General features: G+C 42.6%; 54 protein-coding genes (2 of these 54 cut by a window edge). 41 read left to right on the top strand and 13 right to left on the bottom strand.

What is annotated here, in order from left to right; translation table 11 throughout:
• Positions 1–243 carry the 3' portion of a protein translocase subunit SecF gene (gene secF / locus G4Y78_RS22410; protein WP_163835121.1) on the top strand. It extends 681 nt beyond the left edge of the window, so 243 of the gene's 924 nt are visible here — the last part of the coding sequence; its start codon lies off the left edge, out of view; the stop codon is at positions 241–243.
• A 63-nt stretch (positions 244–306) separates the two neighbouring features.
• On the opposite strand, the gene G4Y78_RS22405 is transcribed toward secF, so the two are convergent.
• Positions 307–1,119, bottom strand: coding sequence for an inositol monophosphatase family protein (locus G4Y78_RS22405; RefSeq protein WP_163835120.1), 813 nt, complete (start codon positions 1,117–1,119; stop codon positions 307–309).
• A 208-nt stretch (positions 1,120–1,327) separates the two neighbouring features.
• Here G4Y78_RS22405 and trmJ point away from each other — a divergent pair, with 208 nt between their 5' ends.
• From trmJ to der, 19 genes are all read left to right on the top strand, one after another.
• On the top strand, positions 1,328–2,086 hold the full coding sequence (gene trmJ / locus G4Y78_RS22400) for a tRNA (cytosine(32)/uridine(32)-2'-O)-methyltransferase TrmJ (RefSeq protein WP_163835119.1): 759 nt from the start codon (positions 1,328–1,330) through the stop codon (positions 2,084–2,086).
• Positions 2,087–2,097: 11 nt separating this feature from the next.
• Complete coding sequence (gene cysE / locus G4Y78_RS22395; protein ID WP_163835118.1) at positions 2,098–2,982, top strand: serine O-acetyltransferase; 885 nt, start codon at positions 2,098–2,100, stop codon at positions 2,980–2,982.
• Positions 2,983–3,268: 286 nt separating this feature from the next.
• Positions 3,269–3,769, top strand: a complete 501-nt coding sequence (gene iscR, locus G4Y78_RS22390; RefSeq protein ID WP_163835117.1) for a Fe-S cluster assembly transcriptional regulator IscR — start codon at positions 3,269–3,271, stop codon at positions 3,767–3,769.
• A 157-nt stretch (positions 3,770–3,926) separates the two neighbouring features.
• A complete protein-coding gene (locus G4Y78_RS22385) occupies positions 3,927–5,135 on the top strand; it encodes an IscS subfamily cysteine desulfurase (RefSeq protein ID WP_163835116.1) in 1,209 nt (402 codons plus the stop codon).
• A gap of 40 nt (positions 5,136–5,175) precedes the next feature.
• Positions 5,176–5,559: a Fe-S cluster assembly scaffold IscU gene (gene iscU, locus G4Y78_RS22380; RefSeq protein ID WP_163835115.1), complete on the top strand. Its 384-nt coding sequence runs from the start codon at positions 5,176–5,178 to the stop codon at positions 5,557–5,559.
• 80 nt (positions 5,560–5,639) lie between these two features.
• Positions 5,640–5,963 (top strand): iron-sulfur cluster assembly protein IscA, encoded by a 324-nt coding sequence (iscA, locus tag G4Y78_RS22375; protein ID WP_163835114.1) that lies wholly within the window; start codon positions 5,640–5,642, stop codon positions 5,961–5,963.
• A gap of 20 nt (positions 5,964–5,983) precedes the next feature.
• Positions 5,984–6,535, top strand: a complete 552-nt coding sequence (gene hscB / locus G4Y78_RS22370; RefSeq protein ID WP_163835113.1) for a Fe-S protein assembly co-chaperone HscB — start codon at positions 5,984–5,986, stop codon at positions 6,533–6,535.
• Positions 6,536–6,707: 172 nt separating this feature from the next.
• A complete protein-coding gene (hscA, locus tag G4Y78_RS22365; protein WP_163835112.1) occupies positions 6,708–8,564 on the top strand; it encodes a Fe-S protein assembly chaperone HscA in 1,857 nt (618 codons plus the stop codon).
• A 10-nt stretch (positions 8,565–8,574) separates the two neighbouring features.
• Positions 8,575–8,913, top strand: coding sequence for an ISC system 2Fe-2S type ferredoxin (gene fdx, locus G4Y78_RS22360; protein ID WP_163835111.1), 339 nt, complete (start codon positions 8,575–8,577; stop codon positions 8,911–8,913).
• Positions 8,914–8,927: 14 nt separating this feature from the next.
• Positions 8,928–9,128, top strand: coding sequence for a Fe-S cluster assembly protein IscX (gene iscX / locus G4Y78_RS22355; RefSeq protein WP_163835110.1), 201 nt, complete (start codon positions 8,928–8,930; stop codon positions 9,126–9,128).
• A 109-nt stretch (positions 9,129–9,237) separates the two neighbouring features.
• Positions 9,238–9,669: a nucleoside-diphosphate kinase gene (gene ndk, locus G4Y78_RS22350; protein WP_163835109.1), complete on the top strand. Its 432-nt coding sequence runs from the start codon at positions 9,238–9,240 to the stop codon at positions 9,667–9,669.
• A 45-nt stretch (positions 9,670–9,714) separates the two neighbouring features.
• Positions 9,715–10,857, top strand: a complete 1,143-nt coding sequence (rlmN, locus tag G4Y78_RS22345) for a 23S rRNA (adenine(2503)-C(2))-methyltransferase RlmN (RefSeq protein WP_163835108.1) — start codon at positions 9,715–9,717, stop codon at positions 10,855–10,857.
• A 50-nt stretch (positions 10,858–10,907) separates the two neighbouring features.
• Positions 10,908–11,717 carry a type IV pilus biogenesis/stability protein PilW gene (pilW, locus tag G4Y78_RS22340; RefSeq protein ID WP_163835107.1) on the top strand — a complete coding sequence of 270 codons (810 nt, stop codon included), beginning with the start codon at positions 10,908–10,910 and terminating at the stop codon, positions 11,715–11,717.
• The gene (locus G4Y78_RS22335; protein ID WP_163835106.1) at positions 11,707–12,762 is read left to right on the top strand and encodes a RodZ domain-containing protein; all 1,056 of its coding nucleotides are present in this window, start codon (positions 11,707–11,709) and stop codon (positions 12,760–12,762) included. Before pilW ends, G4Y78_RS22335 begins: the two co-directional genes overlap by 11 nt.
• 5 nt (positions 12,763–12,767) lie before the next feature.
• Positions 12,768–13,880: a flavodoxin-dependent (E)-4-hydroxy-3-methylbut-2-enyl-diphosphate synthase gene (gene ispG / locus G4Y78_RS22330; protein ID WP_163835105.1), complete on the top strand. Its 1,113-nt coding sequence runs from the start codon at positions 12,768–12,770 to the stop codon at positions 13,878–13,880.
• 192 nt (positions 13,881–14,072) lie between these two features.
• On the top strand, positions 14,073–15,344 hold the full coding sequence (gene hisS / locus G4Y78_RS22325; protein ID WP_163835104.1) for a histidine--tRNA ligase: 1,272 nt from the start codon (positions 14,073–14,075) through the stop codon (positions 15,342–15,344).
• A gap of 106 nt (positions 15,345–15,450) precedes the next feature.
• Positions 15,451–16,113 (top strand): YfgM family protein, encoded by a 663-nt coding sequence (locus G4Y78_RS22320; protein ID WP_163835103.1) that lies wholly within the window; start codon positions 15,451–15,453, stop codon positions 16,111–16,113.
• Between the two features lie 12 nt (positions 16,114–16,125).
• The gene (gene bamB, locus G4Y78_RS22315) at positions 16,126–17,298 is read left to right on the top strand and encodes an outer membrane protein assembly factor BamB (RefSeq protein ID WP_163835102.1); all 1,173 of its coding nucleotides are present in this window, start codon (positions 16,126–16,128) and stop codon (positions 17,296–17,298) included.
• A 138-nt stretch (positions 17,299–17,436) separates the two neighbouring features.
• Complete coding sequence (gene der / locus G4Y78_RS22310) at positions 17,437–18,909, top strand: ribosome biogenesis GTPase Der (RefSeq protein WP_163835101.1); 1,473 nt, start codon at positions 17,437–17,439, stop codon at positions 18,907–18,909.
• Between the two features lie 78 nt (positions 18,910–18,987).
• On the opposite strand, the gene xseA is transcribed toward der, so the two are convergent.
• Positions 18,988–20,382 carry an exodeoxyribonuclease VII large subunit gene (xseA, locus tag G4Y78_RS22305; protein ID WP_163835100.1) on the bottom strand — a complete coding sequence of 465 codons (1,395 nt, stop codon included), beginning with the start codon at positions 20,380–20,382 and terminating at the stop codon, positions 18,988–18,990.
• Positions 20,383–20,491: 109 nt separating this feature from the next.
• Between xseA and guaB the strand changes: the two genes are divergently transcribed.
• The 4 genes from guaB (at position 20,492) to G4Y78_RS22285 (ending at position 25,968) form a co-directional block, all read left to right on the top strand.
• Positions 20,492–21,961, top strand: a complete 1,470-nt coding sequence (guaB, locus tag G4Y78_RS22300) for an IMP dehydrogenase (RefSeq protein ID WP_163835099.1) — start codon at positions 20,492–20,494, stop codon at positions 21,959–21,961.
• Between the two features lie 78 nt (positions 21,962–22,039).
• The gene (guaA, locus tag G4Y78_RS22295) at positions 22,040–23,617 is read left to right on the top strand and encodes a glutamine-hydrolyzing GMP synthase (protein WP_163835098.1); all 1,578 of its coding nucleotides are present in this window, start codon (positions 22,040–22,042) and stop codon (positions 23,615–23,617) included.
• Positions 23,618–23,810: 193 nt separating this feature from the next.
• Positions 23,811–24,287, top strand: coding sequence for a Dps family protein (locus tag G4Y78_RS22290; protein WP_329604899.1), 477 nt, complete (start codon positions 23,811–23,813; stop codon positions 24,285–24,287).
• A gap of 76 nt (positions 24,288–24,363) precedes the next feature.
• Positions 24,364–25,968: a Na+/H+ antiporter NhaC family protein gene (locus tag G4Y78_RS22285; RefSeq protein WP_163835097.1), complete on the top strand. Its 1,605-nt coding sequence runs from the start codon at positions 24,364–24,366 to the stop codon at positions 25,966–25,968.
• A 10-nt stretch (positions 25,969–25,978) separates the two neighbouring features.
• Here G4Y78_RS22285 and folM read toward each other — a convergent pair whose 3' ends face one another.
• The 3 genes from folM to G4Y78_RS22270 form a co-directional block, all read right to left on the bottom strand.
• Positions 25,979–26,704 (bottom strand): dihydromonapterin reductase, encoded by a 726-nt coding sequence (gene folM / locus G4Y78_RS22280; protein ID WP_163835096.1) that lies wholly within the window; start codon positions 26,702–26,704, stop codon positions 25,979–25,981.
• 98 nt (positions 26,705–26,802) lie between these two features.
• A complete protein-coding gene (locus G4Y78_RS22275; RefSeq protein WP_163835095.1) occupies positions 26,803–28,185 on the bottom strand; it encodes a class II fumarate hydratase in 1,383 nt (460 codons plus the stop codon).
• A 124-nt stretch (positions 28,186–28,309) separates the two neighbouring features.
• Positions 28,310–29,548, bottom strand: coding sequence for an HDOD domain-containing protein (locus G4Y78_RS22270; RefSeq protein ID WP_163835094.1), 1,239 nt, complete (start codon positions 29,546–29,548; stop codon positions 28,310–28,312).
• Between the two features lie 87 nt (positions 29,549–29,635).
• Between G4Y78_RS22270 and tadA the strand changes: the two genes are divergently transcribed.
• On the top strand, positions 29,636–30,142 hold the full coding sequence (tadA, locus tag G4Y78_RS22265) for a tRNA adenosine(34) deaminase TadA (RefSeq protein WP_163835093.1): 507 nt from the start codon (positions 29,636–29,638) through the stop codon (positions 30,140–30,142).
• Between the two features lie 3 nt (positions 30,143–30,145).
• Here the strand turns inward: tadA and mltF are convergent, their stop codons facing one another.
• Positions 30,146–31,576 carry a membrane-bound lytic murein transglycosylase MltF gene (gene mltF / locus G4Y78_RS22260; RefSeq protein WP_163835092.1) on the bottom strand — a complete coding sequence of 477 codons (1,431 nt, stop codon included), beginning with the start codon at positions 31,574–31,576 and terminating at the stop codon, positions 30,146–30,148.
• Between the two features lie 362 nt (positions 31,577–31,938).
• On the opposite strand from mltF, the gene purL reads away from it, so the two are divergent.
• Both purL and G4Y78_RS22250 read left to right on the top strand, forming a co-directional pair.
• Entirely contained in the window at positions 31,939–35,844 is a 3,906-nt protein-coding gene (gene purL / locus G4Y78_RS22255; protein ID WP_163835091.1) for a phosphoribosylformylglycinamidine synthase, read from the top strand.
• 83 nt (positions 35,845–35,927) lie between these two features.
• Positions 35,928–36,239 carry a Nif3-like dinuclear metal center hexameric protein gene (locus tag G4Y78_RS22250; RefSeq protein WP_163835090.1) on the top strand — a complete coding sequence of 104 codons (312 nt, stop codon included), beginning with the start codon at positions 35,928–35,930 and terminating at the stop codon, positions 36,237–36,239.
• 27 nt (positions 36,240–36,266) lie between these two features.
• On the opposite strand, the gene G4Y78_RS22245 is transcribed toward G4Y78_RS22250, so the two are convergent.
• Complete coding sequence (locus G4Y78_RS22245) at positions 36,267–36,809, bottom strand: NUDIX hydrolase (protein WP_163835089.1); 543 nt, start codon at positions 36,807–36,809, stop codon at positions 36,267–36,269.
• 55 nt (positions 36,810–36,864) lie between these two features.
• A complete protein-coding gene (locus G4Y78_RS22240) occupies positions 36,865–37,239 on the bottom strand; it encodes a DUF3135 domain-containing protein (RefSeq protein ID WP_163835088.1) in 375 nt (124 codons plus the stop codon).
• Between the two features lie 452 nt (positions 37,240–37,691).
• On the opposite strand from G4Y78_RS22240, the gene G4Y78_RS22235 reads away from it, so the two are divergent.
• On the top strand, positions 37,692–38,306 hold the full coding sequence (locus tag G4Y78_RS22235) for an NUDIX hydrolase (protein WP_163835087.1): 615 nt from the start codon (positions 37,692–37,694) through the stop codon (positions 38,304–38,306).
• A 20-nt stretch (positions 38,307–38,326) separates the two neighbouring features.
• On the opposite strand, the gene G4Y78_RS22230 is transcribed toward G4Y78_RS22235, so the two are convergent.
• Both G4Y78_RS22230 and G4Y78_RS22225 read right to left on the bottom strand, forming a co-directional pair.
• On the bottom strand, positions 38,327–39,592 hold the full coding sequence (locus G4Y78_RS22230) for an HlyC/CorC family transporter (RefSeq protein WP_163835086.1): 1,266 nt from the start codon (positions 39,590–39,592) through the stop codon (positions 38,327–38,329).
• 122 nt (positions 39,593–39,714) lie between these two features.
• The gene (locus G4Y78_RS22225) at positions 39,715–40,518 is read right to left on the bottom strand and encodes a cytochrome C assembly family protein (RefSeq protein WP_163835085.1); all 804 of its coding nucleotides are present in this window, start codon (positions 40,516–40,518) and stop codon (positions 39,715–39,717) included.
• Between the two features lie 310 nt (positions 40,519–40,828).
• Here G4Y78_RS22225 and ffh point away from each other — a divergent pair, with 310 nt between their 5' ends.
• The 6 genes from ffh (at position 40,829) to G4Y78_RS22195 (ending at position 45,490) form a co-directional block, all read left to right on the top strand.
• Positions 40,829–42,217 (top strand): signal recognition particle protein, encoded by a 1,389-nt coding sequence (ffh, locus tag G4Y78_RS22220; protein ID WP_163835084.1) that lies wholly within the window; start codon positions 40,829–40,831, stop codon positions 42,215–42,217.
• 196 nt (positions 42,218–42,413) lie between these two features.
• Entirely contained in the window at positions 42,414–42,674 is a 261-nt protein-coding gene (rpsP, locus tag G4Y78_RS22215; RefSeq protein ID WP_163835083.1) for a 30S ribosomal protein S16, read from the top strand.
• Between the two features lie 28 nt (positions 42,675–42,702).
• Entirely contained in the window at positions 42,703–43,260 is a 558-nt protein-coding gene (rimM, locus tag G4Y78_RS22210) for a ribosome maturation factor RimM (protein ID WP_163835082.1), read from the top strand.
• Positions 43,261–43,263: 3 nt separating this feature from the next.
• A complete protein-coding gene (gene trmD / locus G4Y78_RS22205; RefSeq protein ID WP_163835081.1) occupies positions 43,264–44,016 on the top strand; it encodes a tRNA (guanosine(37)-N1)-methyltransferase TrmD in 753 nt (250 codons plus the stop codon).
• Positions 44,017–44,061: 45 nt separating this feature from the next.
• Complete coding sequence (gene rplS, locus G4Y78_RS22200; protein ID WP_163835080.1) at positions 44,062–44,415, top strand: 50S ribosomal protein L19; 354 nt, start codon at positions 44,062–44,064, stop codon at positions 44,413–44,415.
• Between the two features lie 262 nt (positions 44,416–44,677).
• Positions 44,678–45,490: a hypothetical protein gene (locus tag G4Y78_RS22195; RefSeq protein ID WP_163835079.1), complete on the top strand. Its 813-nt coding sequence runs from the start codon at positions 44,678–44,680 to the stop codon at positions 45,488–45,490.
• A gap of 69 nt (positions 45,491–45,559) precedes the next feature.
• Here G4Y78_RS22195 and G4Y78_RS22190 read toward each other — a convergent pair whose 3' ends face one another.
• The 3 genes from G4Y78_RS22190 to G4Y78_RS22180 all read right to left on the bottom strand — a co-directional run bounded on the left by G4Y78_RS22190 (position 45,560) and on the right by G4Y78_RS22180 (position 48,873).
• Entirely contained in the window at positions 45,560–46,306 is a 747-nt protein-coding gene (locus G4Y78_RS22190) for a ParA family protein (protein ID WP_163835078.1), read from the bottom strand.
• Positions 46,303–47,877, bottom strand: coding sequence for a CHAD domain-containing protein (locus tag G4Y78_RS22185; protein WP_163835077.1), 1,575 nt, complete (start codon positions 47,875–47,877; stop codon positions 46,303–46,305). The genes G4Y78_RS22190 and G4Y78_RS22185 overlap by 4 nt, the downstream gene beginning before the upstream one ends.
• Positions 47,878–47,991: 114 nt before the next feature.
• Complete coding sequence (locus G4Y78_RS22180) at positions 47,992–48,873, bottom strand: alpha/beta hydrolase (protein ID WP_163835076.1); 882 nt, start codon at positions 48,871–48,873, stop codon at positions 47,992–47,994.
• Between the two features lie 139 nt (positions 48,874–49,012).
• On the opposite strand from G4Y78_RS22180, the gene xerD reads away from it, so the two are divergent.
• The 7 genes from xerD to lysS all read left to right on the top strand — a co-directional run.
• Positions 49,013–49,921, top strand: a complete 909-nt coding sequence (gene xerD / locus G4Y78_RS22175; protein ID WP_456242946.1) for a site-specific tyrosine recombinase XerD — start codon at positions 49,013–49,015, stop codon at positions 49,919–49,921.
• A 156-nt stretch (positions 49,922–50,077) separates the two neighbouring features.
• Positions 50,078–50,809, top strand: a complete 732-nt coding sequence (locus G4Y78_RS22170) for a DsbC family protein (protein WP_163835074.1) — start codon at positions 50,078–50,080, stop codon at positions 50,807–50,809.
• 290 nt (positions 50,810–51,099) lie between these two features.
• A complete protein-coding gene (locus G4Y78_RS22165) occupies positions 51,100–52,404 on the top strand; it encodes a homoserine dehydrogenase (protein WP_163835073.1) in 1,305 nt (434 codons plus the stop codon).
• A gap of 102 nt (positions 52,405–52,506) precedes the next feature.
• Entirely contained in the window at positions 52,507–53,910 is a 1,404-nt protein-coding gene (thrC, locus tag G4Y78_RS22160; RefSeq protein ID WP_163835072.1) for a threonine synthase, read from the top strand.
• Between the two features lie 290 nt (positions 53,911–54,200).
• Positions 54,201–55,943, top strand: coding sequence for a single-stranded-DNA-specific exonuclease RecJ (gene recJ / locus G4Y78_RS22155; RefSeq protein WP_163835071.1), 1,743 nt, complete (start codon positions 54,201–54,203; stop codon positions 55,941–55,943).
• 76 nt (positions 55,944–56,019) lie between these two features.
• A protein-coding gene (prfB, locus tag G4Y78_RS22150) for a peptide chain release factor 2 (RefSeq protein WP_163835070.1) occupies positions 56,020–57,118 on the top strand; the annotation gives its coding sequence in 2 pieces (ribosomal slippage) (positions 56,020–56,094 and positions 56,096–57,118; 1,098 coding nt in all).
• A gap of 104 nt (positions 57,119–57,222) precedes the next feature.
• Positions 57,223–57,671, top strand: the start of a protein-coding gene (gene lysS / locus G4Y78_RS22145; protein ID WP_163835069.1) for a lysine--tRNA ligase. 1,057 nt of this gene lie beyond the right edge of the window; 449 of the gene's 1,506 nt are visible here — the first part of the coding sequence; the start codon lies at positions 57,223–57,225; its stop codon lies beyond the right edge, outside the window.

Raw genomic sequence — 57,671 nt, 5'->3', positions numbered from 1 at the left:
CTTACTCAAACATTAGGCAGAACCTTGGTTACTTCGCTTACTACGTTGTTAGTGTTAGTGGCATTATTTATTTATGGTGGTGAATTAATTCATAACTTTGCGTTAGCTTTAATTATTGGTGTTGGTGTTGGTACTTATTCATCAATTTATGTGGCAGCTAATATACTGCTGCTGATGAAGATTAGTCGCGAAGACTTAATGCCGCCAGAGGTGGAGCAAGAGCCTGCCGACGAGCTTCCATAAACAGTCGAAAAGAAAAAAGGTGGCATTAAGCCACCTTTTTTCTTGGGTGCTCTTGTTTTGAGTTTATTTGAAGCCTTTTGATAGGTGGGGCTGAATTTGCTGCAATACTGTTTTAAAACACTTTGGGTTGCCGCAAACAATCTGACCGTTATCCATGAATTCATGGCCACCTTTAAAATCGCTAACCAGTCCACCGGCTTCTTGAACTAGTAATATGCCGGCAGCAATGTCCCACTGGCTTAAGCCAAACTCCCAGTAAGCGTCATAACGACCAGCAGCTACATAGGCTAAATCAAGGGCTGCAGACCCAGCTCGACGAACCCCGGCAGTTTGCTCAACCAGCGCTTTAAACATGCCAAGGTAATCATCAATTCTATCCATTTGATCTGGACGGAAAGGGAAGCCAGTTGCAATTAAGGATTCGTTTAAAGGTCTATTTTTGCTGACGCGAATGCGCTTACCATTGAGTTGTGCACCTCTGCCACGGCTAGCAGAAAATTCTTCTTTACTGATTGGGTCTAAAACAATGGCATGTTCAATACGGCCTTTATATTGACAAGCAATGGAAACTGCGAAGTGAGGAATGCCATGAATAAAGTTAGTGGTGCCATCAAGTGGGTCAATTATCCAGAGGTATTCTTGACCTTCGCCATGGCCAGGGTGATGGCCTGTTTCTTCTCCATAGAACCCATGATTTGGATAGGCTTTTTTTAATGTACGCAGAATAACTTTTTCTGCAGCCTGGTCTACTTCAGTAACAAAGTCGCGCTCGCCTTTCTTGTTTACGGCTAGTACATCAAGCTGCTCGATAGCGCGCTCTATCACGTCACCAGCATTGCGGGCAGCCCTCAAGGCTATGTTAAGCATTGGTTGCATAGGAAAATCACTTTGGCATGTAAAAGAACAAAAAAGAAATTATATCAGACAATAACTTGCAGTCATTAATTTTAGTTCATCAGTATTGGTATATGGGGAAATTAACAGGTATGGGGCTGCTCATACTTTCTACCAGTTACTTTGTAGGTAGGAACTCTGTTAAAATTAGCGGCTTGATTTCACCGAATAAGACAGTTGGGTACGACTTGTGTTGGATAATATTAGAGTGGTGTTAGTAAACACCTCTCACCCTGGTAATATTGGGGCAGTTGCTAGAGCAATGAAAACCATGGGGCTGAGTGATTTACGGTTAGTTGCACCAGACGAATACCCTCACCCTTATGCTACAAGTCGGTCGGCAGGTGCTGAAGATATACTTGATCAGGCTATGGTTGTGTCTAGTTTGCAAAAGGCTGTTGGGGATTGTCAGTTAGTAGTAGGCACCAGTGCCCGTGAAAGGAAAATACCTTGGCCATTGATCAACCCTAGAGAGTGTGCTGAGCTAGCAGGGCAAGCCTGTGAGGCAAGTAAACAAGTTGCTATCGTATTTGGGCGAGAGGATCGTGGTTTAACTAATGATGAACTGGCTCTGTGCAACTACCATGTCAATATTCCAGCTTGTGAAGGTTATAGTTCATTGAATCTTGGGGCAGCAGTTCAAGTTGTTACTTATGAGCTTCGAATGTATCAGCTTGCGCAAGATAAACCAGTAAATAACCAGCTAGCATCCCATGAAAGTGCCTTTCCTGATGCTTCCCATGAAGAAGTAGAACGATTTTTAGCTCACTTTGAAGAGTTGCTTACTCAAATTGAGTTTCTTGACCCCACTAATCCGGGGATGGTTATGACAAGGTTCCGCCGTTTATTCCAGCGAGCCATGTTAGATAGTAGAGAAGTTAACATGCTGCGCGGTGTTTTGTCTGATACCCAACGGATAATCAAACAACTTAGCAAGACTAAATCATAGGCTAATTCACCATGTTTGAGCGTCTCCGAGAAGATATTGCCAGTGTTTTTGATCGTGACCCTGCAGCTAGGAATACCTTTGAGGTATTAACCAGTTATCCAGGAGTACATGCTTTACTGTTCCATCGTTTAAGCCACAAGCTTTGGTGTAAAGGTTTTAAGTGGCTGGCTCGGTTTATTTCATCTATTGCTCGTTTGCTAACGGGCATTGAAATTCATCCAGGTGCAACCATCGGGCGACGCTTTTTTATTGACCATGGAATGGGAGTTGTAATAGGTGAAACTACTGAAATTGGTGATGATGTAACTCTATATCAAGGGGTTACCTTAGGAGGAACCAGTTGGAACAAAGGTAAGCGTCACCCTACCTTGGCTAATGGAGTAGTTGTTGGTGCAGGTGCCAAAGTGCTTGGGCCTTTCACTGTTGGTGAAAATGCCAAAGTTGGCTCAAATGCAGTGGTCACTAAACCGGTGCCAGCAGGAGCTACGGTGGTGGGAATTCCGGGGCGAATCATTCAGAAAGTTTCTACTAATGGGGTAGACCCTCGTCACCAGGCGATGGCAGAAAAAATTGGCTTTGATGCTTATGGGGTAACGCAAAATATGCCTGACCCTGTCGCTAAGGCAGTAACAAGCTTGTTGGAGCATTTACATGCAGTTGATACCAAAATTGATGTCATGTGCACAGGCCTGAAAGACTTAGGTATTAATTACTGTGATAAAGCATTGCCGGAGTTAAATGAAGAAGACTTTGTTTCAGTAAAGGAAAATGGCCATTCGAACTCAGTGGTTGACTCTTATTCTGACCAGAAGTCTTTTAACTTTGAAAGCTCAGCTCAAGCTGAACAAGAGGTGGATGAACCTGCGGAAGAAAAAGATAAAGATAATGTCGCTTAGCAGTAAAAATACTTGACTAAAATACTAGGTTAAATACTTGATCATTTTAGTTGGTTTTAGCATAATCTTTAATTAAAGCCTGCTGATAAGTTTTTGGTGGCAGGAAAGGTTTATCAAGCCCTTGTTAAGTTATCCCTGTCACCTATGAAAAGCTTGGAGCTTATACAAACCGTTGCTTGATGTGTGGGCGCTTGAATGTCTGAGCAGAGCAAACGAAGCGGCAATTATATACAGGGCTTTTCAGAATTGTAAGCGATAACAGCAATCGACCTACAGAGTAATCGACATGCGCTTAACTACCAAAGGCCGTTACGCAGTTACAGCAATGTTAGACCTTGCCCTACATGCTGATAAAGGGCCAGTTGCGCTTGCAGATATATCTGAGCGGCAGGGAATTTCATTATCTTATCTGGAGCAACTGTTTGCCAAACTAAGGCGTAATGAGCTAGTGACTAGTATTCGTGGACCTGGTGGTGGCTACCAGTTAAGCCGCTCATCTCAAGCAATCCATGTGGCTCAAGTCATTGATGCAGTAAATGAATCTGTTGATGCGACCCGTTGCCATGGCAAGACAGGTTGTCAACAAGGCGATACTTGCCTGACCCATCATTTGTGGTGTGATTTGAGCAAACAAATACATAATTTTTTGAGTGGTATTAGCTTGGCTGACTTGGTTGCTCAGCGGGAAGTACGTGATGTTGCTTCTCGCCAAGAGGAACGGGTGAGCAGCCAAAAGCAAAGTGAGCAACAACCAGTAGAGAGAATTGATGCTTCATCATTAACTTAAATTAGTCAATATTAAAGTTGAGTTACGACTACTTTTTACCGTGTGAATAAATAAGTTGAAGCATTAAAAAGATTAAACGATCAACAACAAAAACAGCAGTAATTAGACTGAATCGAGATTAAGCCTGGAGCGTAGTAAGCGCTGGAGATAGTAATCAATGAAACTACCGATATACCTGGATTATTCTTCTACCACTCCGGTTGACCCTAGAGTGGCTGAGAAAATGTCAGAATACCTGACAACAAACTTCGGTAATCCTGCCTCAAGATCCCATGCATATGGCTGGAAAGCAGAAGAAGCTGTTGAGAATGCCAGGCGGCAGGTGGCGGACTTGGTGAACTGTGATCCTCGTGAAATAGTTTGGACATCGGGTGCTACAGAGTCTGATAACCTGGCTATTAAGGGTGCGGCCCATTTTTACCAGAAAAAAGGCAAGCACATTATCACCTCTAAGATTGAGCACAAAGCGGTGCTCGACACTTGCCGTCAACTTGAGCGTGAGGGCTTTGAAGTCACTTATCTTGAGCCCAATGCCGAAGGTATTATTGAGCCTCAAGTGGTGGCTGATGCAATTCGTGAAGATACTATTTTGGTTTCGCTGATGCATGCTAACAATGAAATCGGAGTGATTACTGATGTTGCAGCAATCGGTGAAATTACTCGTGAGAAAAAAATAATTTTCCATGTGGATGCGGCTCAAAGTGCAGGGAAAATTGATATTGACTTAGCCAATTTAAAAGTCGATCTGATGTCATTCTCGGGCCATAAAGTCTATGGCCCAAAAGGTATTGGTGCACTGTTTGTTCGTCGTAAGCCTCGAGTAAGAATAGAGGCGCAAATCCATGGTGGTGGCCATGAGCGTGGTATGCGTTCTGGTACATTGCCGACTCATCAGATTGTGGGCATGGGCGAAGCGTTTCGAATAGCGAAAGAAGAGTTAGCTTCTGAACAAGAGCGCTTATTAGCTTTGCGTAATCGTTTTTGGGACCATTTTAAGGATATGGAAGAGGTATATGTTAACGGTAGCTATACCCAACGCCTGCCTGGAAACTTGAATGTTAGCTTCAACTATGTTGAAGGTGAGTCACTCATTATGTCACTTAAAGACTTGGCTGTATCTTCTGGCTCTGCTTGTACTTCTGCCAGTTTAGAGCCTTCTTATGTGCTAAGAGCTTTAGGGGTTAATGATGAGCTGGCCCATAGCTCTTTACGTTTTACTTTAGGGCGCTTTACCACAGAAGAAGATGTTGATTATGCAGCAGAGCAAGTGTGTAAGGCAGTGTCTAAGTTAAGAGAGCTATCACCGTTGTGGGATATGTATAAAGACGGTGTTGATATTTCGAAAGTTGAGTGGGTTGCTCATTAACAAATAGCCATAGCCTGATATCAAGGGTGAGGAGTTCAAGATGTCTTACAGTAATAAAGTAATTGATCACTATGAAAACCCGCGTAATGTGGGCAAGTTAGATGCAGATGACCCCTCTGTGGGAACTGGAATGGTCGGTGCTCCTGCTTGTGGTGACGTTATGCGCTTACAAATCAAAGTTAATGACGAAGGTGTCATTGAAGATGCCAAGTTTAAAACCTATGGTTGTGGTTCAGCTATCGCCTCGAGTTCGTTAGTGACTGAGTGGATGAAAGGCAGGACCATTGATGAGGCAGAGCAAATCAAAAACACCAGTATTGCTGAAGAGCTGGAGTTACCTCCAGTTAAAATTCACTGTTCTGTGTTAGCAGAAGATGCGATCAAAGCAGCAGTTCAAGATTACCGCAGCAAGAAAGAAAGCTAGTCTCAATGCTTTGAGGTAGCTTTTAATGGTTTGTAGTAAGAAGTCTCTCAGATAACAGCATATTGTAGGTACTAAGAACTATGGCAATTACCCTCACGGAATCTGCAGCTAATCACGTGACACGTTATTTGGCTAATCGTGCTAAAGGTGTGGGCATTCGCGTTGGTATCAAAACTACCGGCTGCTCAGGACTTGCCTATGTACTTGAGTTTGTTGATGAGCTAGCTTCAGAAGATCAGGTGTTTGAAAGTAAAGGTGTCAAAATTGTAGTTGACCCAAAAAGTCTTGTTTATATAGATGGAACAGAGCTCGACTTTGTTAAAGAAGGCTTGAATGAAGGGTTTAAGTTTAATAACCCTAATGTATCCAGCGAGTGTGGCTGTGGTGAAAGCTTTAACGTGTAATCTGACTTTGAAAGTAGCCAATGATAATCAACGCCTTCGACCTAAGTGCAAACTATTTTGAGCTTTTTGATCTCCCCATTCAGTTTGATCTTGACCTTGCGAATTTAGCAAGTCGTTATCGCCAGCTGCAAAAGGTCGCTCATCCAGACCGATTTGCAGGGGCTTCTGAGAGAGAGCAGCGGATAGCAGTTCAATATACTGCTCACATTAACGAAGCCTATAGTACCCTGAAAAAACCGACCCAACGGGCAATTTATTTGTTGTCACTGAAAGGCGTTGAACTGGATACAGAAAATAATACTGTAATGGACTCAGGCTTTTTGATGGAGCAACTTGAGTGGCGTGAGCAGTTGGATGAAGTGAAGGGTTCTACTGATCCAGATGCAGCTGTTGCTAAGCTTTTTCAAATTTTTGAAAAAAAATCCAACTCACTTCAGCAACAGTTTGTTAGTGCTTGGCAGGAAAATACCTCAAAGTCACTAGTCCTTGCTGCCTCCTTAGCAAAACAAATGCTTTTTGTTGATAAATTACTTTCTGAGGCGGAGTTATTGGAAGCGGAGCTTGATGACTGAGCTTGAGTTAAGGCAAACTTTCTTTGCTTAACTCCCCCATATTTTTACTGCCCTTATGAGCTAAATGTTTAGCTAGCTAGAAGCTGCTTAATGAGCTGCTTCTATTTATTGAGTTTATGGAAAAGTGCGGTAAGTTAATTGAGACAGTACTGAAATAATATAAAGATTTATCATGGCTTTATTGCAAATATCAGAACCCGGCCAAAGCCCTGCACCTCACCAGCATAAGCTGGCAGTGGGGATTGATTTAGGCACTACTAACTCACTTGTGGCAACTGTAAGGAGTGGTAGTCCTGAAACTCTAAGAGATAAAGAAGGGCAATCCGTATTACCTTCGGTTGTTTACTATGGCGGGGAGCAGTTATTGGTTGGGCGAGCAGCAAAAAAGCTTGCAACATCAGACCCTTACAATACTATTCAGTCTGTTAAACGGCTAATGGGTAGAGGGGTTAGTGATGTAAAGTCATTAGGGGAGGTTTTGCCTTATCAGTTTAAAGGTGATGAGGGAATGCCTTTAATCCAAACGGCTGCAGGTGATAAAAGCCCAGTACAGGTGTCAGCTGATATTTTAACCTGTTTAGCAAAGCGTGCAGAAGCATCGCTGGGTGGTGAATTGGCAGGAGCTGTTATTACTGTGCCAGCCTATTTTGATGAAGCCCAGCGACAAGCCACAAAAGACGCTGCCATATTAGCTGGTATTAAAGTGTTGAGGCTGTTGAATGAACCGACAGCAGCGGCTGTAGCTTATGGCTTAGATCAAGGTAAAGACGGGGTGATTGCTGTCTATGACTTAGGTGGTGGTACCTTTGATATTTCAATTTTGCGGCTAAATCGAGGCGTATTTGAAGTACTTGCTACGGGTGGTGATTCTGCTTTAGGTGGCGATGACTTTGACCATGCCATTGCAAGCTGGATATTGCTGCAGGCTGGAGTTGATGCTAATCAGTTGAGTGCCATTCAACAGCGCCAGCTATTAGTTGCTGCCTGTGAAGCGAAAGAGTTATTGGCTAAGCAGCAACAAGTTGCAGTGAGTTATGATGAGTGGCAAGGAGAATTAAACTGCTCACAACTGGCTGAAATTTTAAGCCCACTTATTCAAAAAACGATCAAATCCTGCCGTCAGACTTTACGGGATGCTGGCTTAAAACCGCATGATATCAATGAGGTTGTCATGGTTGGTGGTTCTACTCGTGCTCTGGCTGTCCGCGAGCAGGTGAAAACATTCTTTGGTCAGGAGCCTCTGATTGAAATCGATCCTGATCAAGTGGTTGCTTTGGGGGCGGCGATTCAAGCAGATATTTTAGTGGGGAATAAATCTGGCGATGACATGCTATTGCTGGATGTGATTCCACTCTCATTGGGTATCGAAACCATGGGTGGGTTGATGGAAAAAATTATCCATCGAAATTCCACTATTCCTGTGGCGAAGGCTCAAGACTTCACCACATATAAAGATGGCCAAACGGGTATGGTCATTCATGTTTATCAAGGTGAGCGAGAGCTGGTTCAGGATAATCGCTCGCTAGCTCGTTTTGTGCTGCGAGGGATTCCACCTATGGCTGCTGGTGCAGGTAAGGTGAGAGTGACTCTTCAGGTAGATGCTGATGGCTTGCTAAGTGTCACTGCTAAAGAGTTAACCTGTGAAGTAGAAAGCAGCATTCAGGTGAAACCTTCCTATGGTTTAACTGACGAAGCTATTAGCAACATGTTGAAAGATTCATTTGGCTATGCCTCAGAAGATGCCGCAGCAAGAACCTTACGTGAACAACAAGTGGAAGCTGAGCGTTTACTTGAAGCGGTTGGTGCTGCATTAGCTGAAGATGGTGAGAAGTTGTTGGCTGAGGTTGAGTTACAAGCGATTACTACAGAAATGCAGCAATTGAGACAGTTGTTAGCAGAGGAAAAGGACCACTTGGTGTTAAAGCGTCAAATAGACAAAGTCAGTCAGCTGACGGAATTATTTGCAGCCAAGCGGATGAATGAATCTATCAAGAAAGCCTTAACAGGCCATTCAGTAGACAGTATTTAGGTAACTGATTATGCCTCAAGTCATATTCTTGCCCCATGAAACAATTTGTCCTGAAGGGGCAGTAATTGAAGCAGAGCAGGGTGAAAGCATTTGTGATGTAGCATTGCGTAATGATATTGAAATTGAGCATGCATGTGAGAAGTCCTGCGCATGTACTACTTGCCATGTCATTGTGCGAGAAGGCTATGACTCACTGGAAGAGCCTGATGAGCTGGAAGAAGATTTGCTGGACAAGGCATGGGGGTTGGAGCCTGAGTCTCGCTTAAGTTGTCAAGCACTAGTTACCGATCAGGATCTGGTGGTAGAGATTCCTAAGTATACTATTAATCAGGTTTCTGAGCGTCACTAAGGAGATAAATAACGATGGGCTTAAAGTGGGTTGATGTTCAAGAGATAGCTATTGAGCTAGCAGAGCGCCACGAAGATGTTGATCCTCGTTATGTCAACTTTGTTGATTTACGCAACTGGGTGATGGCGCTTGAAGAGTTTGAAGATGATCCGTCCCACTGCGGCGAAAAAATCCTTGAAGCAATTCAAATGGCATGGATTGAAGAAGCCGATTAAACGGGTTTCTAGAGTTGAGTACTATAAGGTGCATTTTCCCTAAACCCGCGTATAATTCGCGGGTTTAATTTATTTAAAATAATTTTTTTCAACTTGGAGACGTGAACAAATGGCAGTTGAACGTACTTTATCAATTGTTAAGCCTGATGCTGTTGCTAAAAATGTTATTGGCCAAATTTATAGCCGTTTTGAGCAAGCGGGTCTCAAAATCGTAGCTGCAAAGATGCTGCATCTTTCCAAAGAAAAAGCAGAGGGCTTTTATGCTGAGCATAAAGAGCGTCCTTTCTTTAATGACTTGGTTGCTTTTATGACTTCTGGGCCGGTTGTCGTTTCTGTTTTAGAAGGTGAAAATGCCGTAGCAGTTCACCGAGATCTAATGGGAGCAACTAACCCAAAAGAAGCGGCTGCAGGCACTATCCGTGCAGATTTTGCAGAAACGATTGATGAAAATGCTGTGCACGGTTCTGACTCTCCTGAGTCAGCGGCTCGTGAAGTGGCTTATTTCTTTGCTGATGAAGAAGTTTGCCCTCGCACTCGCTAATAGAACTAAGTGAGTTGAAGTTGTCTGCGTTGAAAGGTGAATAAAATGACCAGTGCTGTTGCTAAAACCAACCTATTAGGTTTAACCAAGCCTAAATTGGAGGCTTTTTTTGAGTCTATTGGTGAGAAAAAATTTCGGGCAACTCAAGTCATGAAGTGGATTCACCATTTTGGTGTAGACAACTTTCAGGATATGACCAATTTAGGTAAGTCTTTACGGGAAAAGCTGGCAAAGCTAGCTGAAATTAGAGGGCCAGAAGTAGTCAGTCAGCAGTTTTCTGAAGATGGTACTCGTAAATGGATTGTCAAAGTCGCAAGTGGTAGTTGTGTTGAAACTGTATTTATTCCCGAAAGTGGTAGAGGCACTTTATGTGTATCTTCTCAAGCGGGCTGCTCATTGGACTGCAGTTTTTGTTCTACCGGAAAACAAGGCTTTAATTCAGATCTGACAGCGGCTGAAATTATTGGTCAAGTATGGATTGCTGCGAAGTCGTTTAATAGTATTCCTCATAAAGAAAATAGGGCGATTACCAATGTTGTCATGATGGGAATGGGGGAGCCATTACTCAACTTTGATAATGTTGTGGATGCAATGAACCTAATGATGGAAGATTTTGGCTATGGAATTTCTAAACGTCGAGTCACATTAAGTACATCAGGCGTTGTACCAGCATTGAAAAAGTTGGCAGATGTTACTGATGTTTCTTTAGCGCTTTCATTGCATGCACCGAATAATGAACTTCGTAACGAGTTGGTACCTCTAAATAGAAAATATCCCCTTGAAGTGCTACTACCAACTTGTATGGAATATATGTCTAGATTAAGCGACAAACGACGTATTACCATTGAGTATACTTTAATTAAAGGGGTTAATGACCAGCCTGAACATGCTAAGCAATTAGTAGAGCTGCTACGTAATATTCCTTGTAAAATTAATTTGATACCTTTTAACCCCTTTGACTTATCTGATTATCAGCGGCCAAGCAATAATGCGATTAGAGCATTTCAGCAAAAGCTTTTAGATGCAGGCTACAATACTACAGTAAGGCGTACGCGTGGTGATGACATTGATGCTGCCTGTGGTCAATTGGCAGGGCAGGTGAATGATAAAACCCGCCGCAGTGAGCGTTATAGAGATAAGTTACTGAATGTAAAGCAACTCGCGTCTGAGCAAGTTAGACCACTTTGATTAAAATACGAGTTAATTATTTTGTTATATAGGACAGTTGCAATAGTTTTGTGGCAGCTGTAAATCCAATGGGGGCTATGGTGACTAATAATAAAAGAACAACCAATAACGTACTGCTAGGTTGTGTGTTGCTTCTCCTGCAAGTGGGCTGTGTGACAACAACGCAGAATGGTAAAAAAATTGATGAAGATAAAGTTGTTGCTGCGCAAATTGGTTTAGCTAAGGCTTATATCCAATCAGGGAAAGCGGGTCAGGCTAGGCCGCCGTTAGAAAAAGCACTGGAATATGATAGCCGTTCTGGTGAGGCTTACTCAGTACTTGCTATGGTCAATCAGCTGGAAGGTGAGAATGAACTCGCTGAAAAAAGTTTTCGGAAAGCCATCAGCTATAGTGATGAGCCTTCCGATGTACACAATAACTATGGTGCATTTTTATATGCCCAAGGGCGCTACGAAGAAGCATTAGAGCAACTAGATAAAGCAGCCTCAAATGTTTATTACCCCAAGCGTAGTTACTCTTATCAAAACATGGGGCTTGTAGCGCTTAAGCTGGGTAAGAAAACAGAGGCTCAGCATTATTTTGAAAAAGGCTTGCGGCTAAATAAAAGGCTTCCAAGAGCGTACTTTGAACTTGCAGAAATATTTTTTCAGCAAAAAAAGTATACACAAGCGAAAGAGCATTATGAGCAATTTAAAAAGCTGTCCCGCCAGAATGCTCGCTCTTTATTGTTGGGTGTACAAATTGCCAAAGTATTTCAAGATAATGATGTTGCTGCCAGCTATGGTTTGATGCTGAAAAAGATGTATCCTGGCTCAGAAGAGCTAAAGCAGTACCAGGGTTTATTATCGAATGAAGAGTGAAAATCATCAGCCTTTGGAGTCATACCAGGATCATATCACTCCAGGGGAAATGCTCGCGCAACAGCGACAAAACATTGGTGTTGAGCAAAGTGAAGTTGCTGATAGCCTAAAGATAAGTGTGGACTATGTTCAGGCCTTAGAGAGTTCGGCCTTTGACGAGTTGCCAGGGCTCACTTTTGTTAGAGGCTATTTGAGGCGATATGCTGATTTTGTTGGTCTGGATGCCAATCAGGTTATTCAAGCCTTTGAACGCTTTACGGGCTCTAAGTCAGCAGAACAGAGGCTCATCTCAGTTAAAGAAGTCGAGGCGCCGGAAGAAGCTAGTCATCCTGTGTTTAAATGGTTTACTTATCTGTTAGTTGGTGTGCTTGTAGCACTGACGGTTGTTTGGTGGCAAAACGAAGTTAATCAACCACTTACTGAGGGGGCTACGGCAGACCTGGAAGATGGAGAGATTACCGTTGAGACGGTAACTGGAGAAACTGTCGTTAATGTGCTGGCAGAGGCCCAGCAGCAAGAACAGCAAGCTGTAGATGTTGATGCTAATAAGCCAACTGAAGTAGCCGTAGCTGAAGCTATAGCAGAGCAGGTATTACCTGAGCAAGAAGCAACACAGGTACTGGCTGTTACAGAAGAGCCTGAGGTTAGTGAGCCTGTAACCCCTCAAATTGATGAAACTACTACTGCGGTTAATGAAAGTAATATTAATAATGAGCAGTCTGAAAGCACGGCTGTTACATTACAGGCAGAAAGTGAGAGTGAGCTCACTCAGGCAGCTCTTCCAGTGGAAGAGGGTGTTAATCATTTACTGATTGTTTTTGGTGGTGAATGCTGGACGGAAGTCAGAGATGCTAAAACTGGCAATGCCTTAGTCAAGGCTTTGTATAGGGAAGGCAGTAAACTAGAACTTAAACAAACAGGCCAGATTAAAGTTAAGCTAGGCAAAGCAAGTATGGTAAAATCGCTCCAGTTTAATGGGGGGGCAGTTGATGTAACCCCATTTACCCGTGGTGATGTTGCCAGGTTAGTACTAGGTAAGGAGTAATCTTCATGTTTGCTGAGTCCCCCATAAAAAGACGTAAATCACGCCAGATTCATGTGGGAGATGTAGCAGTTGGTGGTGACGCACCGATTTCAGTGCAAAGTATGACTAATACTGAAACCTGTGATGTAGCTGCCACTGTAGGGCAAATTGAAGCACTACAAGAAGCCGGTGCAGACATTGTAAGGGTTTCAGTACCTACTCTTGAGGCTGCAGATGCTTTTGCACGCATACGAAAGCAGGTTTCTGTGCCTTTGGTTGCAGATATACACTTTGATTATCGTATTGCCTTGAAGGTAGCTGAAAACGGGGTGGATTGCCTACGCATCAACCCAGGCAACATTGGTAGAGAAGACCGTGTTCGTGCCGTTGTAGATGCTGCAAAAAATAAAGGCATTCCAATCCGTATCGGGGTAAATGCTGGTTCTTTAGAAAAGGATTTACAAAAGAAATATGGTGAGCCTACACCAGAAGCGCTGGTTGAGTCTGCATTTCGGCATATTGATATCCTAGATAAACTTGATTTCCAGGAATTTAAGATCAGCCTGAAAGCTTCAGATGTTTTTACCACAGTCGCTGCCTATCGTTTGTTGGCTAATCAAATTGATCAACCCCTTCATCTAGGTATTACCGAAGCAGGTGGCTTTCGGTCTGGAGCGGTAAAATCCTCTGTTGGTTTAGGGTTGTTGTTGATGGATGGTATAGGTGACACCCTGCGAGTGTCACTGGCAGCTGACCCAGTGCAAGAAGTAAAAGTTGGTTATGACATTTTGAAAAGCCTTAAGCTGCGTACTCGAGGTATCAACTTTATTGCTTGCCCAAGCTGCTCACGACAAAACTTTGATGTAATTAAAACCATGAACGAACTGGAGCAACGCCTGGAAGATATTAATGTGCCGTTGGATGTTGCTGTGATTGGTTGTGTAGTGAATGGACCAGGTGAAGCTAAAGAAGCTGATATTGGTTTGACTGGGGGTACACCCAATAACTTGATTTATGAAGATGGTAAACCGAGCCACAAGCTGAAAAATGACGCGTTGGTGGATCACTTAGAAGACATGATTCGTACGAAAGCTAGGCAGAAAGAACAGGAGCTAGCCAATGTAATTGCCAAAGCTTAGTTACCCCTCTTAAAAGGCCAGCCTATTTTGGCCTTTTTTAGTCTCTCTCCTAAACAACTATGGTCAGTTGTAGCGAATATCCGTAAAATTGACCCTTTGTCATATCTGGCTACTAAACATCAGTTATTAACCAGTGTCTAACAAAACTTATTGAATATTAAAAGCAGACTTAGATAGATAAGGTACAGTTCCTTGGCGAAAAAACTTCAAGCAATTCGTGGGATGAATGATATTCTGCCTGCTGAGTCTAGTAGTTGGCAGTATGTTGAGCAAATAATTCGCCAGCTACAGGCAGCCTATGGTTACCACGAAATTCGTACGCCCATCGTTGAAAGCACTGACTTATTTAAACGCTCTATTGGTGAAGTGACCGATATCGTTGAAAAAGAAATGTACACCTTTGATGACCGCAATGGAGATAGCTTAACCTTACGGCCTGAAGGTACTGCTAGCTGCGTGAGAGCTGCCATAGAGCATGGACTGATTTTTAACCAAATACAGCGAATGTGGTATATGGGGCCAATGTTTCGCCATGAGCGGCCTCAGAAGGGACGTTATCGTCAGTTTCATCAGCTAGGTGTTGAAGCATTTGGCATGCAAGGGCCAGATATTGATGCAGAACTGATCATCATGACGTTCCGGTTATGGCAAATGTTAGGTATTGATAATGTCGTACGATTAGAAGTTAACTCGCTGGGTACAACTGAATCACGTACTCGTTATCGAGAGGCGCTGGTTGAATACCTCAATCAATATAAAGATCAGCTAGATGAAGATAGTGTGCGGCGCTTGTCGTCTAATCCACTGCGTATATTAGACAGTAAAGATCCTCAAACACAGGCTGTTTTAAACGGCGCGCCAGTTTTAACAGAATTTTTAGATGAAACTTCTAAGGCGCATTTTGATCAATTATTAGCAATCTTGGATCAAGCCAATATTCGCTATCAAATTAATCCTAAATTAGTACGTGGTTTAGATTATTACTGTGATACTGTTTTTGAGTGGATTACAGACGAGTTAGGTGCACAAGGAACAGTTTGTGCGGGTGGTCGCTATGATGGGTTAGTAACTCAATTAGGAGGAAAGCCTACACCGGCTGTCGGCTTTGCAATGGGGTTGGAGCGGCTGATTTTAATGCTGGAGTCGCTGAATAAAATTCCTGATGCTGCCAAACAACAAGTTGATGTAGCTTTGCTGGGAGTTGGAGATGTTTCTGGATATTCCTTAACGGTTGCAGAAAAGATACGTTCAGTGTTGCCTATGCTCAGGTTGCAAACCCAATGTGGTGGCAGTAGCTTTAAAAGCCTAATGAAACGGGCAGATAAGTCTGGAGCCTCTGTTGCACTTATTATTGGTGAGTCTGAACATGAGCAGCAGCAAGTAACCCTTAAGTGGTTGAGAGCAGATAAACCGCAACAAACGCTGGATTTTGATCAATTAATCGCCGAGTTAGAAAAACTTTAACTTAGCGGCTCGTGCAATATATTGTGCTATTATATGCGGCTGCTAAAAATGCAGCGCATTTAGTAGTGAAATGAATGACAGATAAAAATTTGTATAGGAGTGAAGGGTGGAAGCCTACCGTTCTGAGGAAGAGCAGTTAGAAGCACTGAAAAGATGGTGGAAAGAAAATGGTACAGCCATTTTGGTTGGTATCAGTGTCGCACTGGCTGGCGTGTTCGGTTACAAGGGCTGGCAAAACCACCAACTATCAGTTGCTGCTGAAGCATCAGCGCTTTATAGCGACCTATTGGAAGTTTCAGGGAAGTCTGCTCAAGGTGATTTAAGTGATGAAGATAAAGCTTCTTTGGATCATCTTGCCAACCAGTTAAAAACAGAGTTTTCAGATACGACTTATGCTGTATTTGCTGCATTTGTCAAAGCAAAGCAAGCTGTAGCTCAAAAAGACCTGGCTGCAGCTAAAACTGAATTGGAGTGGGTGTTAAAACAAGATATTGATACAAACCTTAAACTGGTTACCAAGCTGCGCTTGGCACGGGTTATTTTTGCGGAGTCTGCTGACCAGGCAGATAAGGCGTTAGCGCTAGTTGAAAATATTGATGCGGGTAAATTTGCGGCCAACTATGAATCCTTCAAAGGAGACGTCTACTTGGCTCAAGGTGATCAAGCAAAAGCTCGTGAAGCTTATCAAAAAGCTCTGGATGCCAGTAAAGACAATGGTCAGCCCAACCTATTTATTCAAGTCAAGTTAGATGATTTAGCTGTTCAGTAAGGAAGGTGTTGAGTGAAACCAAATAGTTGCACGTTCCTCAAGCTAGTCAGCACAGCGGCCCTCATAACTTTGCTGTCTGGTTGTAGCTTGTTCGACTCTGATGATAGTGATTCAGCATTAGAACCTAAGCCTTTAACCGATATTGAAAACACCATTAAGGTTCGTGAGGTTTGGAACCACCAGGTGGGTGAGGGCTATGATGATAAATACTATAAATTAACCCCAGCAATTGATGGTAATCGGATTTTTGCCAGTGATGTACACGGTGAAGTCGTTGCCTTAGACCGTGACTCAGGTGATGAACTGTGGGAGGTTGAGCTGGAGCTACCAGTAAGTGGTGGTGTAACAGCTGGCCATGGCAAAGTGCTAGTTGGCACTGAAACTGGAGAAGTTATTGCCTTAAGCCAGGATAATGGCAAAGTTTTATGGAAGGCTCAGTTAACCAGTGAAGTACTTGCCGCACCACAAACTGATGGACAAGTTGTTATTGCTCGAAGTATTGATGATAAGCTGGTGGGTTTAGATGCAGAAACAGGCAAACGTATTTGGATTTATGAAGGTAACCCACCAGTATTAACTCTGCGCGGTACTAGCTCACCTCTGTTGATTAAAGGTTTGGCTGTCAGTGGTTTTTCTGATGGGAAAATGAAGGCATTTGCTGCTGACAAAGGGATTCAGGTTTGGGAGCAGCGAGTAGCGGTTCCGCAAGGACGTAATGAACTGGAGAGAATCGTAGATATTGATGCAACTCCGCTTTTCCATGAAGGGGTCATTTATGCTGTTAGTTATCAAGGTCAGCTAGTTGCACTTGATCCACGCAGTGGTGAAGTCTTATGGCAACGCAAAGCATCTAGTGTAGAAGGTTTATCGCAAGGGTTTGGTAACTTATATTTATCTGATAACCAAAGCTATGTAACTGCTATTGATGCCAGCTCTAGCTCAACATTATGGCAGCAGCAGGACTTGGAAAATCGCAAAATCACTGCACCAACACCAATCAGTAACTATGTAGTGGTCGGTGATTTTGAGGGCTATGTTCACTATATATCTCAGTTAGAAGGGCAGTTCGCAGGAAGAGTTAAAGTGGATAGTTCTGGAATTCGTACTCAGCCAATAACTGATGGTGTATTTGTTTATATCTATAGCAATGATGGTGATCTGACTGCTCTGGAAATTGTTAAATAAACCATCCTGCCTTATTTGAAAACGGCTGCTTGTAACCACAAGCAGCCGTTTGTTGTTATAAATATTTATTAAGTGATTAATAACCTATCATTGGGTTAATTCAGCACTTGGTGTGCTTTTGAAGTTGTAGGAAATGTTATGACACCAGTCATTGCTCTTGTGGGTAGGCCGAATGTAGGTAAGTCAACCCTGTTTAACCGGCTAACGCGTTCAAGAGATGCGCTAGTTGCTAACTATTCAGGTTTAACCCGTGACCGTCAGTATGGAGAAGGAAAGCTCGGTAATCGTAATTACCTCGTAATCGACACTGGTGGTATTAGTGGCAATGAGGAAGGCATAGATGCCATGATGGCTGGCCAGTCACTGCAAGCTATTGATGAAGCCGATGCCGTATTGTTTTTGGTGGATGCTCGTACAGGGCTAACTCCAGCCGATGAAATGATTGCCAAGCACTTGAGGGTGCATAATAAGTCAGCCTATTTAGTTGTGAATAAATTGGATGGTTTAGATGCTGATGCTGCCTTGGCTGACTTTTATGAGCTTGGTATTGCGAATGTTGCAGGTATCGCTGCAGCACATGGGCGTGGTGTCAAATCCCTGATAAATGAAGTTTTGTCCCATTTCCCTAACCCTGAAGAAGTGGCAGGGTTATTAGCAGAAGAAGAGGAAGCTGAGGAGCAACAGTACACAACTGAAAATGAGCAAAAAGCTCAGGGTATCAAAATAGGCATTGTCGGGCGCCCAAATGTAGGTAAATCCACATTAGTGAATAGAATGTTGGGTGAAGACCGGGTAGTGGTCTTTGACCATGCAGGCACCACGCGCGATAGTATTTATATTCCATTTGAGCGACAGGAAAAAAAATATACCTTAATTGATACCGCAGGTGTACGCCGTCGCGGTAAAGTCAAAGAAGCTGTTGAAAAATTTTCTGTGGTTAAAACCCTACAAGCGATTAGTGATGCTAATGTCGTAATTTTGGTTTTAGACGCCAAAGAAGGTTTGGTTGACCAAGACCTGCATTTATTGAGTTTTATTCTAGAATCGGGCCGGGCCATTGTTATTGCGCTGAATAAGTGGGATGGCATGGACACGGATATGAAAACTCAGGTTAAAGAAGAACTAGAACGTCGCTTGGGTTTTATTAATTTTGCCCGTATTCACTACATTTCAGCACTTCATGGCTCAGGGGTAGGGAATTTATACCAGTCTGTCGAAGAAGCCTATCAAGCTGCTACCAGTCGTTGGTCTACAAATCAATTAACTCGCTTATTGGAAGATGCCGTTACTGAGCATCAGCCACCGCTGGTAAGAGGTAACCGAATTAAGCTGCGTTATGCTCATATGGGTGGCAGTAATCCACCGATTATTGTTATTCATGGTAATCAGACTGGTGACGTGCCTGCTAGCTACCAGCGCTACCTGGAAAATACCTTTCGCCGGGAATTAAAAATTGTTGGTACCCCAATACGCATTGAATTTAAAGGGGGGGAAAACCCTTATGCAGGGAAAAAGAATAAATTATCAGATCGTCAGGTAAATAAGAAAAAACGCCTGATGAAGCATGTGAAAAAAGCAGAGCATAAGAAGAAGCGTAAGAAAAAAAGCTAGCCATACACAAGGATCAACTGCGTGCAAGAAAAAGCCCTGATCAATAATAACATCAGGGCTTTTTGCTTTAGGGCACCTCTAATTAGTCTTTAAAACTCTATGCTTTGTTGTTTTTTCTACACGACAGCTAATTTCTCCATCAGCCAACAATGTAACCACCTGATCACCAGGTTTTACCTCACTATAAGAGCGAACAGCCAGATTTTTGTCTTCAGTTAAGGTAATCGAGTAGCCTCGGCTTAAAGTGGCGAGTGGGCTGACCATCTGTAACTGCTTAGCTGCATGCTGTACTTTAAGCTGGTTGTTTTTTAATGCTTGCTGAGTGCTATGGAATAGACGGTTATTTAGCAGTTGAGTATATTGTTTATATTGCAATAGTTGTTTAGCAGGTGACAGTTGCTGAATAGTGTTGTGCTGAATTTGAAGTCGATTTTTGGCAATAATTAACTTTTTATCCATTGCCTGCTTTAAACGAATTTCCAAATCATCAAACCGTTGACTGAATTCTTGCAAGCGGTGGCCGGGATGTCGAAGTCTTTTTTGTAAACTGGTTAATTGGTGCTGATGAAAAGCAAGGGTGCTTTTTAACTTTTCCGTTAGTAATGTTTGGTAGTTTGAGATGATTGATAGCCACTCTTGCTGGGTAACGCTGCTAAGCATTTCTGCGGCAGCTGAAGGAGTGGGAGCTCTTAAGTCAGCAGTGAAATCAGCGATAGTAAAATCTACTTCATGCCCTACTGCGCTGACTATGGGGATTGAGCAGTTATAAATCGCATGAGCAACTATTTCTTCATTAAATGGCCATAGGTCTTCCAGCGATCCACCACCTCTACCTACAATTAACACATCGCACTGGCCGTAGCGTTCAGCCGCTGTAATCGCAGCGACGATTTGTGGTGCGGCTTCTTTACCCTGAACCGCAGTAGGGAACAAGGTGATTGGAATAGCAGGAAAGCGTCGTTTCAACACTGACAAAATATCATGAATGGCAGCACCAGAAGGAGAGGTGACAACCCCAATATGTTTCGGCAGTTCGGGAATAGGCCGCTTATGTGCTTCCTCAAAAAAGCCCTGTTGCGCCAACTTTTGCTTTAACTGCTCAAATGCTCGTCTTAGGGCTCCATCACCAGATTCTTCCAAGTATTCTGCAATTAGCTGGTAGTCTCCACGACCTTCATACAAACTCACTTTGGCTCGTACTAAAACTTGGCTGCCTTCTTCAGGAATAAAGCCTAGTCGTTGGTTGCGGTTGCGGAACATGGCGCAACGGACTTGAGCGTTAGCATCTTTCAGAGTGAAGTACCAATGCCCAGAGGAAGGAATCGCCAGATTGGAAATTTCACCTTCTACCCAAATCTGGCCTAAGCTAATTTCCAGCAGTCGGCGTACCTGTTGATTGAGCTGACTAACGCTAAGCACTTGCCGCTCTGGAGTCGTTTGGGAAGTATAGGGGTCCGCTGTTGGTATGGTCATAGCAGCCTTAGACGATTTTAAAAACAGTCGATATTGTTAGCAGTGGCTAAAAAAGCTATACTGGCGGGATTTATTTACCCACCTTGCAAGCCAATACGGTAGACATAGTATGTTGCGCGTTGCCCAAGAAGCCTTAACATTTGACGATGTTTTATTAGTTCCAGGTTACTCTGAAGTACTGCCTAAAGATGTATCTTTAAAAACCCAGCTAACCCGGGGAATTCAGCTGAATATTCCTCTGGTATCTGCAGCAATGGATACAGTAACAGAATCCCAGCTTGCCATCGCCATGGCCCAAGAGGGCGGTATTGGCATTATTCATAAAAACATGACCATTGCTGATCAGGCTTACCATGTTCGTGCGGTTAAAAAACACGAAAGTGGTGTGGTGAAAGATCCTATCACGATTGAGGCTGGGGCAACAGTTAGACAACTATTGGACCTTACCCGCCAGAATAAAATCTCAGGTGTACCCGTTATGCAAAACGGTGACTTGGTAGGGATTGTCACCAGTCGCGACGTTCGCTTTGTTTCTGAGCTAAATACACTGGTTTCGGAAATAATGACCCCGAAAGAAAAACTGGTAACAGTAAAAGAAGGGGCTGATCCAAACCAAGTACAACAGTTATTACACAAGCATCGCATTGAAAAAGTCTTGGTGGTTGATGATAAATTCAACCTGACCGGGATGATGACTGTTAAAGATATTCAAAAAGCACAAGATTTCCCAAATGCTTGTAAAGATGCAGCAGGTCAACTGCGGGTAGGTGCAGCAGTAGGCACGGGGGTTGAAACTGAAGAGCGGGTAGCTGCATTGGTTGAGGCTGGTGTTGATGTTGTTGTAGTTGATACTGCACATGGCCACTCTAAAGGTGTGCTTGATCGGGTTGCTTGGGTTAAAAAGCACTTCCCTCACATTCAAGTCATTGGCGGTAATATAGCTACTGCTGAGGCGGCTAAGGCACTTGCTGCCGCAGGTGCTGATGCTGTGAAAGTGGGGATTGGTCCAGGCTCTATTTGTACCACCCGAGTGGTAACGGGCATTGGAGTACCTCAGGTAACAGCTGTAGCTAGTGTTGTTGAAGCATTAAAAAATGACAATATTCCTGTGATTGCCGATGGTGGTGTCCGTTATTCTGGTGATATTGCTAAAGCTATTGTGGCAGGTGCTAGCTGTGTAATGATGGGAAGTATGCTTGCTGGTACTGAAGAAGCTCCAGGTGAAGTAGAGCTTTACCAAGGTCGAAGCTATAAAGCGTACCGCGGTATGGGCTCTTTAGGAGCAATGTCACAGGCATCAGGTTCTAGTGACCGTTACTTCCAAGATGCACAGGCCGGTGTTGAAAAACTGGTACCAGAAGGCATTGAAGGCCGAGTACCTTATAAAGGGCCTATGGCTAGTATCCTTCACCAAATGATTGGTGGTTTGAGAGCATCAATGGGGTACACCGGCAGCCCAGATATTCAAACCATGCGGACAGTGCCACAATTTGTTCGTATCACTAATGCGGGAATGCTTGAGAGTCATGTCCATGACGTGACAATTACTAAGGAAGCACCCAACTACAGGGTTGGTTAAAGTAGGTTTTAGATAGCAAAGCGGGGCTGATTATCAGCCCCGCTGCTCTTTTACCCTGATGATTTTTTGAGATTAGTTATGTCTTTAGATATTCATGCGGAACGTGTCTTAATTTTGGATTTTGGCTCTCAATATACTCAGCTAATTGCAAGGCGAGTGCGTGAGATTGGCGTTTACTCTGAAATCCATCCGTTTGATATGGAGCCTGAGGCGATTAAAGCATTTAATCCAAAGGCGGTTATTCTGGCGGGTGGGCCTGAATCTGTTGCAGCTGAAAACTCTCCACGTGCGCCAGAAGCTCTTTTTCAGTTAAATATACCTGTACTTGGTATTTGTTACGGAATGCAAACGATGGCTGAGCAGTTTGGTGGAAAGGTGTCCTGTTCTACCAAGCAAGAGTTTGGCTATGCTCAGGTTGACCTGTCAGCACCAGGAAAGCTATTTGACGGAATAGAAGATCATGTCAGCAGCGAAGGGGTTTTATCTTTAGACGTTTGGATGAGTCATGGGGATAAAGTTACCCAATTACCTGAAGGCTTTACATTAGTTGCGAAAACCGACAGTTGTCCAATTGCTGCAATGGAAAATGCAGAAAAGAACTTTTATGGCGTGCAGTTTCATCCAGAAGTCACTCATACTAAACAAGGTAAGCGGATTTTAGAGCGTTTTGTATTAGATATCGCAGGCTGTAAGCCTTTATGGACTGCTAGTAATATTATTGATGATTTAATTAATAGAGTAAGGGAGCAAGTCGGTAATAATAAAGTACTACTGGGGTTGTCTGGAGGGGTTGACTCTTCTGTTGTTGCTGCGCTGTTACATAAGGCTATTGGCGATCAGCTAACCTGTGTCTTTGTGGATAATGGCTTATTACGCCTCCAGGAAGGTGATCAGGTGATGGCTATGTTTGCAGAGAACATGGGGGTTAATGTCATTCGTGCTGATGCTGAAGATTTATTTTTAAATAAATTAACAGGCGTTAATGATCCTGAGCAAAAACGGAAAATTATTGGTAATACTTTTATTGAAGTATTTGATCAAGAAGCAACAAAACTAAAGGACGTAAAGTTCTTAGCTCAGGGGACTATTTACCCCGATGTTATTGAATCAGCTGGGGCCAAAACCGGAAAAGCCCATGTCATTAAATCGCATCATAATGTTGGTGGGCTACCTGAAGATATGGCTTTCGAATTAGTTGAGCCACTACGTGAATTATTTAAGGATGAAGTCCGTAAAATAGGTTTAGAGCTAGGTTTACCTTACGACATGGTCTATCGTCATCCATTCCCAGGCCCAGGACTAGGCGTGCGGATTTTAGGCGAAGTGAAAAAAGAGTACGCTGATATTCTCCGCCAAGCTGATGCCATTTTTATCGAAGAGTTACATAATGCAGACTGGTATCATAAAACCAGTCAGGCATTTGCCGTATTTCTACCAGTGAAGTCTGTTGGTGTAGTGGGTGATGGCCGTCGTTATGAGTACGTTGTTGCTTTACGTGCCGTAGAAACGATCGACTTTATGACTGCTCGTTGGGCACATTTACCTTATGAGCTACTTGAGAAAGTATCTAATCGAATTATTAATGAAATTAGTGGTATTTCTCGAGTTACTTATGATGTGTCGAGCAAGCCGCCTGCGACGATTGAGTGGGAATAACGGCAAAGTAATAAATACGCAAAAAACGGGCTTAATAGCCCGTTTTTTTGGAAGCGCTTGAAGTCCATGGGTTAAGCCTTTATTAGTTCTATCTATTGTAGCTGTAAAAATAATTAAATTTCTTGTATGTCTGATGACTTCTATACTATCCACCAATGATCTGGATAGATTGCAAATGGTTGAGGAGAGCGTGATGAAACAAGTACAAGATGTCAATATTGGTATTTCAGCTGAAGCACGGGAAAAGGTTGCATTAAGTACTTCTCGCTTATTAGCTGATAGCTACACCTTGTATTTAATGACCCATAACTTCCATTGGAATGTGACTGGTCCCCAGTTCCGTGATTTACATTTAATGTTTGAAGAACAATATACTGAATTGGCGACAGCAGTGGATGAAATTGCCGAGCGAATTCGTACCTTAGGCTATCCTGCTCCTGGTACATACAAACAGTTTGCTCAGCTTTCTGCCATAAAAGAAGTTGATGGTGTACCTTCGGCTAATGAGATGGTGAAGTTATTAGCTGAAGCCAATGAAACAGTAGTAAGAACATCTAGAGAAATATTACCTGCTGCTCAAGAGGCAGATGATGAATCTACAGTTGGATTAATTTCAGATCGAATGCGTTTGCACGAAAAAAATGCCTGGATGCTGAGAAGTATGCTGTAAAAACAAAGCGGTTCTCATTTGTTAGTCACTCGGTATAATGCAGGGCTTAATTTAAACTGAATTAAGGGGCTGCTTAATGGACTTTTCCGTGCCGAATGCATGGTCATTACTACCACCTGTAGTAGCGATTGCTTTAGCGATTATTACTCGCCGAGTGCTTGTCTCTCTGGGAGCAGGCATTTTTGCTGGCATATTACTATTAAATGGTGGCGCTGTTTTAGCCAGCATTGAGCATTTAGGTAAAGCTGTATTAAGTATTTTTTGGGATGTTGGAGAAAATGGCCAGGCTGGCAGCATTAACCACGGTAAAGTGGATATCATGCTGTTTTTGCTACTACTTGGGGTCATTACCAGTATGGTAACGCTGCTAGGTGGTGCCAAAGCATTTGGTCGTTGGGCACGGCAGCGGGTGAAGACAGGCCAAGGAGCACAACTGGCTACTTTCTTGTTAGGTATTATTGTTTTTATTGATGATTACTTTAACAGCCTTGCAGTGGGGAGCACCAGTCGTCCACTAACAGACCAGCATAAAGTTTCTCGAGCAAAGCTGGCTTATATTATTGATTCGACAGCAGCGCCTGTTGTTGTAATTACCCCAATTTCCAGCTGGGGAGCCTATATTATTGCACTTATCGGCAGTGTGCTTGCCACTCACGAGCTTAGCAGTCAGGCTCCACTAACCGCATTTGTTGAAATGATTCCAATGAATTTGTATGCCATTTTTGCTTTGTTAATGGTGTTGGCGGTTATTTATTTAAAACTGGATATTGGCTCCATGAAGCATCATGAGTCCATGGCAGCTAACGGTCAGTTATATGATCAGTCCAAGGGCAAGCCTGCGGGTACGGTTAGTTTTAATAACGAGCGAGAAGGTAAAGTTTATCAGTTGGTGCTACCGATTATTGCCTTGATAGTTGCCACGTTATTTTTTGTTTGGTTTACCGGCTATCAAGTGTTAGTGGCCGATAATATACCCGTCACTCTACTAGGTGCATTTGAAAATTGTGACCCTGCTGGTGCTATGTTATATGGTGGTTTGGTGGGCACAGTCGTTACACTGGCTATCGCAGTCAAGGAGCGTTTGACAACGAGTGAAATGGTAAAGGGGGTTATTAAGGGATGTCAGTCCATGCTTTCTGCCATTATTATTTTAATTTTTGCCTGGGTGCTGACAGGACTAATTAAGGAGTTAGCAACTGGCTTATATTTATCAAGCCTGGTAGAAAGCTGGTTAAGCCCTCAGTTGTTGCCTGTTATTTTATTTGTGGTAGCTGGAGCAATGGCATTTGCTACGGGAACTAGTTGGGGAACATTTGGCATTATGTTGCCTATTGCTGGTGATATGGCTGCTGCTATTGAAATCAGTTTAATGCTGCCAGCGTTAGCGGCGGTATTAGCAGGCTCTGTGTTTGGTGATCATTGTTCTCCTATTTCTGACACGACTATTCTTTCTTCCACGGGTGCTGGCTGTCACCATATTGATCATGTGATGACCCAACTGCCGTACAGTCTTGCGGTAGCATTAGTCGCTGGCTGCGGCTTTATTGCAATGGGAGTAGCTGATTCTGTTATTGCTGGTTTACTAGTATCAACTGTCGCTTTTGTAATTATGCTGGTGGCATTAAAATGGCTGGCTGGAAGAAAAGCGACTACGGATAACCTACAAGCAATGCCTTCTTGAAGCTCCTTTATTATTTAAGCGCCCTACCACCATCCAGTGCTAGGGTGTGTCCAGTCATATAGCGGTTACCTAGCAAAAAGCAAAGTGCCTCGTAAAGAACCTCTGGGCCTGGCTCAATGCCTAATAATGATTTACTAAGCGATTTTTGCTTGTAGTCTGCCGGGTCATCAGGGTGAAACATTAATAACGCTGGAGCAATTGCATTCACTTTAATATCAGGCGCATATTGTTTAGCAAATGAGCGGGTCATATTGTCCAGTCCCGCTTTACTTGCCGTATAAGCAATATGGGAGTAACTACCTTTTGCCACTACACAGTCAGTGATGTGAATAATATCCGTGGTGGCTTCCTTTGCTTTTTCCAACAATGATTTGCAGTGTAAGTTTATTAAATAGGGTGCCATCATATGCACTTGGGTCATGATGCTCATTAACTGCTCGGGTGGCATTTCGGTATTTTCTTCTGTCAACCAGCTTGACGCGTTATGAACAATAGCCCGTAAAGAAGAGGCTGTATTGGTAAGTTCCTGAATAAAATTTAGTATTCGCTCTGGGCTAGAAAAATCAGCTTGAATACATTTAACGCCAAGGTCAGTGAGTTTATCTAAATTCTCATGGTGTTGGCGGTAGCTAATAATAACTGGCTGGCCCAGCTCAGCAAAACGTTGGGCACAGTGAAAGCCAACTCGTTGGGCGCCTCCAGTGATTAAAATAGGTGCTGTTGATGGCTTAAACATAAGGTCAAAGTCTTACTTTTTTATTAGGCACTGTCATTATGCCTGAAAAAAAGCCTGAAATAGAAGGGGAGGAAATGCACCTCCCAATAGAAAGAAAGCTACCCTTGAATACCACCCTCTGTAAGTTTAGCTGGGTCGAGTAACTTCATTAACTCTTCACGACTTAAATCTGTAGACTCTTCTGCCACATCAATAATTGGACGGCTTTCCTGATAAGCTTTTTTAGCAATTTCAGCAGCTTTTAAATAGCCGATAATAGGATTTAAAGCCGTGACTAAAATGGGGTTTTTGGCCAAAGGCTCTTTCAAATTATCTTCACGTACTTTAAAGCCCTTAATCGCTTTATCTGCCAGTACGGTGGCTCCATTTGCCAGTAACTCAATACTTTGCAATAAGTTATAGGCAATTACGGGTAGCATGACGTTTAACTGGAAATTACCTGATTGTGCACCAACGGTAATTGTGCTGTCATTTCCGATCACTTGGGCTGCAATCATAGCAACAGCTTCTGGAATGACCGGGTTTACTTTACCAGGCATAATGCTACTGCCGGGCTGTAATGCGGGTAATTCAATTTCACCCAAACCAGCTAGTGGACCACTGTTCATCCAACGTAAATCGTTAGCAATTTTCATCAGGCTAACGGCAACAGTTTTTAATTGACCGGATAACTCTGCTGCAGCATCTTGGCTGCTTAAACTTTCGAAGAAATTATCATTGGGTTCTAGAGCCAAGCCAGTCTCAACACCTAACCGGGCAGCCATTTTACTAGCAAATTCGGGGTGGGCGTTAATCCCAGTGCCTACAGCAGTACCACCTTGTGCCAATTTGTGGAGTCGCGGCAGAGTTGTTTCTAGTCGATCAATACCGTTGGCAACTTGTAAGGCCCAGCCATCTAGTTCTTGTTTCATGGAAACAGGCATAGCATCCATTAAATGGGTACGCCCAGTCTTGGTATATTCAGTCAACTGGTTAGCTTTGTTGGTTAAACATTTCTTTAAATGATTTAGTGCTGGTAATAGTTGTTCTTTTAGGCCAATTGAGGCACTGACATGAATGGCAGTTGGAATTACATCATTACTACTTTGCCCCATATTCACATGGTCATTAGGGCTGACAGTTTCATTCAGTTTCTGGCTGGCTAAGGTAGCCAATACTTCATTCATATTCATATTACTGCTGGTGCCAGAGCCTGTTTGGAAAACATCAACAGGAAATTGGTCGAGGTGTTGACCATGACTGATTTGTTGAGCGGCATCAGCAATAGCTTCGCCAATAGGTTTTGCTAACAGGCCTAGTTCGATATTGGTTAATGCAGCGGCTTTTTTGACTAGAGCTAATGCTCTAATAAATAAGGCTGGCATTGCTAGGTTGCTGATGGGAAAGTTGTTAATCGCCCGTTGTGTTTGTGCTGCATACAGGGCGTTAGCAGGAACCTGTAGCTCACCCATACTGTCTTTTTCAATACGAAACTCAGTCATAACTCACCTGTCTTGGGTTTTGTTAATAGTAATGATTTTTATTCTTATTTTCCATAACCAGTTATTCCATACTAACCATCAAATTTGTTGCTTCACACAGATGCTGGTTTTGAGTGGCTGTAGATTAATTTTTGGTCATTAAAGCGCTAAAACTCTCCATGCTTTTATCGGCTTCTCTTTTAACTTGTAGGCTAAATTGAGGGTTGAATTCACTAATACCAATATATTTTGAGGCAGGTATCAGGCTAATGCGGGGAATACTAGAAAAGTGTTTACGGTTAAACATTGCATAGTGTAACTGTGCCATTATTAATAGGTTACTGTAATCTTCCGGTCGGCTGCTGACATAATACCAGTCATGGCTGTGTAAGACTGCTTCGGTAATATCAGTGGGAAAATTCCACTTATGCAAAATGGCCTGGGTCATTCGTCGGCCATATTCGCGGTTAAGCTCATTTAGCTCAGCAATAGAGCATTCCTTATCTGCATTGTCTGCATATAGCACAATAGGAATAAAACCAATGTTGTGTACCAGGCCAACTAATAGTGCTTTTTCAGGATTAAATTGGCTACTATGTTTAGCTAAAGCATGACTTAAACAGGCCACTTCTACACTTTCCCGCCAAAACTCATTAATTTTTCCCTGTAGCAGACGGTTTTTGACTTGTAATAATTCTTGTAGACTAACAGCAATCACCAGTTGCTCAGTAACTTGGGTGCCTAGCCGGGAAATTGCACCAGAAAGTGTATCACAAGGGGCTATCCCCCTAAAAAGAGGGCTGTTAGCAGCGGCTAGGACTTTGGCAGCAATAATCGGGTCTTGCTTTAGAATATTAGTGATGTCCTTGAGATGGTTATTGCTTTGTTGAAGTTCTTCTTTTACTGCAATGGTAACTTGAGGTAATGAAGGCAGTTGCAGTCTGTTTTCGGCTAGATCGTCAGAAAATTTATCAAAGAAAGACAGTTCATCTTCTTCATCTTCATGAATCAGTGAACTTAAAGACATTTTGGTATCACTTAAAAACTGATCAAGTCGGCTTTGGTCAAACACTAATAGCTGGCTTTTTTCGGAGGCTTCTCCTTTAAACAGCCTAGGCTTAAGTCTTGCCAGTGGTGTCGTTGCTTCTTTGGTATTCGCTACAATAGTTTTACTGATGCCATCGGCGGCAGTCAGTTTTATGGTTCCACTCAGTAGGTAATATTCTTTGTCGTCGGTTTCACCAATATTAAACAAAACTTTTTTAGGCCCAATTGACAGTTGTTCGCAAGCGGCAGCAATGAGTATCAGTTGCTGATTGTTGAGCTTTTCAAAGCTAGTAAAGCGTTTGAGAGCTTTAATCGAAGGTTGGTTGTTTTTTTCCATTGCCTGTTCCTTGGCTGGAAAATTCTATTCACTAATAGGGTTATCTTTTCTTAGTGTAGCCTAGGTAAAATCACTAGAGACCAAATAATGACAGTGGCAAGTAGTCATAATCAAGCTGATATTAACTGGATGCATCATGCCATCAAGCTAGCCAAGCAAGGGGAAAGTGCTGGTGAAGTACCTGTAGGGGCAATTGTTGTATATCAAGGCCAAATAATAGGATCAGGCTTTAACCAGCCAATCAGTAGTCATAACCCAGTCGCCCATGCTGAAATTATGGCTTTAATGGCAGCTGCCCAGCATTTACATAACTATCGTCTTATTGATTGTGATCTTTATGTCACATTGGAGCCTTGTACCATGTGTGCAGGCGCCATTATTCATAGTCGGGTTAAGCGGTTGGTGTTCGGTGCTTATGAGCCTAAAGCCGGTGCTGCTGGTAGTGTAACTGATGTATTTAGCCAGCCTCAGATGAACCATACGGTTGAGGTGACAGGAGGCGTATTAGCTTCAGAGTGTGGACAACAGTTGTCTAATTTTTTTAAGTTGCGTCGTCAAGCACATAAACAGATTAAGCAGCAAAAAGACAAATAATACTTAACCGTCTTTTACCCCAGGGGAGTGATCACTTTTAGCAACGGGCAGGTTTTCGATTTGCGGTACCGTGAACCACTGTAGCAAGTCGTAGTAGCGGCGAATGTTCTGTACATATAGCACTGGCTCATAGCCTCTTGCATAGCCATATTTGGTTTGTTGATACCACTGTTTTTTGGAAAGCAGCGGTAAGCTTTCCTTTACATCTACCCATTTGTTTGGATCGCCACCACGCTTTTCAGTTAACTTTCTTGCATCCTGTAAATGGCCATAGCCTACATTATATGCAGCCAGTGCCATCCAAGTTCGGTCTGGCTCTTTAATATCTTCATTAATCCGGGCTTTGATTTTTTTAAAGTAGCGGCTTCCACCAATAATACTTTGTTTGGGATTTAATCGGTTTGAAACTCCCATTTCTTTGGCAGTTGCACGGGTTAACATCATTAGACCTCTCACCCCTGTGGGTGACTTGGCTTTTGGTCGCCAATGGGATTCCTGATAACCAATTGAGGCGAGTAACCGCCAATCCATGTCATATTCTTCGGCTGCGTACTCAAAGTAGTCACGGTATTTAGGTAATCGCTTTTTCATTTGTTTGGTAAAGGTTTTAACCCCTACGTAACTCACTTGCTCGACATGACCATAAAAACGCTCATAAAGGTGAGCTAAGGTGCCATTTGCTTTAATTTTGGTAAAAAACAAATTAGCCCGGTTAATTAAACTGGCATCAACACTATTAGGAAATGCCCAAGCCAGTTTATCGCTGGGAGCAAGGTCAAAGCCGACTCGGATATTGGGAAAATAAATATAATTCATAGCGAGCTCATTGGAGTCGACAACGGTGTAGTCAATCTCGCCATCATTAACCATTCTTAACAGATCAATATTTTCGTGTACTTCAGTAGTTTCCCAAGGAATAGGGATTTGGTCGCTGTACCGCTTAAGGCGTTCAGCATGGCTTGAACCTGCGAGTACAACAAACTTACCAGAAGTTAGGTCGGCAAAAGATTTAGGGTGCTTAAGTTTAGCGTTATAAATTAGCTGCTGATTAACATCCATGTAGGGTTGACTAAAGCGCACTTGCTGTTGTCGCTGATCAGTAACTGCTAGTCCAGCAGCTGCTAGGCTTATTCGTTGTGCAGCACCATTATCAGTAAGTGCATTAAAAATATCTGGTAGTGAGTTGGCCGTGATGATTTTTAACTTTACGCCAAGTTCTTTGGCAAAACGTTTGGCTAACTCATATTCAAAGCCGGTAGGCGTCTCTTTGCCTTGATAATAAGTGGTCGGGCTATTGCGCGTGACAATAATCAACTCTTTTTGTCGTTTAACTTGTTGCAATGAGGTGGGTTGTTCGCAACCTGAAAGCAACAGACAAACAAAAAAAGTCAGCAAAAATCTTGCTGTTGTATTGTTTGATAAACAACCAGTCATTCGGTTAAATAAAATACTTGCATGATGTACATCACAATTTTTCGGCCATCATACTTGAACCTGCATGTTTCATAAAGTTGTGCATAACCTTGCTTGCTCATTACTTCCACAGAAACAACTCTCTTGATTACCCGTATTCCTTGATACGTGTGGCCAAGAGAATTTATCTGTAAAAGCCCCATGTACTTTTAAACAGGGGCTCGGCGCAATTTTTATGCAAATTCATAAAACATCCGGGTTAACTTATCTACAATTGGAAAATCGGGAGTAGTGTTGACCTATTAGACAAGTAGCTGCTTGAGGTCAGATAAAGTATGATACGCCCGATTTTCAACCCTCATCGCTCACTCAGAGGTCCTAGAATGCTTGAGTTGCGTGGAACCCCTGCACTATCCGACTTTCGTCGTCAGAAACTGCTGCAAAAGCTAAACCAGCTTCATCCGGAAACAACTGATATTTATGCAGAATATATCCATTTGGTGGATTTAGCAGAGCCATTATCTGTTAAAGAACAAACTGTTCTAACCAAGCTGCTGACCTATGGTCCTAGTACTAAGGAGCATCAAGCACAAGGAGATAGGTTGTTAGTGATTCCCCGGCCAGGGACCATTTCGCCATGGTCAAGTAAGGCAACCAATATAGCCCATAACTGCGGTCTACAAAAAATAAAGCGAATTGAACGTGGAATCGCTTATTTTGTTGTAACCAAAGCATCGCTCAGCAAAACACAACTACAAGCATTAGCTAAGTTACTTTATGATCGAATGACCCAGGCGGTGTGCTATACCACAGATGAAGCGACAGCATTATTTACAGATAACACACCAGCACCTCTAAGCCATGTTTCTGTATTGGAGGGAGGAAGGGATGCATTAGTTCAGGCAAATACGACATTGGGTTTAGCCTTGGCTGATGATGAAATAGATTATCTACACGACAGTTATCAAAACAAACTGCAGCGTAATCCTACTGATGTCGAGCTGATGATGTTTGCTCAGGCAAACTCAGAGCATTGTCGGCATAAAATATTTAATGCCAGCTGGTCAATTGATGGTGAGCAGCAAGATTGCTCGCTATTTGCAATGATCAAAAATACTTACCAAATGCATCGAGAAGGGGTGTTATCTGCCTATAAAGATAATGCTGCAGTGATTGAGGGACCTTTGGCAGGTCGATTTTTCCCTAATCCAGTTACCAAAGAGTATGGCTATAACCAAGAGCCAGTCCACATTCTTATGAAGGTGGAAACTCATAACCACCCAACCGCGATTGCGCCTTACCCTGGTGCATCAACAGGCTCGGGTGGTGAAATTCGAGATGAGGGTGCAACCGGATGTGGTGCTAAGCCAAAAGCAGGCTTAACCGGGTTTAGTGTTTCCAATTTAAAAATTCCAGGTTTTACTCAACCATGGGAAATTGACAATGGTAAGCCAAACCGAATTGTGTCTGCATTGGATATTATGGTGGAAGGGCCTTTAGGAGGAGCAGGCTTTAATAATGAGTTTGGTCGGCCTAATTTGTGTGGCTATTTTCGAACCTATGAACAGGCTGTCAAAGGCCCTAATGGTGAAGAAGTTAGAGGCTACCACAAGCCAATTATGATTGCTGGAGGTTTGGGCAATATCCGTGGTGAGCATGTAGAAAAAGGCGAAATATCCGTTGGTGCCAAACTTATTGTGCTTGGTGGCCCTGCAATGCAGATCGGACTGGGGGGGGGGGCGGCTTCATCCATGACTACCGGCGAGAGTACCGAGGACTTGGACTTTGCTTCAGTACAGCGAGATAACCCTGAAATGGAGCGTCGTTGTCAGGAAGTTATTGATCAGTGCTGGCAGTTAGGTACTGAAACCCCGATAGCTTTTATTCACGATGTGGGAGCAGGAGGGCTCTCTAACGCTTTTCCAGAACTGGTAAATGATGGCGAGCGAGGGGGGAAATTTGAGCTGCGTAATATCCCCAATGATGAACCGGGCATGCCACCGTTGGCAATCTGGTGTAATGAATCTCAAGAGCGCTATGTATTAGCAGTTGCGCCAGAAAACCTAGCCCAGTTTGAGGTCATTTGTCAGCGTGAGCGTTGTCCTTATGCCATTGTGGGTGAAGCTACTGAAGCCAAAGACTTGGTAGTTACTGATAATCACTTTAACGATAAGCCCGTGGAAATGCCGCTTGAGGTATTACTGGGCAAACCACCTCGTATGCATAGGGAGGTAGCTCGGGTTAAAACAGAACACCCAGCGTTTGATAGCAAGCAAATTGATCTGGCTGAAGCAGCTGAACGGGTGCTGAAACTACCTGCAGTTGCCAGTAAGAGTTTCTTGATAACCATTGGTGATCGTACGGTTACAGGTTTGGTGGCTCGTGATCAAATGGTTGGTCCCTGGCAGGTACCTGTTGCGGATGCAGCCGTTACTACCTCGACTTTGAGCAGCTTTACTGGCGAAGCCATGGCAATGGGAGAGCGTACTCCAGTTGCAATATTGGATGCGCCAGCCTCAGGGCGGATGGCAATTGGTGAGGCCGTTACCAATATTGCTTCAGCCAGAATCAAGCAAATCAGTGATATCAAGCTTTCTGCCAATTGGATGGCTGCTGCAGGCCACCCAGGAGAAGATGCTAACCTCTATGACACAGTAAAAACAGTAGGTATGGAGTTGTGTCCAGAGTTGGGGATTACTATTCCAGTGGGTAAGGACTCTATGTCGATGAAAACCCAGTGGAAAGATGAGCAGGGTAGTGATAAATCGGTAACTTCCCCATTGTCATTGATTATTTCAGCATTTGCCCCTGTTGAGGATGCGCGTTTGTCTTTGACGCCACAACTAAGAGTAGATAAGGGAGAAACGGCGCTATTACTAATCGACCTAGGTCAAGGTAAGAATCGGTTGGGTGGCTCAGCATTAGCACAAGTTTATAATGCCGTTGGTCAACAGCCTGCAGACTTGGATGAGCCTCAGCAATTAAAAGGTTTCTTCTCTTCTATTCAAGCATTAAATGCTGAGCAAAAGCTGTTGGCTTACCATGACCGATCTGATGGGGGCTTGTTTGCCACATTAGTTGAAATGGCTTTTGCAGGGCGTGTTGGTGTTTCTGTTGAATTATCTGGGCTTGCTAGTAGTCAAGATGAGCTGGCTGAGGTGTTATTTGCCGAAGAGCTAGGGGCAGTCATTCAAGTAAAACAATCTGACTTGGGTGCAGTTAAGCAGCAGTTTGAGCAAGCCGGTATTGCTAATCTGGTTCATGAGATTGGTCAGCTTAATAATGTCCAGCAAGTGGAGTTTGTACTGAATGGCCAACAAGTGCTTAGTAATAGTCGTCAGCAGTATCAGCGTTGGTGGGCTGAAACCAGTTATCAAATTCAAGCTCTGCGAGATAACCCTGATTGTGCGCAACAAGAGTTTGACCAGTTGTTGGAGCAAAATGACCCAGGGCTGCATGCTGAATTGAGCTTTAAACCTGAGGAAAATATTACAGCAACTTACTTGAATTTATCTGCCAAACCCAAACTGGCAGTATTGCGTGAGCAAGGTGTGAACAGCCAAGTTGAAATGGCTGCTGCTTTTGATCGGGCAGGCTTTACGGCCGTTGATGTTCATATGAGTGATGTACTGGCAGGCAAAGTGTCACTGGCTGATTTTAAAGGCATGGCAGCCTGTGGAGGGTTTTCGTACGGAGACGTGCTTGGTGCTGGTGAAGGTTGGGCAAAGTCAATTTTGTTCAATGATGTGGCCAGACAGCAGTTTTCTGATTACTTTGCCAGACAGGACACTTTCGCCTTGGGTGTATGTAATGGCTGCCAGATGTTTTCTAACCTGCGAGAGCTGATTCCAGGTGCTGAGCATTGGCCTCATTTTGTTCGTAACCAATCAGAGCAATTTGAAGCACGTTTGGCAATGGTTAAGGTGCAAGAGTCACCATCAATTTTATTGAAGGGAATGGTTGGTTCTCGGATGCCAATAGCTGTTTCCCATGGTGAAGGTTTTGCTGAGTTTTCGGGTAACCACCAGCAACAGCTTGAAGCATCACAACAAGTTGCCTTACGTTATGTTGACAATCATGGTCAGGCCACTGAAGTCTATCCTGCTAACCCAAATGGCTCTCCAACAGGGGTGACTGGGGTAACGACTATAGATGGCCGGGTCACTATTATGATGCCGCACCCTGAGCGGGTGTTCCGGACAGTGCAATATTCTTGGGCGCCTAATAACTGGGGTGAAGATTCTCCCTGGTTACGTTTGTTCCAAAATGCACGAGTCTGGCTTGGGTAAGCTTAAATTAGCAGTATCTGAGATCAAAAAGCCTGGCTAATTACCAGGCTTTTTCTTTTTTTTAAAAGGAAACAAATTAACAAATGTATAAAATAGCGGTCTTTATTCCAGAAGAGGCATTGGAGTCAGTAAAAAGTGCAATGTTTGAAGCGGGTGCTGGAAAAATTGGGGATTATGATAGTTGCTCGTGGCAAGTAAAAGGGCAGGGGCAATTTCGCCCGCTAGCAGGGAGTAACCCTTATTTAGGTAAGTTGGATCAGGTCGAAGCAGTAGATGAGTATCGGGTGGAAATGATCTGTGCTGACCAGTATGTGACGGAGGTAATTAAAGCCATGAAAGAAGCGCACCCTTATGAAGAACCCGCTTATGACGTGTGGCAGCTAGCTGATTTATAACTTGGAAAGCAAATAGAACAGGCTTTATCACTTTTTGATGGAATGGATGATATCTTCAACCCTAACTGGAAAATTTCCTGATAATCGATCAACAAAATAGTGTTTAAGGGTTTTTTCAATGGTAGGAAAAGCAAGTTGCTGCCAGGGTATATCTGCTTCGTGAAACAATTTTACTTCGTGGGATTCATCACCAGCACCATAGTCAGGCGTTTTAAGTTGGGAGCGAAAAATCATATAAACCTGGTTGATGTGGGGTAAGTTAAAAACTGTGTATAACTGTAGTTGCTCTACTGTAGCCAGAGCCTCTTCCTTGGTTTCTCGTTGAGCGGCTTGAATAGTGGTTTCACCTAGCTCCATAAAACCTGCGGGAAGCGTCCAAAACCCTTCTCGTGGTTCAATTGCTCTTCGACAAAGTAAAATCAGCCCTTCATAAATGGGCAGGCATCCAGCAACTATTTTGGGGTTTTGGTAATGAATTGTTTGGCAATGACTGCACATATAACGAGGGCGGTTGTCACCATTTGGGATGAGGTGCTCAACTAGCTTGCCACATTGGGAGCAGTATTTCATAGCCTCGATTTTCTCCAATTGAGGCTATGAGTATATACTGAATATTGATAAGAAGTTAAGGGGATACAGCCTCGCGATGGCTGGTTAAGCAAATGATATCAGCAGGTGCAGCGCCTTCATCAGATGACATTTCTCCGTTGAGTCGCTTGCGAGTAAGTTGGGCCTGCTCAGGGTCGTTGAGTGTGAGTTGTAGTTGATGCAAAGATTCATACATTAATTTTGAAATAGCAACGCAAGCACTCATTGGGTTAGAAGACTGGCGAATTTTCATGTCTACTTGAAATTGAATACCGCGTAATCTTCTTTGGTACTCTAGAGGAGCATCTTGAATTGCTTCTTCAATTAACTGCTCTCTGAGTTTTTCCAGATCATCTGGCTTGTTTTTAGCCAGAAACAACAATTCATCAAAATCTGGAAGGTTTGACTTCATACTAATCACCCATTACTTCTTCATGAATTACAGCTTCATCCTTTAACCTGTGTCTTATTTCCCGTTTGACTGAGCTAACTGATGAAACTTTATCCTACCTGACTATTAGAACACTTGTATATTGACTGATTCACACGCAATTTGGAGGCCAGGTAGGATAAAATAGTGAGGTGAGTTTAAATCAATTAAAAAGAACATATAAAACATAATGTTAGAGCTGTGAATTAACGTTGAGTGCAGTTTGCGCTTTTATTACAACTTCATTAGATAAATTTGTAATATGTAGGTGTGAAACGCCCTGACATAAGGTTTTATTGCTGAAACTTAATATTTCTTTCACAATAACAGTATTTCACTACGGTTAAGGGCTAAACAGAGTTGTTCATTAGTTAGGGACTGATGTCATATTTTAAAGTAAAAGCCTATTTAAAGGTCATGCTTTTCTGTAATCAATGATAGATAAACTGTATAAAACATTAACAAAATATGCCGACAGTGAGCTGGCTGTAGAGCTGCCAGAGGCAGCTGTGTTGGTGCCTATAACCGATCACCCGAAAAAACCGGAGATTATTTTTACCTTGCGTGCGGCCCACTTATCTACCCATAGTGGAGAAGTAGCTTTTCCTGGAGGGAAGCGTGATGATGCTGACCGTAACTTGTGGTTTACTGCGCTGAGAGAGTCCTACGAGGAGATTAACTTATCAGCAGATCATGTTGTTAAGCTAGGTAAATTGCGGCCTCTAGCTTCTCGATTTGGCTTGAAAGTGGTGCCTTTTGTAGGGCTTGTTTCCTCTGAGGTGAAATTAAGGCCAAACCTGGAAGAGCTGGACTTGATCTTTAAGGTACCTTTGCAGTTTTTTCTGGAGCCGAAGCACCTAAAGTTTGATCAGCTTGATTTTTTTGGTGAAACCTACCAAATTCCTTATTTTTGCTATGAGCAGTTTAAAATTTGGGGTTTAACTGCTCTAATGCTAGTTGATTTGCTGAATACTTGTTTTGATGCAGATATAACCTGCGACTGGCCTCAGCGAGATCCAAAGGTTATCAGTAAGTTTGCTTCTACCTAAGCCTAAGGGCTGGTGAAAAACTATTTTTTTCGTTTAACTGGGGCAACTTTAGCTTGTTTGATAACATTGTCCTTAATTTGCAATATCTCAATTAAATAAGAGTCTACTTTAAGGCAAACCTTTGTTTCAGGGATAGTTTCAAGATACTCGGTAATAAGCCCATTTAGTGTTTTGGGGCCGTTACTTGGCAATTCCCAGTGCAACAATTTATTAATATCTCGAATATTAGCTGAGCCATCAATCAGATAAGAGCCATCAGGTTGTGCTTTAATACCTTCACTGTCATCAGACATGTCAGTGGTAAACTCACCAACAATTTCTTCCAGAATATCTTCCAGCGTGATTAATCCTTCAACATCGCCATATTCATCAACAACAAAGGCAATCCGTAGCTTTTCTTTCTGAAAGTTAAATAGCTGAGTGTGTAAGGGGGTGTTTTCTAAAATAAAGTATGGCTCAGCAATTTCTTGTAATAAATCAGCCTTACTGGGTGTTCCTGTGGCTAAAAAACGAGCTGCATTACGCATATGAAGCACCCCAACAATGTTGTTGATGTCATCTTTATAAACTGGCAGCCGGGTATGCTGACAGTCTTGTAACTGGCTAATGATAGTCTCTATATCATCATCAATATCGACACCGATAATTTCTTGGCGAGGAACCATAATGTCATCAACGCTGACATTTTCCAGGTCTAGTATACCTAAAACCATTCCCTTACGTTTGCGGGGAATGATGCCAGGCGTTTCGTGGACTAAGGTGCGAAACTCTTCAGTGCTTAGGTGATCCTGCTGATTCTCATTAGGGTTAACACCGAACAAGCGAAGTAAATTGTTAGTGATGCCATTAATAAGCCATACGACTGGAAATAGAAGGAAAAGCAGAGGGCGTAAAAGAAACGCAGCAGGAAAGGCAATTCGCTCAGGATGTAGTGCTGCTAGTGTCTTAGGAGTGACTTCTGCAAATATTAATATAACTAGAGTAAGTAGTACGGTAGCTATAACAATACCTGCTTCACCTAAGATTCGCATAGCAATCAAGGTAGCGATAGAGGAAGCAAGAATATTTACGAAGTTATTACCAATTAAAATAACTCCAATAAGTCGATCAGGCCTCTCTAATAGTCGGCTGGCAAGGGTTGCCGCACGATGATTGCTGTTGACTAAGTGGCGAAGCCGGTAACGGTTTAATGCCATCATCCCGGTTTCGGAGCTGGAAAAAAAAGCTGAAAGTAAAATGAGTACAAACAGGGCTCCAAATAGGAAGCCAAGGGGCACTTCGTTCAAGAATTAACCTCGTGTTGCCAAGCAGATAAGCTCTCTATAAATCTGAAAGATAGCTAGATAATAATGACAAGCCAGCATCTTACTAATCAATTGTTATTAGAGAGATTGTTTTGTCAGCCAGTTTATCTTCCCTGTAATACCAGGTCTAGTACAAACTTACTGCCAAAATAAGAAAGCATAAGAAGTGTAGTACCACTTATTGTCCATTTTATTGCTGTGTTGCCTCGCCAGCCTAGTTGGTGTCGTCCCCATAGTAAAGTTGCAAAAACCAGCCAAGCAAAAATTGATAAGAAAGTTTTATGGGCTAAGTGCTGAGCGAGTAAGTCTTCAACAAATAAAAAGCCAGTGGCAAGCGAAGCAGTGAGTAAAATAACACCTGCCCAAACAAACTCAAATAACAGGCTTTCCATCGTTTGCAAAGGTGGAAAAACCTTAAGAATTCCCTTTAGTTGATGGTGTCTTAGTTTATAGTTTTGGTAAGCCAGTAAAACAGCCTGAAAGGCAGCAATAGTAAGGATACTATAGGCCAAAATTGAAAATAAAATATGCCCCAGCATACCAAAGTTACGTTCAGGGATCACGGTTTTGGGGGCTTCTTGGGTGGCGGTAAGCATGATCGTTAATATTGCGAGTGGCGCAATAAATATCAGCAGGCTTTCTACGGGCTTTTTTAAGGAGCTGAGTAGCACTATGTTAATAATCATCCAGGAAATTACTGAGCTGACATTATAAAACCCCAAGTTAATGCCATCGGGCTCATGAATGAGTAAATAGAGACTGATTGCTTGTAGGATGGAGCCGCTGAAACCAAGAAATAAGACGAGAGATTTACGGAATTGTTTGTTTTGTTTGATAGCAAGTGCCTGACCTATGGTCGTTGTACAATAGCAGGCAATAGCAAACAAGCTAACGATGGTTGTGTTCATAGCATTATATGGATCAGGGTCTTCATCTGCTGCAACGGTTCATTCTGCATAAAAGTTTATTCAGGTAAAGGGTTATTTGATTGATTAAGAGGAAAATAGTTTGACATCGTTTGGTTTAATAGGCAGCTGCCCATGAGTTGCGTTATAATCTCAGCCATCAAAAGAAGCTGTCTTGGTATAGGTTGTTTGCTCAAGGCTTAATAACAATGGCAATTTAACAGTCTATATCAAGACAGCTTATGAAATCTGTAGTGGGCTTCAGGCAAACACCACAGGTGAATGAGCATAAGATATTAATAGGGCTAGTTCCATGTTTGAAAATTTAACAGATCGACTTTCGCAAACCCTTCGTAATGTAACAGGTAAGGCAAAGCTCACTGAAGACAATATCCGGGATACATTGCGCGAAGTACGGATGGCTTTGTTAGAGGCTGATGTTTCACTGCCTGTAGTCAAGGATTTTGTGGCTCGAATTAAAGAGCGAGCTGTTGGTCAGGAAGTGCAAAAAAGCCTGAGCCCTGGGCAAATGTTTGTCAAAATAGTCCAGTCTGAGCTTGTCACTATTATGGGCGAAGCCTGTGACGATTTAAATTTAGCTGCCCAACCCCCTGCAGTGATATTAATGGCGGGTTTACAAGGTGCTGGTAAGACCACGTCTGTTGCTAAATTGGCAAAGTTTTTAAAAGAGCGTAAGAAAAAATCTGTTTTGGTCGTCAGTGCTGATGTTTACCGGCCTGCTGCAATTAAGCAGTTGGAAACTCTGGCAAATGAAGTAGAAGTGAATTTCTTTCCAAGTCATGCTGAGCAAAATCCGGTAGATATTGCTAATGGTGCAATCACTGAGGCTAAAAACAAGCACTTTGACGTAGTAATTGTGGATACTGCAGGTCGTCTCCATATCGATGAACAAATGATGGAGGAGATTAAAGTTCTTCATGCAGCGGTCAATCCAATTGAAACGCTATTTGTGGTTGATGCCATGACGGGCCAAGATGCGGCTAATACAGCAAAAGCTTTTAGCGACGCGCTGCCACTCACCGGGGTAATTTTAACTAAAGCTGATGGTGATGCACGTGGGGGGGCAGCTTTATCTGTTCGTCACATTACCGGAAAGCCAATTAAGTTTTTGGGGGTTGGTGAAAAAACAGATGCCTTGGAACCATTTCATCCAGATCGGATTGCATCACGGATTCTTGGCATGGGAGATGTGCTTTCCCTCATCGAAGAGGCAGAGCAAAAGCTTGATAAGCAGAAAGCAGATAAACTGGCGAAAAAGCTGAAAAAAGGTAAGGGCTTCGATTTAGAAGATTTTCGTGACCAGCTTCAGCAGATGAAAAAGATGGGTGGCATCACCAGTATGATGGATAAACTGCCTGGTATGGGGCAGATGCCACAGCTGGCACAACAAAAAATTGATGACAAGCCCTTGGTTCAAATGGAAGCTATTATCAGTTCCATGACACCTTCTGAGCGGGCTAACCCAGATATTATTAATGGCTCTCGGAAAAAACGGATTGCAATGGGGTCTGGTACTCAGGTTCAAGATATTAATCGTTTGCTGAAGCAGCACAAGCAAATGCAAAAAATGATGAAAAAAGTCACCAAAAAAGGTGGTTTGACCAAGTTAATGCGGGGAATGGGGAATATGAAGGGAATGGGCGGTATGATGCCACCTGGCGGTAAATTCCCTGGGATGTAAGCTATTCTTTTAAAACGTTAAACGCATATTCAATGCAAAAGCCTGCTGCGGATTACTTCAGCGGGCTTTTCATTATGGTTGATATTCCGTAGAATATGCGCCCTTCCGAGTAGTGGCTTAACAGTTGGCTGCTCGAAAGTAAACACCTGAGCAGTAATAGCTCATTTGTTGTAAATAGAGAACTAGGAAAAGTCTAATGGTAACAATTCGTTTAGCACGTGGTGGCTCAAAAAAGCGCCCGTTCTATCACTTAACTGTGACTGATTCACGTAACTCTCGTGATGGTCGCTTTATTGAGCGAGTAGGCTTCTTTAATCCAGTTGCTCGCGGTCAAGAAGAGCGTTTACGCGTTGATAGTGATCGTGTTGAGTACTGGTTAAGCAAAGGCGCTCAAGCTACTGATCGTGTTGCTAAATTATTAGCCGAAGCTAGTAAGCAAGCTGGTCAAGCGGCTTAATTTTCCGTGCGGGCAGTTTGAGGTGTTTATGGCAGTAACGAGTAATACAAACCAAAACGACTTATTGGCACTGGGGCGAATTTCTTCAGTGTACGGTGTGCGTGGTTGGGTTAAGGTTTACTCTTATACTGAACCTATGGATAACATTTTTGGTTATTCACGTTGGCTCCTCAAACAAAAAGGACAGCTACAAGAGATTGCGGTTGTTCAAGGCAAAAAGCACGGTAAAGGCCTGATTGCACACTTAGAAGGGTGTAATGATAGAGAGGCTGCACAACAATATTGTGGTGCAGAAGTGCTCATTCACAAAGGTCAGCTGCCTAGCTTAGTTGATGGTGAGTATTACTGGCATCAACTGGAAGGTTTGCGTGTTATTGCAGTTGCTACTGATGAATATCAACAAGCAGACTTAGGCCGGGTCACCAGACTTATGGCCACAGGTGCAAACGATGTTTTAGTGGTAAAAGGCGATAAACAAAGCATTGATCAGCGTGAACGACTGATTCCTTTCTTACCAGATCAGGTTATTGAGTCCATCTGTATAGAAACAGGTGAAATACGGGTCGATTGGGATCCGGAGTTTTAAATAGTGTGGTTTGGGATTGTTTCCCTCTTCCCCGAAATATTCAATGCTATCACTGAGTATGGGGTAACAGGAAGAGCGGTAAAGCAAGGTTTACTTGAGCTGGCGTTTTGGAATCCAAGAAGCTTTACTCATGATAAACACCAAACAGTGGATGACCGACCTTATGGCGGTGGTCCCGGCATGTTGATGAAAGTTCAACCTCTGCGTGATGCCATCCAGGCAGCAAAGCAAGCTGCTGGAACTGAGGCTAAGGTGATTTATATGTCCCCTCAGGGGCGCCAACTGACCCAGCAAGGGGTTATGGAGTTGGCACAAAATGACAAACTCATCGTAGTCGCAGGGCGATATGAAGGTATTGATGAGCGCATAGTCGAAACCGAAATTGATGAAGAATGGTCGGTAGGTGATTATGTCTTAAGTGGTGGTGAAATAGCTGCCATGACGCTAATTGATGCGGTCTCACGCTTTGTCCCGGGCACTCTAGGTCACAAGAATTCCGCTTTGGAAGATTCTTTTGCAGAAGGTTTACTTGATTGTCCTCATTATACTCGGCCAGAACAAGTGGCAGGGTTACAGGTTCCACCCGTATTACTGAGTGGCAACCATGAAATGATAAGACAATGGCGGCTGAAACAGTCGTTGGGAAGAACCTGGTTAAGACGCCCTGATTTATTAGCAAGTCATCGACTTGATGGTGAGCAACAGGCGCTACTTGCTGAGTTTCAGCGGGAGTATCAGGCTAGCCAGAAGCAATAAAGTTTTAGCCGGCGGAAAGAGTTTGTATCTAGGAGCAAACAAGAGATGAGCAAAAACAAAATTATTCAGCAAATTGAAAATGAGCAAATGAACAAAGAAATCCCTGCCTTTGGGCCGGGTGATACGGTCATTGTTCAGGTAAAAGTAAAAGAAGGTAGCCGTGAGCGTTTACAGGCCTTTGAAGGGGTTGTTATTGGTAAGCGTAATCGTGGTCTGAACTCTTCTTTCACAGTTCGTAAAATTTCCAATGGCGTAGGGGTTGAACGTGCGTTCCAAACATACAGCCCATTGGTAGACAGTATTACCGTTAAGCGTCGTGGTGATGTACGTAAAGCGAAGCTTTACTACTTGCGTGAGCGCTCTGGTAAAGCAGCAAGAATTAAAGAAAAACTTTCCTAGTTCCAATAAAAAAAGCAGCATTAGCTGCTTTTTTTATGTCACTTTTTTATGTCCATCTAAATTTTTACTTCCCTTACCGTTTGAGTTTGGTTAATTAGCCCTGTGTTTTTTTAATGTACAATCTTTCTTTTTGCTTGTTTGGTGAAGTTTCTCTGATAAAATACGACACTTGTTACCATTAATTTCGGTTGTTATACCTTGTGCTTAGTGCTTCTTTGGGATAATAGTTGCTGCTGCCAGGTATCATCAGACAAGGATGCTTATGAAACACTTACCTTTAAAGTGCATTGTTTATTTTGCTACGTTGTTATTTTCTTCTTTAGGCTTTGCAACACAATCCGTTCACTTGATCAAGGCCATGAGCTCAGGTTATAGCTTTTATGGTACTCGTTCAGAGCATCAATATTTTGATATTTTAGTTGATCGTAAGCTTAATGCTGAGACTGTTTGGCTACGCTTAATTGCAGATGATGGTACCTGGCAGGATTTGCCTGCGACGAGAGTGGCTGATATTGGTAGTAAGACAGAGCGTTGGCAAATGAATCATCAGTCGTGTATGCGGGGAGAAAACCTCTGTAATAGCAATTATCAGTCTCAAACCATAAATTTTATTAAGTTTGCTATATATGCAAACACGGCAAGCGGTTTATATTGGGATAACAATCAGGGCCGTGATTATTGGTTAACTAAAGGCTCAGGTTGGCTGTTGGGTAAACGTATTAATGTGGCCGCAAATAATGCTTTTCCTGCTGTTTTGTATAAAGAGCAGAAGACTTTTTATCCGCAAGTTCTGCTGCGAAATATTGTGCCAAGTAAACAGGTGCAAGTGATTTATAGTTTTGATAGTTGGTTAACGAGTCATACCATGGAGGCTGAATATCAAGCCTATCAAATCATTGGACCAAAGGGTGGCTTGGTTAAAAACCCAAGTAAATATGGCGTGGAAAGTTGGGGAGCTGCTATACCTGTAGCGAATAAAAATCAGTTAGCGTACTTTGTAAGGTATAAAGTAGATGGCCATTGGTATACCGATAATAATTTGGGGCAGAATTATCAGGTGGTTCGTAAGGAGTGAAAGCTAATGGTATATTCGTAAAAGTTAGCTGAAGCCCACTCAGAGTGGGCTTCAAGATAGGGTGGCAGGCTAGAAATAATAAGACTCAATTTTTTGCCATAGAGCCTGATAAGCATTAGCCCCTGGTTTTTTAGGTGCAAATGCGGCTACTGGCTTCTGGTGGATCCCCATATTCTCAATTTCAGCACAAAAAGGAATGGACTGGTTAATCACACTATTAAACCGGGTTTTTATTCTGGCTTCAGATTGTTGGTGCAGCTTTTTGGATGTTTGAGCCATGGAGAAAAACGGATGTATTTTGTTTTTATCCAAAGATTTTTCGTGAAAAAAGTCCACTAACTGGTTTAAAGTCCTTTCTGATAAAGTGGTTGGAATAACTGGCACCATAATGATGTCTGCTGCATTAAACACATTTTCAGAAAGTAAGCTGATACTTGGTGGGCAGTCAAGAAAAATGACATCATAGTATTTCTTTAGTGGTTTTAGTAGTTTTGCTATCTGTTTTTGCGGGGATTTTTTGAAAGCGCCGAGTTTGATATCAAAATGTCGATAGGAAAGTTTAGCTGGCAAAATATCCAGCATTGGGTAGTCAGAAGCTTTGATATGCTGGAACAACTTATAGGTTTGGGTAAAAAACCATTTACTTTTTTGTTTCTTTGATGCGCTTACCCTAAAGTAAAATGAAGAAGCACCCTGGGGATCTAAATCACATAGTAATGTTTGGTGACCAGACTGACTTGCCTCATAAGCTAGATTGACGGCTGCTGCTGTTTTACCTACGCCCCCTTTAATACTATAAACCGCTATTATTTTCATTGTTGACTAACCTTTTGGAAAAGCTGGTTAAATTGAGCTTGGGTGGGAAGTGAGCAAAAGTCACTGAGCTGACTTATGATGTCTGTTTTTAAAGAGCTTTGTTGCTGATGCATTACGCTAACTAGCCCTCCAATAGCAGCTGCTTCGAGGGGGTTTATATTATTGTCATTTAAATAATGCAGTAGCTTTTCTTGTTGTACAGATAGATCATTGAAGTTGCCCAGTTTATCCTGAAGTTTTTTTAAACTGTTGACTGCTTGTTTGTTAGTCGTTGTATTCATTAAGTCAGCAAAAAACTCCAATAAATAACGTAGTCTTTTGCATTCAATACGCAAGTCGTGAAATGATTCATCATCTGCTGTGGAAGTTAAAGAGCATCCATCATGACAAATATGCTGGTATTTGTTATGAATTTCTTGGATTGCTATTTTAATGATTGGCTTATGGCTGTTTTTGGTTTTTGCTGTTTTTTTACAGGCTTTTAAAGTTGATTTGATTGTAGTAAATGCCTCTTGATAGGTTTTACTTTGCAAGTGTTTGGCAATGTTTTTGCTTTCAGTTTGACGGGTTTCAGTAAAGCTTTGAAATAGTTTATCTAAACCGGGCTGTAATTGTATGGGGATTTTTGCTTTTAAAGCATCTTTAGCTAACAGGTAAACATCAAGGTCTCTTAATAAATTTGTCTTTTGCGCCAGAGCCTTTAATTGTTGTTTTAACTGTGTGGTTTCAGTTTTAGGGAAAACCTGTTTGATAAGACTTAAAAGTGAGCGGATTTTGCGAATAGCTACCCGGTAATCATGCAAGTATTCTGTATCAATATCATCAATAATGCCTTGTTCATTTTGCTGGGCCAGTTCAAGCATGGAGTTAATCATGCTTAATATAACTTCACGAGCAGGGGCTTCAGGCTGCATCGCAAACTTTGGCTTTATACTGTAAGGTTTGGGAGTGAGCTTTGTTTTATCCCAATAATCAATTAAAGGCGGCTCTGCAATGGCTATAAAATGTTGCTGCTCTAAAAATTGAGTAAATTGCTGGGCCTCGTCAGTAAAGCCTCTTAATGGCTGTAGCTCTAGATATTCTGTATGTGTTGTGTTGTTACGTTGGTCGGATAGAGTATAAATAACTGCTTTACAGACAGTTTTTTGATCTGAGTTGATCATTTTAATTATATGGCTGTCGCAATTTAGCGTAGCCATTGGTTGTAGGGCTCTTAATTTTACTAATGGCTTTAGTTTATTTTTTAATATCCCACTCGGTAACTGATCGATCATGATTGTTTGGCTGCTATTAATGTGGTTGGTGGTACAGGCCGCAACTAGGCTTTCATAAACAAAACAACCTCTAGGAGCTAGGACAAGCTGGCTGTCACTTTGATAAAGCATTATATTGTCAAACCAAAGTGGCCAGCCAAATGCGTCAAATAATGTAATGGGTTGAGCAGCTTGAGCACAGTAAGTGTTGGGGAAGTGTTTTTTTACTTGTCGTACAACAGATTGAGGTTTTTTTTGGCCAGGTAGTTGCCAATAGGATGCGACAGGTTTAGCCAACGACTGGGCTAATAGCGTCATTTTATACTCCTCTTCCGTGACTCCATAAAGCATCTGTATATGAATTTATATGAACATCATGATTTTTATAACATAAAAAAACAGGTGTTGTAGCCTATACTGATGCTAGCCTGATCATTTATTTTGCAGGTTTTTATTAAGAAAATCCAATAGCATTTGGCGATTTTGGTTGTAGTTAAAAGTTGCGATGTGTGGGCCTGTAGTGGTAATTAATTGACAGTTGTTAGGGCAAGACTCCATAAGTAGCGTACTATGATAATAAGGAATTACTTCATCTTCACGGCTATGAAATACCAGAATTGGAGAGTTGGCAATTTCAGGCAGTTTATTAATAGGCTCGTACTCGTCGGGTATTAAGCGGGAAAGTGGGTGCTGGAAAACCCAGGTTAACCAGTTAGCATCTAAAACATCCTGCGCAATAATACGAAAACCAGCAAAAGGAGCATCAACAATAAAGGCGTTAAATTGGATATTGCTGGTAGTTGCATGATTAATAGCTAGAGCAGCGCCAAGACTTTGCCCTATTAAAAAATAGGGCGGATTGGTATTTTGATGTAGCCACTGACTAGCGGCGGTTACATCATCAAGTACAGCAGGCATGACTGGACTTCCAGTGGATTTGCCATAACCACGATAATCCAGTAGAAACAGCTGATAACCGTGTTCAACTAACCAGGCAACACTGTGAATATGCGTGCTGATATTTTGTGCATTTCCATGTAAAAACAGTATTGTTGCTTTCGGTTTACCTTTAGGCTTGAGTAGCCAGTTTTTTAAAGTGACACCTGCTGTGGGCTGTATACTTATCGTTTCAAATTCAATACCTAATTGTGTAGGCGTCAAGCGATAACTACTGTCAGGATAAAAAAACTGTCGTGTTAACCAATAACTACTAGGCATAACAGAAGGTAAAGTAAATAGTAATAATAAGAATAGGGTAATAGGGGATAACATAAACCGCAAAATACGACGACGGTTGATTAGCTTTTGGTTCATTAGGCTGTTTTTTGTTGTTGTGATTTACTTTTAGAATATGACATGCTCTTAATCCATTGGGTGCTCTTAGCATTTAAGAATATGATTGATTGGTAAGTTAGATATTCCCTAAGATTGCAGTAAATCAGGTTAATATGTGATGGTAGGAATGACAACAGTATCAGTACAAACAGAACAATTGATTAATCAGTTTCTTGATCATTTGTGGCTGGAAAATGGTACTAGTCAAAATACCTTGACTGCCTATCGGAGTGACTTATCTGGTTTGGCTAAATGGCTTGCCCCTAAGCAGTTACAAATAGCATCGACGGATCAGCTTCAAAGTTATCTTCAATATCGATTGCAGTCAGGTTATAACAAACGTTCTCAAGCCCGTTGCTTATCAGTTCTGCGTCGTTTTTTTCGTTACTTGTTATTACAGCAGTTGCGTCAGGATGATCCCACCCAACATATAGCAATGCCTAAATTAGCCCGTTATTTACCTAAATCTTTATCTGAACAGCAGGTTGAAGCCTTGTTGGATGCACCGGATATTGCCACCTTAGTCGGTCAGCGCGACAAAGCTATGCTGGAACTTTTGTATAGCAGTGGGCTACGGGTATCTGAGCTGGTGAGTCTAACCGTTCATCAATTAAATCTTAACAGAGGGGCACTAAGAATCGTTGGTAAGGGTAATAAAGAGCGGCTGGTGCCAGTGGGGGAGGAAGCACAAAGCTGGCTTGAAAGCTATTTGGCTAATGCCCGGTCTTATTTAGTTGGAAATGCTAATAGTGATGTATTGTTTCCTTCAACAAGAGGGACAGCAATGACTCGGCAAACCTTTTGGCACCGGGTGAAAAAATATGCAGTGATAGCGGGAGTTGCAGGGAATGTTTCCCCTCATACATTACGTCATGCATTTGCTACGCATTTAGTGAATCATGGCGCTAACTTAAGGGCTGTACAAATGATGTTGGGACATAGTGATTTGTCTACCACACAAATTTATACCTATGTGGCGCAGCATCGGTTGCAGCAGCTGTATAAAGAGCACCACCCAAGAGCTTAGGGTAGTTAACGGCCCTTTGTTATTGCGACATTTTCCAGAATAAATGTGCAATTTAATCAAGCATTCAATCTGTTATAATGGCCGGTTTGGAGGGAACCTTTTGCTTAAATTTCTCTCTTTATTGCAGGTGGATTTTAAAACACAACGAGGATTTGTATGACTCCCTTTCGTAAATTAGCCCTTGGAGCAACTATTGCTTTAGCGGCAAGCTCAGCGATAGCTGATTCTCCTGAACAGGCTATTAAAGCAAAGCTAAGCCAGTTGGGCGGCAAAGTGACAATAGACCGGATTACTGAAACGCCAGTGAAAGGGGTCTACGAAGTGCAATTTTCCGGTGGCCAGCTAGTTTACTCCAGTGCTGATGGTGGCTATCTATTTCGTGGTGATATGTTGAAAGTCGATGGTAATAAGTGGACAAACTTAACAGAGCAGGCGCGTAGCAAAGCACTAGCCAAGCTAATTGATGCTGTGCCAAGAGAGAAAATGGTGGTTTTCTCTCCAAAGGGCGAAACTAAATCTCACATCACAGTATTCACCGATGTTGACTGTGGCTACTGCCGTAAACTGCATACTGAAGTGCCAGAATTGAATGAAATGGGGATAGAGGTCCGCTATGTCGCATTTCCTCGCGGAGGTAAGCAGTCACCTGCCTATGCCGTAATGGAAAATGTATGGTGTGCTAAGGACCCCAAAGCGGCAATGACCAAAGCGAAAAAAGGTCAAAAAGTGGCGAAAAACAAGTGTGATAACCCAGTAGAAGAGCAATATAAGCTGGGCTTACAAGTGGGTGTTAGTGGTACGCCTGCTTTGGTATTGGCTGATGGCCGCTTAATTCCAGGATATCAACCAGCAGAGAACCTGGCTAAGTTACTAGGTGTGAAAAAATAGCCTGTTTCTTTCAGCAAGTCTTACTTTGTCGTCATAATGTTGGTTAGTGTTATGACGGCTAACGTCTCAATGTTAGTAATTTTTATCAGTTTCGCTTACCGACTACCATAATCATTCCCATATCCCAACTATTCCCTCAATAAGGGGGTTATAGTAATAATTGTTCTGCATTTGCTACTCCACTCACTGATTAATGACGCTATAATAACCGGCTTGGTAGAAGCGATTGTGGTATAAATCAGTTATGTCATACCCAATCTGAAAAAGGCAAAGTCAACTGGGGGTCCATTTTGAAGCCCGTAAAAGTAGGAATATGTGGGTTAGGTACCGTCGGCAGCGGTACATTTAATGTGTTACAACGTAATGCTGAAGAAATTGCTCGTCGTCTTGGTCGAGAACTGGTTATTGAGCAAGTGGGTGCAAGAAGAGATAACCCCGCTTGTGATCTTTCTAAAACCAATATTACCCGAGATATTTTTGAGGTTGCCAAGAACCCAGCCATTGATATTGTTGTGGAGTTGATTGGTGGTTATGACACTGCAAAAGAGTTGGTGTTAACGGCTATTCAGCATGGGAAGCATGTTGTAACAGCCAATAAAGCACTGATTGCTGAATATGGTAATGAAATCTTTGCCGCCGCCGCGGAAAAAGGTGTTATTGTTGCCTATGAGGCAGCAGTAGCGGGTGGTATTCCTGTGATTAAAGCCATTCGTGAAGGGCTGGCTGCCAACAGAATTAATACTATCGCAGGTATAATCAACGGTACTGGCAACTTTATTCTTACTGCAATGGCGAAAGAAAAACGCGAGTTTGCAGATGTTTTGGCTGAGGCACAGGCATTAGGTTATGCAGAGGCTGACCCTACTTTTGACGTCGAAGGAGTTGATGCTGCCCACAAGCTGACGATTTTGGCCTCTATTGCTTTTGGTGTTCCACTACAGTTTAAGTCTGCCTATACAGAAGGCATTAGCCAGATAACCCCAGAAGATCTTGCTCATGCCAGAGAGCTTGGCTATCAGATTAAGCATTTAGGGATTGCTCGACGTAAACCTGATGGTATTGAGCTTAGAGTTCACCCAACCTTGATTCCTGATACTAAATTAATTGCTAAAGTTGATGGTGTGATGAATGCGGTGATGGTGGATGCTGATGCGGTAGGACCAACTATGTACTACGGCCCTGGTGCTGGTGCAGAGCCAACAGCTTCTGCGGTAGTGGCTGATATTATTGATGTGGCTCGCTCCATTGATTCAGTTTCTTCCGTAGTAGCCCCTTTAGCTTTTCACCCAGAAGCAATTGATGACACGAAAATTCTCAGTATTGATGACGTTGAGTCTGCCTATTATTTAAGAATGAAGGCTGTGGACCACCCAGGTGTGATGGCAAACATTACCCGTATTCTCAGCGACTTAAATATTAATATTGAGGCGATTAACCAAAAAGAAGTGCCTGAAGGTGAGCAGTTTGCTGATATTTTTATGCTAACTAGAAAAGTGCGGGAAAAAGATATGAATGCAGCAATTACAGCTATTCAAGCACTAGCCGATGTGTCGGGTGAGGTCGTTACTATTCGAATGGATCACCTAGACCACTAAGAGGTTTTTCGTAGAGCCTACAGGCTTTCGCGAAACCCCAATAGATTGGTTATACAATAAGCAACAGATTGATGTTTTAAAATTCCATAAATAGGTAATACTGTGAAGTATATAAGTACCCGTGGGCAAGCGCCTGCGTTGAACTTTGAGGATGTCTTACTGGCAGGGCTAGCCAGTGATGGTGGTTTGTATGTACCAGAAACTTTGCCTAAATTTTTACCGGAGCAGATAGCTGAGTGGTCAAGCTTAAATTATGCAGAACTTGCTGAACAAGTAATCACTCCTTTTGTTGCTGAAAGTATTCCTAACCAGGACTTACGCCGAATTATTCAAGATACCTATGCCAGTTTTAGCCATACAGCTATAGCACCTATGCAACAGTTGGCAGCTAATGAGTGGGTAATGGAGTTATTTCATGGGCCTACTTTGGCGTTTAAAGATTTTGCCCTGCAGCTGCTGGGTAGGTTATTAGATTATGTGCTGGCCAAGCGTGATGAGCGAGCTGTAATTGTTGGTGCCACTTCTGGTGACACTGGCTCGGCGGCAATAGAAGGCTGCCGCCCTTGTGAAAATGTCGATATTTTCATTATGCACCCTCATAATCGAGTATCTGATGTCCAGCGCCGGCAGATGACTACGGTGGTGGGTGATAACGTATTCAATTTGGCCATTGAAGGCAATTTTGATGATTGTCAGGCAATGGTAAAAGCTTGTTTTTCCAATCAAAACTTCTTACAAAACAAAGCTCGTCTGGTGGCTGTGAACTCCATTAACTGGGCCAGAATTATGGCGCAAGTGGTGTATTATTTTTATGCGGCTATTCATTTAGGCGCTCCTCATCGCAGTGTTAGTTTTTCTGTGCCAACCGGAAACTTTGGGGATATTTTTGCTGGTTATATTGCTAGGCAAATGGGCTTGCCGATTAATCAGCTAGTGGTTGCTACAAATCGTAATGACATTTTACATCGGTTTATTAGCGGTAATCAGTATGCCAAAGAGCAACTGTATCCGACATTATCGCCTAGCATGGATATTATGATTTCCAGCAACTTCGAGCGATTGTTGTTTGATTTACATGGTCGTAATGGGCAAACTTTAGCAGCTTTAATGGAGCAGTTTAACGAGCAAGGCTCTATAAGTATTGAACCCTATCGTTGGGAGCAAGCTAAACAGTTATTCAGCAGTTGTCGTGTATCTGATGAAGAAACAATTGTTACTATTAAGCAGGTTTATGCTGACACAGGTTATTTATTAGACCCACATACTGCAATTGGCGTAAAAGCAGCTCGAAGTTGTCGAAATAATCGAGTTAATCCTATGGTAACGTTGGCAACTGCACATCCAGTGAAATTCCCTGATGCTATTGTTCAAGCTGGATTGGCTAGCGCTGAGTTACCACATCATTTAACAGATTTATTTGAGCGGGAAGAGCGTTATCAGGTGCTCGCAAACAAGTTAGAAGATGTTCAGCAGCATATCCAAACCCATGGGCGCTTTTTTAAGTAAAATGAGTATTTTCAGCCAAAGCGAATGGCTTTTAGGGGCAGCTGTCGAGTGATGAAGCCCATGAGTTTATGTTTTTATAAATGATTGGGGTGAAGACTGTTTATTGCTCCTACATAAACTGCATTCACACTATCCATGGTGCTTAGTGACGACTACAAGTCTTAAAAATCATTCGAGAATGGTATATTGAGAATAGAGGCTTTTTGCTTCTTTTCTCAATTCAAAAAAATAACACTGCACACACCTTTCAGGTGTTTTTTAGCCTGACATTTTTTGATAGAAAAGCCCCAATGCAAAAACGCATAACCCAACGAACTTTTGATCTTAGCCAATGCCAGTTTTCTGATTCTTTGCACCCAGTTTTGCAGCGTATTTATGCGGCGAGAGGAATCAGTGACGAAATACAATTGAATCACTCGCTTCAAGCTCTATTACCCTTTAATACTTTTAAAGGCGTTGATCGTGCCGTTGAAGTAATTGCTGATGCAATTGAAGCACAACAGCAAATTCTGATTGTCGGTGACTTTGATGCTGATGGTGCAACGAGTAGTACCTTAGCAGTATTGGCATTAAGGGCTTTAGGAGTGGAAAAAGTTGATTATTTAGTACCTAATCGATTTGAGTATGGCTATGGTCTGTCACCTGAAATTGTCTCAGAAGCACTGCGTTATCAGCCTGATTTAATCATTACTGTGGATAATGGTATTTCCAGTATTGCTGGGGTGGATTTTGCTAAAGAAAAGGGAATAAAAATAGTGGTGACTGATCATCACCTAGCTGGAGCGGAATTGCCAAAGGCTGATGCTATTGTTAATCCTAATCAACCTGGCTGTGATTTTCCCAGTCGTAATCCGGCTGGGGTTGGTGTAATTTTTTATGTAATGGTGGCATTAAGGCAGCATTTGCGTGAGCGAAATTGGTTTGTGAACCGGCCTGAGCCCAATATGGCCAACTTTCTTGATATCGTTGCGTTAGGGACTGTGGCGGATGTAGTGCCATTGGACGACAACAACCGAATACTGGTGCAACAGGGTTTAAAGCGTATTCGTGCCGGAAAAGCCAGACCAGGTATTTTAGCACTTATTGAAGTAGCAGGCAGGCACCGAGAACAATTAGTTGCAACTGACTTGGGTTTTGCGGTTGGGCCAAGGCTAAATGCAGCCGGGCGTCTGGACGATATGTCACTAGGCATTGAGTGTTTGCTAGCAGATGATCATCAGCGGGCAAGGGAAATCGCTTTTCAATTGGATGAATTAAACCGTGATCGCAAGCAAATTGAGTCAGATATGCAACAGCAGGCAGTTGCAGAATTGCAGCGATTACAGCTAGATCAAGAGGAGCAATTCCCAACGGGTATTTGCTTGTTTGATGCGACCTGGCACCAAGGAGTGATTGGAATTTTGGCGGCTCGAATTAAAGAGCGAACCCACCGTCCTGTGATTGCCTTTGCTGAAGGGGATAATGGTGAAATTAAAGGTTCTGCTCGATCTATCCCAGGATTTCATATTCGAGATGCATTGGATGCAGTGGATAAAAAACACCCTGAGTTGATTATTAAGTTTGGCGGTCATGCGATGGCTGCAGGTCTGAGCATTAAGAATGAAAACTTTGAGGCTTTTTGTCAGGCTTTCCAAGAAGTGGCTGCAGACTGGTTAACCCAAGAACAGCTTGAAGCTGAAGTATTAACAGATGGTGAGCTGAGTTGTCACGAAATTAATTTATATCTGGCGTCTCTCATTAGAGAGGCTGGACCCTGGGGGCAACATTTCCCAGAGCCTGTATTTCAAGGTTATTTTCAAGTGATTCAGCAACGTATTATTGGTGAGAAGCACCTGAAACTGATGTTAAAACACCCCAGTGGGGAGCTGTTTGTTGATGCCATAGCCTTTAATATTGATTTGTCAGTTTGGCCTGATCAGTCAATTGCTCAAGTATTGTTAGCTTACAAGTTGGATGTGAATTACTTTCGGGGTAAGCAAAATCTACAGCTAATGGTTGAGTATATTGAGCCGGTAAGACCAAACAGAGACTGATTCTCCATTTCTAAATGGTTGGCATTCGGTTAAAATGCTGACCTTTTTACGCAAGATTTTTTGGAAAGTATTCACAATGCAAGAAATTAATCCAATTCTGCAAACAATTGACGACCTAAAGTGCCGTACTGAGGTGCTGAGGGGGTACCTTTGACTACGCTGACAAACAGGAGCGGCTGGTTGAAGTTGAGCGTGAACTAGAAGACCCTAGTGTCTGGAATGAGCCTGACCGTGCTCAAGCATTAGGAAAAGAACGGTCTCAGTTGGAGTCGGTGGTAGGCACGATTGATAAACTGTCACAAGGTATTGATGATGCTAAAGACTTACTGGATATGGCGGTTGAGGAAAATGATCCTGACTCGGTAACTGAAGTGGAGTCGGAGCTAAGTGAGTTATCAAATTTACTTGGTCAGCTAGAGTTTCGACGAATGTTTGCTGGCAAGATGGACCCTAATAATGCCTACCTGGATATTCAGGCAGGTTCCGGTGGTACGGAAGCCCAAGACTGGGCCAATATGCTGCTGCGGATGTATTTACGCTGGGGTGAGCAAAAAGGTTTTAAGACTGATTTAGTTGAAGTATCTGCTGGTGATGTAGCAGGTATAAAAAGTGCCACGATCCAGTTTACGGGTGACTATGCATTTGGTTGGTTAAGAACAGAGACGGGTGTGCATCGATTAGTCCGTAAGTCCCCTTTTGACTCAGGCAATCGTCGGCATACTTCATTTGCATCAGTATTTATTTCCCCTGAAATTGATGATGATATTGAGGTAGATATTAATCCAGCTGATTTACGGATTGATACTTACCGCTCCAGTGGGGCTGGTGGGCAACACGTGAATACGACAGATTCTGCGATCCGGATTACCCACTTACCAACGGGTATTGTGGTTCAGTGTCAAAACCAGCGTTCCCAGCACCAAAATAAAGATAAAGCTATGCAACAGTTAAAGGCTAAGTTGTATGAGCAGGAAATGCAAAAACGGACGGCAGAACAACAAGCTTTAGAAGATAGTAAGTCTGACATAGGATGGGGCAGTCAGATTCGCTCCTATGTGTTGGATTCATCCAGAATTAAAGACTTACGGACTGGGGTAGAAACCTCAAACTGTAATGCTGTATTAGATGGTGACCTTGATAAGTTTATTGAGGCGAGCTTAAAGAAAGGTTTGTAATTTTTAGCGTGTTATATCCATTGGGCTAATGAGCGCAGGCGTTAAAAGTCAAAGAAAATCACTTCAAGTGATTAAAGTAAGTAATGTAATAACAGGTAACCCGTATGACTGAAGACACTCAGAGTGCAGTTGAGCAACAGGATGAAAATAAGCTGATTGCATTGCGCCGGGAAAAGCTAGCAGCCATTCGGGAAGAGCGTAATGCCTTCCCCAATGGCTTTCGGCGCGATAGTTTAGCCGAAGATTTGCAAGTCAAATACAAGGATAAATCGAAGGAAGAGCTGACTGAAGCAGGCATTCGGGTAAAAGTCGCTGGTCGCATTATGTTGAACCGGGGTGCTTTTATTGTTATTCAAGACGCTAGTGATAGGATTCAGGTATACGTTAATCGTAAAATACTATCTAAGGACGTTCTCAAGAATATTAAAACCTGGGATTTAGGTGATATTATTGGTGCTGAAGGGACATTACAGCGCTCTGGTAAAGGCGACCTTTATGTGGATATGGAATCAGTGCAATTATTAACAAAAGCACTGCGTCCATTACCAGATAA

It is taken from the genome of Spartinivicinus ruber, from assembly GCF_011009015.1.
Lineage (GTDB): Bacteria > Pseudomonadota > Gammaproteobacteria > Pseudomonadales > Zooshikellaceae > Spartinivicinus > Spartinivicinus ruber.
Note: the sequence above shows the minus strand (reverse complement) of the source record. Positions and strands in the feature narration are given on the sequence as shown.

Excerpts from the sequence above, each read along its gene's own strand:
- G4Y78_RS22170 (WP_163835074.1), top strand. The coding sequence starts at position 50,078 with ATGACTCCCTTTCGTAAATTAGCCCTTGGAGCAACTATTGCTTTAGCG.
- G4Y78_RS22385 (WP_163835116.1), top strand. The coding sequence starts at position 3,927 with ATGAAACTACCGATATACCTGGATTATTCTTCTACCACTCCGGTTGAC.
- G4Y78_RS22245 (WP_163835089.1), bottom strand. The coding sequence starts at position 36,809 with ATGAAATACTGCTCCCAATGTGGCAAGCTAGTTGAGCACCTCATCCCA.
- cysE (WP_163835118.1), top strand. The coding sequence starts at position 2,098 with ATGTTTGAGCGTCTCCGAGAAGATATTGCCAGTGTTTTTGATCGTGAC.
- G4Y78_RS22235 (WP_163835087.1), top strand. The coding sequence starts at position 37,692 with ATGATAGATAAACTGTATAAAACATTAACAAAATATGCCGACAGTGAG.
- G4Y78_RS22405 (WP_163835120.1), bottom strand. The coding sequence starts at position 1,119 with ATGCAACCAATGCTTAACATAGCCTTGAGGGCTGCCCGCAATGCTGGT.
- hscB (WP_163835113.1), top strand. The coding sequence starts at position 5,984 with ATGATAATCAACGCCTTCGACCTAAGTGCAAACTATTTTGAGCTTTTT.
- G4Y78_RS22275 (WP_163835095.1), bottom strand. The coding sequence starts at position 28,185 with ATGACTGAGTTTCGTATTGAAAAAGACAGTATGGGTGAGCTACAGGTT.
- der (WP_163835101.1), top strand. The coding sequence starts at position 17,437 with ATGACACCAGTCATTGCTCTTGTGGGTAGGCCGAATGTAGGTAAGTCA.
- ffh (WP_163835084.1), top strand. The coding sequence starts at position 40,829 with ATGTTTGAAAATTTAACAGATCGACTTTCGCAAACCCTTCGTAATGTA.
- guaB (WP_163835099.1), top strand. The coding sequence starts at position 20,492 with ATGTTGCGCGTTGCCCAAGAAGCCTTAACATTTGACGATGTTTTATTA.
- purL (WP_163835091.1), top strand. The coding sequence starts at position 31,939 with ATGCTTGAGTTGCGTGGAACCCCTGCACTATCCGACTTTCGTCGTCAG.
- rplS (WP_163835080.1), top strand. The coding sequence starts at position 44,062 with ATGAGCAAAAACAAAATTATTCAGCAAATTGAAAATGAGCAAATGAAC.
- xerD (WP_456242946.1), top strand. The coding sequence starts at position 49,013 with ATGGTAGGAATGACAACAGTATCAGTACAAACAGAACAATTGATTAAT.
- G4Y78_RS22285 (WP_163835097.1), top strand. The coding sequence starts at position 24,364 with ATGGACTTTTCCGTGCCGAATGCATGGTCATTACTACCACCTGTAGTA.
- rpsP (WP_163835083.1), top strand. The coding sequence starts at position 42,414 with ATGGTAACAATTCGTTTAGCACGTGGTGGCTCAAAAAAGCGCCCGTTC.
- G4Y78_RS22225 (WP_163835085.1), bottom strand. The coding sequence starts at position 40,518 with ATGAACACAACCATCGTTAGCTTGTTTGCTATTGCCTGCTATTGTACA.
- G4Y78_RS22180 (WP_163835076.1), bottom strand. The coding sequence starts at position 48,873 with ATGAACCAAAAGCTAATCAACCGTCGTCGTATTTTGCGGTTTATGTTA.
- iscU (WP_163835115.1), top strand. The coding sequence starts at position 5,176 with ATGTCTTACAGTAATAAAGTAATTGATCACTATGAAAACCCGCGTAAT.
- G4Y78_RS22290 (WP_329604899.1), top strand. The coding sequence starts at position 23,811 with ATGAAACAAGTACAAGATGTCAATATTGGTATTTCAGCTGAAGCACGG.
- G4Y78_RS22185 (WP_163835077.1), bottom strand. The coding sequence starts at position 47,877 with ATGACGCTATTAGCCCAGTCGTTGGCTAAACCTGTCGCATCCTATTGG.
- fdx (WP_163835111.1), top strand. The coding sequence starts at position 8,575 with ATGCCTCAAGTCATATTCTTGCCCCATGAAACAATTTGTCCTGAAGGG.
- xseA (WP_163835100.1), bottom strand. The coding sequence starts at position 20,382 with ATGACCATACCAACAGCGGACCCCTATACTTCCCAAACGACTCCAGAG.
- recJ (WP_163835071.1), top strand. The coding sequence starts at position 54,201 with ATGCAAAAACGCATAACCCAACGAACTTTTGATCTTAGCCAATGCCAG.
- iscR (WP_163835117.1), top strand. The coding sequence starts at position 3,269 with ATGCGCTTAACTACCAAAGGCCGTTACGCAGTTACAGCAATGTTAGAC.
- G4Y78_RS22335 (WP_163835106.1), top strand. The coding sequence starts at position 11,707 with ATGAAGAGTGAAAATCATCAGCCTTTGGAGTCATACCAGGATCATATC.
- G4Y78_RS22240 (WP_163835088.1), bottom strand. The coding sequence starts at position 37,239 with ATGAAGTCAAACCTTCCAGATTTTGATGAATTGTTGTTTCTGGCTAAA.
- guaA (WP_163835098.1), top strand. The coding sequence starts at position 22,040 with ATGTCTTTAGATATTCATGCGGAACGTGTCTTAATTTTGGATTTTGGC.
- G4Y78_RS22195 (WP_163835079.1), top strand. The coding sequence starts at position 44,678 with ATGAAACACTTACCTTTAAAGTGCATTGTTTATTTTGCTACGTTGTTA.
- rlmN (WP_163835108.1), top strand. The coding sequence starts at position 9,715 with ATGACCAGTGCTGTTGCTAAAACCAACCTATTAGGTTTAACCAAGCCT.
- rimM (WP_163835082.1), top strand. The coding sequence starts at position 42,703 with ATGGCAGTAACGAGTAATACAAACCAAAACGACTTATTGGCACTGGGG.
- ndk (WP_163835109.1), top strand. The coding sequence starts at position 9,238 with ATGGCAGTTGAACGTACTTTATCAATTGTTAAGCCTGATGCTGTTGCT.
- iscA (WP_163835114.1), top strand. The coding sequence starts at position 5,640 with ATGGCAATTACCCTCACGGAATCTGCAGCTAATCACGTGACACGTTAT.
- folM (WP_163835096.1), bottom strand. The coding sequence starts at position 26,704 with ATGTTTAAGCCATCAACAGCACCTATTTTAATCACTGGAGGCGCCCAA.
- G4Y78_RS22190 (WP_163835078.1), bottom strand. The coding sequence starts at position 46,306 with ATGAAAATAATAGCGGTTTATAGTATTAAAGGGGGCGTAGGTAAAACA.
- iscX (WP_163835110.1), top strand. The coding sequence starts at position 8,928 with ATGGGCTTAAAGTGGGTTGATGTTCAAGAGATAGCTATTGAGCTAGCA.
- tadA (WP_163835093.1), top strand. The coding sequence starts at position 29,636 with ATGACAGTGGCAAGTAGTCATAATCAAGCTGATATTAACTGGATGCAT.
- hscA (WP_163835112.1), top strand. The coding sequence starts at position 6,708 with ATGGCTTTATTGCAAATATCAGAACCCGGCCAAAGCCCTGCACCTCAC.
- G4Y78_RS22270 (WP_163835094.1), bottom strand. The coding sequence starts at position 29,548 with ATGGAAAAAAACAACCAACCTTCGATTAAAGCTCTCAAACGCTTTACT.
- ispG (WP_163835105.1), top strand. The coding sequence starts at position 12,768 with ATGTTTGCTGAGTCCCCCATAAAAAGACGTAAATCACGCCAGATTCAT.
- mltF (WP_163835092.1), bottom strand. The coding sequence starts at position 31,576 with ATGACTGGTTGTTTATCAAACAATACAACAGCAAGATTTTTGCTGACT.
- G4Y78_RS22250 (WP_163835090.1), top strand. The coding sequence starts at position 35,928 with ATGTATAAAATAGCGGTCTTTATTCCAGAAGAGGCATTGGAGTCAGTA.